50 protein-coding genes (1 of these 50 cut by a window edge) are annotated in these 57,671 nt (G+C 61.4%); 21 read left to right on the plus strand and 29 right to left on the minus strand.

Going from position 1 to position 57,671, the window contains the following annotated elements:
- The 5 genes from AB4P94_RS30350 to AB4P94_RS30370 form a co-directional block, all read right to left on the minus strand.
- Positions 1-1,069: the 5' portion of an MFS transporter gene (locus tag AB4P94_RS30350; RefSeq protein WP_395608738.1), read on the minus strand. The gene continues 263 nt to the left of window position 1, outside the view; only the first 1,069 of its 1,332 coding nucleotides appear in the window; its start codon is at positions 1,067-1,069; its stop codon lies off the left edge, out of view.
- 59 nt (positions 1,070-1,128) lie between these two features.
- Positions 1,129-2,070, minus strand: coding sequence for a hydroxymethylglutaryl-CoA lyase (locus AB4P94_RS30355; RefSeq protein ID WP_395608739.1), 942 nt, complete (start codon positions 2,068-2,070; stop codon positions 1,129-1,131).
- Positions 2,067-3,260, minus strand: coding sequence for a CaiB/BaiF CoA transferase family protein (locus AB4P94_RS30360; RefSeq protein ID WP_395608740.1), 1,194 nt, complete (start codon positions 3,258-3,260; stop codon positions 2,067-2,069). Before AB4P94_RS30360 ends, AB4P94_RS30355 begins: the two co-directional genes overlap by 4 nt.
- Before the next feature lie 200 nt (positions 3,261-3,460).
- Positions 3,461-4,372 carry a LysR family transcriptional regulator gene (locus tag AB4P94_RS30365; protein ID WP_395608741.1) on the minus strand — a complete coding sequence of 304 codons (912 nt, stop codon included), beginning with the start codon at positions 4,370-4,372 and terminating at the stop codon, positions 3,461-3,463.
- Positions 4,372-5,046: an NAD(P)H-binding protein gene (locus tag AB4P94_RS30370; protein WP_395608742.1), complete on the minus strand. Its 675-nt coding sequence runs from the start codon at positions 5,044-5,046 to the stop codon at positions 4,372-4,374. Before AB4P94_RS30370 ends, AB4P94_RS30365 begins: the two co-directional genes overlap by 1 nt.
- A 95-nt stretch (positions 5,047-5,141) precedes the next feature.
- On the opposite strand from AB4P94_RS30370, the gene AB4P94_RS30375 reads away from it, so the two are divergent.
- Positions 5,142-6,329: an MFS transporter gene (locus tag AB4P94_RS30375; RefSeq protein ID WP_395608743.1), complete on the plus strand. Its 1,188-nt coding sequence runs from the start codon at positions 5,142-5,144 to the stop codon at positions 6,327-6,329.
- On the opposite strand, the gene yiaY is transcribed toward AB4P94_RS30375, so the two are convergent.
- On the minus strand, positions 6,296-7,444 hold the full coding sequence (yiaY, locus tag AB4P94_RS30380) for an L-threonine dehydrogenase (RefSeq protein ID WP_395608744.1): 1,149 nt from the start codon (positions 7,442-7,444) through the stop codon (positions 6,296-6,298). The two genes, AB4P94_RS30375 and yiaY, sit on opposite strands and share 34 nt — an antisense overlap.
- A gap of 123 nt (positions 7,445-7,567) precedes the next feature.
- On the opposite strand from yiaY, the gene AB4P94_RS30385 reads away from it, so the two are divergent.
- Positions 7,568-8,584 carry a DUF4917 family protein gene (locus tag AB4P94_RS30385; RefSeq protein ID WP_395608745.1) on the plus strand — a complete coding sequence of 339 codons (1,017 nt, stop codon included), beginning with the start codon at positions 7,568-7,570 and terminating at the stop codon, positions 8,582-8,584.
- Between the two features lie 122 nt (positions 8,585-8,706).
- On the opposite strand, the gene AB4P94_RS30390 is transcribed toward AB4P94_RS30385, so the two are convergent.
- Entirely contained in the window at positions 8,707-9,234 is a 528-nt protein-coding gene (locus AB4P94_RS30390; protein ID WP_395608746.1) for a helix-turn-helix domain-containing protein, read from the minus strand.
- Between the two features lie 105 nt (positions 9,235-9,339).
- Between AB4P94_RS30390 and AB4P94_RS30395 the strand changes: the two genes are divergently transcribed.
- The 6 genes from AB4P94_RS30395 (at position 9,340) to AB4P94_RS30420 (ending at position 16,553) form a co-directional block, all read left to right on the plus strand.
- Positions 9,340-10,122, plus strand: a complete 783-nt coding sequence (locus AB4P94_RS30395; protein WP_395608747.1) for an aldolase — start codon at positions 9,340-9,342, stop codon at positions 10,120-10,122.
- 27 nt (positions 10,123-10,149) lie between these two features.
- Entirely contained in the window at positions 10,150-11,022 is an 873-nt protein-coding gene (locus AB4P94_RS30400; protein WP_395608748.1) for a dihydrodipicolinate synthase family protein, read from the plus strand.
- A gap of 139 nt (positions 11,023-11,161) precedes the next feature.
- Complete coding sequence (locus AB4P94_RS30405; RefSeq protein ID WP_395608749.1) at positions 11,162-11,701, plus strand: RNA polymerase sigma factor; 540 nt, start codon at positions 11,162-11,164, stop codon at positions 11,699-11,701.
- Positions 11,698-12,666 carry a FecR family protein gene (locus AB4P94_RS30410; RefSeq protein ID WP_395608750.1) on the plus strand — a complete coding sequence of 323 codons (969 nt, stop codon included), beginning with the start codon at positions 11,698-11,700 and terminating at the stop codon, positions 12,664-12,666. Before AB4P94_RS30405 ends, AB4P94_RS30410 begins: the two co-directional genes overlap by 4 nt.
- 129 nt (positions 12,667-12,795) lie before the next feature.
- Positions 12,796-15,354, plus strand: a complete 2,559-nt coding sequence (locus AB4P94_RS30415; protein WP_395608751.1) for a TonB-dependent hemoglobin/transferrin/lactoferrin family receptor — start codon at positions 12,796-12,798, stop codon at positions 15,352-15,354.
- 299 nt (positions 15,355-15,653) lie between these two features.
- Positions 15,654-16,553 (plus strand): DMT family transporter, encoded by a 900-nt coding sequence (locus AB4P94_RS30420; RefSeq protein ID WP_395608752.1) that lies wholly within the window; start codon positions 15,654-15,656, stop codon positions 16,551-16,553.
- Between the two features lie 102 nt (positions 16,554-16,655).
- On the opposite strand, the gene AB4P94_RS30425 is transcribed toward AB4P94_RS30420, so the two are convergent.
- From AB4P94_RS30425 to AB4P94_RS30445, 5 genes are all read right to left on the minus strand, one after another.
- Positions 16,656-17,873, minus strand: a complete 1,218-nt coding sequence (locus AB4P94_RS30425) for a class I SAM-dependent methyltransferase (RefSeq protein WP_395608753.1) — start codon at positions 17,871-17,873, stop codon at positions 16,656-16,658.
- Positions 17,874-18,104: 231 nt separating this feature from the next.
- The gene (locus AB4P94_RS30430) at positions 18,105-18,722 is read right to left on the minus strand and encodes a TPM domain-containing protein (RefSeq protein ID WP_395608754.1); all 618 of its coding nucleotides are present in this window, start codon (positions 18,720-18,722) and stop codon (positions 18,105-18,107) included.
- Between the two features lie 28 nt (positions 18,723-18,750).
- Positions 18,751-19,479 carry a TPM domain-containing protein gene (locus AB4P94_RS30435; RefSeq protein ID WP_395608755.1) on the minus strand — a complete coding sequence of 243 codons (729 nt, stop codon included), beginning with the start codon at positions 19,477-19,479 and terminating at the stop codon, positions 18,751-18,753.
- Between the two features lie 28 nt (positions 19,480-19,507).
- Positions 19,508-20,239: a TPM domain-containing protein gene (locus AB4P94_RS30440; RefSeq protein WP_395608756.1), complete on the minus strand. Its 732-nt coding sequence runs from the start codon at positions 20,237-20,239 to the stop codon at positions 19,508-19,510.
- Positions 20,239-20,847, minus strand: a complete 609-nt coding sequence (locus AB4P94_RS30445) for a LemA family protein (protein ID WP_395608757.1) — start codon at positions 20,845-20,847, stop codon at positions 20,239-20,241. The genes AB4P94_RS30440 and AB4P94_RS30445 overlap by 1 nt, the downstream gene beginning before the upstream one ends.
- Before the next feature lie 239 nt (positions 20,848-21,086).
- Here AB4P94_RS30445 and bglX point away from each other — a divergent pair, with 239 nt between their 5' ends.
- Positions 21,087-23,378, plus strand: a complete 2,292-nt coding sequence (gene bglX / locus AB4P94_RS30450) for a beta-glucosidase BglX (RefSeq protein ID WP_395608758.1) — start codon at positions 21,087-21,089, stop codon at positions 23,376-23,378.
- Between the two features lie 270 nt (positions 23,379-23,648).
- A complete protein-coding gene (locus tag AB4P94_RS30455; protein WP_395608759.1) occupies positions 23,649-26,591 on the plus strand; it encodes an autotransporter domain-containing protein in 2,943 nt (980 codons plus the stop codon).
- An 18-nt stretch (positions 26,592-26,609) separates the two neighbouring features.
- Here AB4P94_RS30455 and AB4P94_RS30460 read toward each other — a convergent pair whose 3' ends face one another.
- From AB4P94_RS30460 to AB4P94_RS30475, 4 genes are all read right to left on the minus strand, one after another.
- The gene (locus AB4P94_RS30460) at positions 26,610-27,767 is read right to left on the minus strand and encodes a phosphatidylserine/phosphatidylglycerophosphate/cardiolipin synthase family protein (protein WP_395608760.1); all 1,158 of its coding nucleotides are present in this window, start codon (positions 27,765-27,767) and stop codon (positions 26,610-26,612) included.
- A gap of 1 nt (position 27,768) precedes the next feature.
- The gene (locus AB4P94_RS30465; RefSeq protein WP_395608761.1) at positions 27,769-28,350 is read right to left on the minus strand and encodes a YceI family protein; all 582 of its coding nucleotides are present in this window, start codon (positions 28,348-28,350) and stop codon (positions 27,769-27,771) included.
- A gap of 134 nt (positions 28,351-28,484) precedes the next feature.
- On the minus strand, positions 28,485-28,799 hold the full coding sequence (locus AB4P94_RS30470) for an amidase (protein WP_177005967.1): 315 nt from the start codon (positions 28,797-28,799) through the stop codon (positions 28,485-28,487).
- Positions 28,796-29,878: a serine hydrolase domain-containing protein gene (locus AB4P94_RS30475; RefSeq protein WP_395608762.1), complete on the minus strand. Its 1,083-nt coding sequence runs from the start codon at positions 29,876-29,878 to the stop codon at positions 28,796-28,798. Before AB4P94_RS30475 ends, AB4P94_RS30470 begins: the two co-directional genes overlap by 4 nt.
- 241 nt (positions 29,879-30,119) lie before the next feature.
- Here AB4P94_RS30475 and olsB point away from each other — a divergent pair, with 241 nt between their 5' ends.
- Both olsB and AB4P94_RS30485 read left to right on the plus strand, forming a co-directional pair.
- Positions 30,120-30,875, plus strand: a complete 756-nt coding sequence (gene olsB, locus AB4P94_RS30480) for an L-ornithine N(alpha)-acyltransferase (RefSeq protein ID WP_395608763.1) — start codon at positions 30,120-30,122, stop codon at positions 30,873-30,875.
- A complete protein-coding gene (locus AB4P94_RS30485; protein ID WP_395608764.1) occupies positions 30,875-31,666 on the plus strand; it encodes a lysophospholipid acyltransferase family protein in 792 nt (263 codons plus the stop codon). The genes olsB and AB4P94_RS30485 overlap by 1 nt, the downstream gene beginning before the upstream one ends.
- A gap of 112 nt (positions 31,667-31,778) precedes the next feature.
- On the opposite strand, the gene AB4P94_RS30490 is transcribed toward AB4P94_RS30485, so the two are convergent.
- A complete protein-coding gene (locus tag AB4P94_RS30490) occupies positions 31,779-32,363 on the minus strand; it encodes an ACP phosphodiesterase (RefSeq protein WP_395608765.1) in 585 nt (194 codons plus the stop codon).
- Positions 32,364-32,517: 154 nt separating this feature from the next.
- On the opposite strand from AB4P94_RS30490, the gene AB4P94_RS30495 reads away from it, so the two are divergent.
- From AB4P94_RS30495 to AB4P94_RS30505, 3 genes are read left to right on the plus strand one after another with little or no spacing between them, the layout of a single operon-like run.
- Positions 32,518-32,844, plus strand: coding sequence for an ArsR/SmtB family transcription factor (locus tag AB4P94_RS30495; RefSeq protein WP_395608766.1), 327 nt, complete (start codon positions 32,518-32,520; stop codon positions 32,842-32,844).
- 13 nt (positions 32,845-32,857) lie between these two features.
- On the plus strand, positions 32,858-34,024 hold the full coding sequence (locus tag AB4P94_RS30500; protein ID WP_395608767.1) for an MFS transporter: 1,167 nt from the start codon (positions 32,858-32,860) through the stop codon (positions 34,022-34,024).
- Between the two features lie 31 nt (positions 34,025-34,055).
- Positions 34,056-35,111, plus strand: a complete 1,056-nt coding sequence (locus AB4P94_RS30505; protein ID WP_395608768.1) for an alkene reductase — start codon at positions 34,056-34,058, stop codon at positions 35,109-35,111.
- Between the two features lie 335 nt (positions 35,112-35,446).
- Here the strand turns inward: AB4P94_RS30505 and AB4P94_RS30510 are convergent, their stop codons facing one another.
- On the minus strand, positions 35,447-36,079 hold the full coding sequence (locus tag AB4P94_RS30510; RefSeq protein ID WP_395608769.1) for a TetR family transcriptional regulator: 633 nt from the start codon (positions 36,077-36,079) through the stop codon (positions 35,447-35,449).
- A gap of 265 nt (positions 36,080-36,344) precedes the next feature.
- Between AB4P94_RS30510 and AB4P94_RS30515 the strand changes: the two genes are divergently transcribed.
- The 6 genes from AB4P94_RS30515 (at position 36,345) to AB4P94_RS30540 (ending at position 46,231) form a co-directional block, all read left to right on the plus strand.
- Positions 36,345-37,493: an efflux RND transporter periplasmic adaptor subunit gene (locus tag AB4P94_RS30515; protein WP_395608770.1), complete on the plus strand. Its 1,149-nt coding sequence runs from the start codon at positions 36,345-36,347 to the stop codon at positions 37,491-37,493.
- Between the two features lie 3 nt (positions 37,494-37,496).
- Positions 37,497-40,658: an efflux RND transporter permease subunit gene (locus AB4P94_RS30520; RefSeq protein WP_395608771.1), complete on the plus strand. Its 3,162-nt coding sequence runs from the start codon at positions 37,497-37,499 to the stop codon at positions 40,656-40,658.
- The gene (gene adeC, locus AB4P94_RS30525) at positions 40,655-42,112 is read left to right on the plus strand and encodes an AdeC/AdeK/OprM family multidrug efflux complex outer membrane factor (RefSeq protein WP_395608772.1); all 1,458 of its coding nucleotides are present in this window, start codon (positions 40,655-40,657) and stop codon (positions 42,110-42,112) included. The genes AB4P94_RS30520 and adeC overlap by 4 nt, the downstream gene beginning before the upstream one ends.
- Before the next feature lie 193 nt (positions 42,113-42,305).
- Positions 42,306-43,556: an OprD family porin gene (locus tag AB4P94_RS30530; protein ID WP_395608773.1), complete on the plus strand. Its 1,251-nt coding sequence runs from the start codon at positions 42,306-42,308 to the stop codon at positions 43,554-43,556.
- 144 nt (positions 43,557-43,700) lie between these two features.
- Positions 43,701-45,194 (plus strand): M91 family zinc metallopeptidase, encoded by a 1,494-nt coding sequence (locus tag AB4P94_RS30535; protein ID WP_395608774.1) that lies wholly within the window; start codon positions 43,701-43,703, stop codon positions 45,192-45,194.
- 152 nt (positions 45,195-45,346) lie between these two features.
- Positions 45,347-46,231, plus strand: a complete 885-nt coding sequence (locus AB4P94_RS30540) for a polysaccharide deacetylase family protein (protein ID WP_395608775.1) — start codon at positions 45,347-45,349, stop codon at positions 46,229-46,231.
- A gap of 133 nt (positions 46,232-46,364) precedes the next feature.
- Here the strand turns inward: AB4P94_RS30540 and pcaC are convergent, their stop codons facing one another.
- The 11 genes from pcaC to pcaR form a co-directional block, all read right to left on the minus strand.
- The gene (gene pcaC, locus AB4P94_RS30545) at positions 46,365-46,760 is read right to left on the minus strand and encodes a 4-carboxymuconolactone decarboxylase (protein WP_116628293.1); all 396 of its coding nucleotides are present in this window, start codon (positions 46,758-46,760) and stop codon (positions 46,365-46,367) included.
- Between the two features lie 10 nt (positions 46,761-46,770).
- On the minus strand, positions 46,771-47,562 hold the full coding sequence (pcaD, locus tag AB4P94_RS30550; RefSeq protein ID WP_395608776.1) for a 3-oxoadipate enol-lactonase: 792 nt from the start codon (positions 47,560-47,562) through the stop codon (positions 46,771-46,773).
- 10 nt (positions 47,563-47,572) lie between these two features.
- Positions 47,573-48,937 carry a 3-carboxy-cis,cis-muconate cycloisomerase gene (locus AB4P94_RS30555; protein ID WP_395608777.1) on the minus strand — a complete coding sequence of 455 codons (1,365 nt, stop codon included), beginning with the start codon at positions 48,935-48,937 and terminating at the stop codon, positions 47,573-47,575.
- A gap of 9 nt (positions 48,938-48,946) precedes the next feature.
- Entirely contained in the window at positions 48,947-50,242 is a 1,296-nt protein-coding gene (locus AB4P94_RS30560; RefSeq protein ID WP_395608778.1) for an MFS family transporter, read from the minus strand.
- A 186-nt stretch (positions 50,243-50,428) separates the two neighbouring features.
- Positions 50,429-50,995 (minus strand): protocatechuate 3,4-dioxygenase subunit alpha, encoded by a 567-nt coding sequence (pcaG, locus tag AB4P94_RS30565; protein WP_395608779.1) that lies wholly within the window; start codon positions 50,993-50,995, stop codon positions 50,429-50,431.
- Position 50,996: 1 nt separating this feature from the next.
- Positions 50,997-51,701 (minus strand): protocatechuate 3,4-dioxygenase subunit beta, encoded by a 705-nt coding sequence (gene pcaH, locus AB4P94_RS30570; RefSeq protein WP_395608780.1) that lies wholly within the window; start codon positions 51,699-51,701, stop codon positions 50,997-50,999.
- Between the two features lie 17 nt (positions 51,702-51,718).
- A complete protein-coding gene (gene pcaF / locus AB4P94_RS30575) occupies positions 51,719-52,921 on the minus strand; it encodes a 3-oxoadipyl-CoA thiolase (RefSeq protein WP_395611407.1) in 1,203 nt (400 codons plus the stop codon).
- Complete coding sequence (locus AB4P94_RS30580) at positions 52,918-53,697, minus strand: CoA-transferase subunit beta (RefSeq protein ID WP_395608781.1); 780 nt, start codon at positions 53,695-53,697, stop codon at positions 52,918-52,920. Before AB4P94_RS30580 ends, pcaF begins: the two co-directional genes overlap by 4 nt.
- Complete coding sequence (locus tag AB4P94_RS30585; RefSeq protein ID WP_395608782.1) at positions 53,697-54,554, minus strand: CoA transferase subunit A; 858 nt, start codon at positions 54,552-54,554, stop codon at positions 53,697-53,699. The genes AB4P94_RS30580 and AB4P94_RS30585 overlap by 1 nt, the downstream gene beginning before the upstream one ends.
- A 270-nt stretch (positions 54,555-54,824) precedes the next feature.
- Entirely contained in the window at positions 54,825-56,165 is a 1,341-nt protein-coding gene (locus AB4P94_RS30590; protein ID WP_395608783.1) for an MFS transporter, read from the minus strand.
- 144 nt (positions 56,166-56,309) lie between these two features.
- Positions 56,310-57,152: a pca regulon transcriptional regulator PcaR gene (gene pcaR, locus AB4P94_RS30595; RefSeq protein ID WP_395608784.1), complete on the minus strand. Its 843-nt coding sequence runs from the start codon at positions 57,150-57,152 to the stop codon at positions 56,310-56,312.
- Positions 57,153-57,671 lie beyond the last annotated feature (519 nt).

The following is a 57,671-nucleotide window of genomic DNA, read 5'->3' on the forward strand; positions in this document are numbered from 1 at the left end:
TGCCTGCGCCCAGCATGCCCAAGGCGATGATCAGGAAGGTGGTGTGGTCAGCGAAGATCCCGGCGCTGAAGAAACCCACGGCGCCGAGCACCACCAGGGCGCAGACAAACTTGCGCCGCTCACCGGTGGCATCCGACAGCCGCCCGATCACCACCATGCTGATCGCACCGCACACATAGGGAATGGCCGTGAGCAAACCGATCATCACCGGGCTCTCGGTACCGGCGCTGCGAATCAGTTGCGGTGCCCAGAAGTTGAGGCCGTAGGACGCGACCTGGATCAGAAAGTAGATAAAACCGAGCATCAGGAAACCCGGAATACGGATCGCCGACAAGAGTGAGCCGCCGTGCTGGTTTGGCTCATGCTTGGCGATACGGCTCGACAGCAACGCCTTCTCCTCGGCCGTCAGCCAGTGGGCATCCTCAATGCGGTCCTTGAGCATTGTCAGCACCAGGAAACCCAAGCCGATGCACGGCAAGCCGCCCAGCAGAAACAACCAGTGCCAGCCGCGCATCTGCAACACACCATCGAGGTGTTCCAACACCAGACCGGAGAAAGGCGCGCCAACCAAGCCGGCAAACGCCGACGCGAGGAACAGCAGCGAGGTGATGCGCCCACGGAAATGCTGCGGAAACCACAGGGTCAGGTAATACAACACACCCGGCGCGAAGCCCGCTTCCATCGCACCGATGATGAAACGCAGCCCGTAGAACTGCCATTCGGCAGTGACAAACACCATCGCCGCCGTCGCCAGCCCCCAGGACATCATGATGCGTGCGATCCAGCGCCGCGCGCCGACCTTGTACAGCATCATGTTGCTCGGCACTTCGAAAATCACATAGCCCACCACAAACAACCCGGCGCCCAGGCCATAGGCGGTGTCACTCAGGCTCAGGTCGGCTTGCAACTGGAATTTGGCGAAGCTGATGTTGATGCGGTCAAAAAACGCGAACAGGTAGCACACCATGATCAGTGGCATCAGGCGCCAGGCGACCTTGCTCACCAGGTGTTTTTCCGCGTCGATCTCATCAGCCGTGCGCGCGCCGGCCTCTAACGTAGTAGTGCTCATGGTTTCTCTCCAGCGGGCTGCTCAACGGCGCCCGATTGTTTTTGTTGTCTGGTGCGGCGTTACAGCGTGGCGATGTAAGCCGGTGGTGGATGCAGGTCGCAATTACGCCCGGCCTTGGCGACCTGGCCGGGCAATTCATGGCCCAGCAAAGCGGGCAAGCGGCGGGACAAGTGCAACAGGTGCGGTAGATCGATTCCGGTGTGGATGCCAACTTCCTCGCACAGATTGACGAGGTCTTCAGTGCAAATATTGCCCGACGCCCCGGGCGCAAACGGGCACCCCCCCAGGCCGCCGAGGGCCGCGTCAAACCGCCGGGCGCCGGCTTCATAGGCGGCCAGCACATTGCATAAACCCAGGCCACGTGTGTTGTGGAAATGCAGGGTCAAATCGCGGGCGGACACTCGCTGCAACACCCGCGTGACCAAACGTTCCACCTGCCGCGGGTTAGCCATGCCGGTGGTGTCAGCGAGGCTGATGCCCGGGATACCCAGCTCCAGGTAAGCGTCGACAATTTGCAGCACGCGGTCTTCATCGATCTTGCCTTCGAACGGGCAGCCGAAGGTGGTGGCGATGCTGCCATTGAGGCGCACCGGGTGGTCGGCGGCAACGCTGACAATATCGCCAAATGCCGCCAGCGACGCCTCGCAACGCATGCGCATATTGGCCAGGTTATGGGTCTGGCTGGCGGACATCACTAGGTTCAACTCATCGGCGCGGGACTCGATGGCGCGCTGGGCACCCTTGAGGTTGGGAATCAGCGCCACGTAAATCACACCGGGTTTACGTTCGATGCCCTGGAACACTTGCTCGCCATCACGCAAGGCGGGAATGGCCTTGGGCGAGACGAAGGAACCTGCTTCAATCCGCGAAAAACCGGCAAGGGAAAGCTGGTCGATCAGGGCGATCTTGTCGGCGGTCTCGACCCAGGTCGGCTCGATTTGCAAGCCATCGCGCGGGGACACTTCCTGCACGATCAGCGCGTCGGAATAATCAGAAATCATTGCACCACTCCCGAGGTTTTCAGGCGTTGAATATCGGCACCGGTCAGGCCCAGGCTGCCGAGAATGTCATCCGTGTGCTGGCCCAGCGTCGGACCTTGCCAGTTCACTTCGCCAGGGGTTTCGGACAGCTTGGGCACGATGCCCGGCATCTTCACGGACACACCGCCGGGCAGCTCGGCATCGAGCAGCATGTCACGCGCCTGGTAGTGTGGGTCGCTGACGATATCGGCCACCGAGTAGATGCGCCCGGCCGGCACCTCGGCGGCTTCCAGGGCGCTGAGCACCTGTTCGATGGGCAGGCTGCTGGTCCAGTGGGTGATCGCAGCGTCGAGCAAACCGCTCTTGGCGGCGCGGCCATCGTTGTGGGCAAATTCCGCTGCATCGGCGAGATCCGCGCGGCCGATGGTGTGCATCAGGCGCTTGTAGATCGGGTCGCTGTTGCCAGCGATCACCACATAGGCACCGTCGGCGGTCAGGTAAGTGTTGGACGGCGCGATGCCGGGCAAGGCACCGCCGCTGCGCTCCCGTACATGCCCGAGCATGTCGTATTCCGGCACCAAGCTTTCCATCAGATTGAACACGCTTTCGGCCAGGGACACGTCGACAATCTGCCCGTCGCCCTGGCCAGTCTTGACCCGCAGCAACGACATCAGCGCGCCGATCACACCGTGCAGGGACGCCAGGGAATCACCCAGGCTCACGCCCACCCGCGCCGGTGGCGAATCCGGGTTGCCGGTGGTGTAGCGGATGCCGCCCATGGCCTCGCCGATCGCGCCAAAACCCGGGCGGTCGCGGTAAGGGCCGGTCTGGCCGTAGCCGGAAATGCGCACCAGAGTCAGCTTGGGGTTGATGGCGTGCAACACGTCCCAGCCCAGGCCGAGTTTTTCCAGGCCGCCGGGGCGCAGGTTTTCGATGAGCACATCGGCGTCACCGAGCAGTTGTTTGATCAGGCCCAGGCCTTCCGGGGATTTGAGGTCCAGTGCCAGGGACTTCTTGTTACGCGATTGCAGGTACCACCACAGCGAAGTGCCTTCATGCAGCTTTCGCCATTTGCGAAGCGGATCGCCCTGCCCCATGGCCTCGATCTTGATCACCTCGGCGCCAAACTCGGCCATCAGCCGGGCGGCGAACGGCGCAGCGATCAGCGTGCCGATCTCGATCACCTTGATACCGCTCAGGGGAGCCGTCATCGGGTGTACCTCTTATTCTTGGAATGTGTGGCCAAGACTAGAGGACACGAACAGGGGAAATCCAACCGTCAGTTGGCAAGGAGCGTTCGCGAATGGCGAATACAGATAGATCGCTATCGCGGGCAAGCCCGGCTCCCACATGGGAACGCGGGCACCTGTGGGAGCCGGGCTTGCCCGCGATGAGGCCACCAGGGTTGCGCTTAATCAGGCGGGGTGCTCAGGTATTCAAACAACAACCGACTCACCGGCGACAACTGAGCCTCATCACGCACCACCAGTATCAACCGCCGATCCGACCATGCATCCGTCAGCGGCACGGCATGCAGCCCCAGCGCGCGACCAAACAATTCGTAGGCCTTGTGCGGCAGGATGCCGATGCCCATATTCGCCTGGACCATCCGGCACATCGCATCGAACCCCGGCACATGGATGCGCAGGCGCAAAGTCTGGCCAGCCTCACGCGCGGCGGCGTGGGTGCGCATATTGATAGAGCTGGCCGCATGCAGGCCGACGTAATCGCTGCCCAGGGTTTCGGCAAACGCCAGGCTCGTGCGCGACGCCAACGCATGATCGGCGGGCATCAGCACCACCAGTTTGTCGTGGCGATAGAGCACACTCGGCAGGCCTTTGGTGTCGGTATCGCTGGAACAGATGCCCAGGTCCGCCACACCATCCAGCACGCCTTGCACCACACCATGGCTGGGGCGTTCTTCCAGATCGGTTTTCACTTCGGGGTGCAGTTCGGAAAAGCCCCGCAGATCCTCGGGAAGAAACTGAATGATCGCCGAGAGGTTGGCCAGCATGCGCACATAACCGCGCACGCCGTGGCTGTGCTCGCCCAACTCCAGGCCCATTTTTTCGACGTTGAACAGCATCTGCCGCGCGTGGTGCAGCAGCGTCTCACCGGCAGCCGTCAGGTCCATGCCCTTGGCGCGCCGCACAAACAGGCTGACGCCCAGCACCTGCTCCAACTCCATCAAGCGCTTGCTGGCCGCCGACACGGCGATGGCTTCGCGGGCAGCGGCGCGGGTCAGCGTGCCCTCCTCGAACACCGCCACAAACAACTGCAAGGTGATCAGGTCCAGGCGCCGCACCAGACTCTTGTGCAACATCAGCGGCGCTCGTCGGCCAAGCGATTGATTGCCGCTTGCTCAACCACCGATTGCGGCGCTCCCACGCTGGCCGCTTGCAACATTGCCCGGCCCACCGTTTCGGTGCTTATCACCCAACCCGGTTTGATCCGGCGAAAGAATGAAAGCAATGGCCCGAGCACGGTATAGAACGATTGATACAGCGGCGTCTTCGAGCGCACACCATGCAACGGCTGGATCACCCCGGGCCGGAACAGGTACACCGCCTTGAACGGCAGCCGCAGCAAGGCGTTCTCGGTCTTGCCCTTGACCCGCGCCCACATCGATTTGCCCGCCTCGGAACTGTCGGTACCGGCGCCGGACACATAGATAAAGGTCATCTGCGGGTTGAGCCGCGCCAGGGTGCTGGCCGCGACCAGCGTCAGGTCATAAGTCAGGTGGGTGTATTGGGTTTCATTCATGCCCGCCGACGACACGCCGAGGCAGAAGAAGCAGGCATCAAAGCCTTGCAGCAGGTTCTCCAGGGGCTGGAAATCCAGCATGTCGCTGTGCAACACCTGGTGCAGCTTGCCGTGTTCCTGGGTCAAAGGCGTGCGGCCGACGGCGACGACTTCCTGCACGTCATCAGCCAGCAGGCACTCGCGCAGCACGCCTTGGCCGACCATGCCGGTGGCGCCGAAAAGCAGAACTCTCATGGGGTTGCTTCCTTGGTTACAAACGATAAGCCGCACGTTAGAGACAAATACACTAGCAGCTTGTAGCTTACCGCTGAAAAAGGAAAAGCCTGCCCTTGAAAAATACCACCACCCTCACCCTCGCCTGCTGCGCCGCCTTCCTCGGCCAAGTGGGCATCAGCAGTTATTTGCCCGCCGTCCCGGCCATTGCCCACTCCCTGCCCGCCGCCGAGGATCAGGTGGCGCTGGCCCTTGCGATCTATTTGGTGGGCATGGCCTTGCCGATGTTGTTGTGGGGCAGCCTGGGTGAGCGCTTTGGCAGAAAACCCGTGTTACTGGCGGCGTTGGCGGTGTATGCACTGGCAAGTGCGGCCATTCCATCGGCCTTCAATATTGAGTCGTTCCTGTTGTTGCGGCTGGTTCAGGGCCTGGGGGCAGGCGGTGTGTCCGTGATGGCACGGGTCTTGGTGCGGGACAGTTTCAGCGGCGCGCTGCTGGCCAAGGGTCTGTCCTGGTTGGGGATGACCTTCGTGGTCGCGTTGGGCATCGGGCAATTTGTCGGTTCGATGTTGCAGGTGGCGTTTGGGTGGCAGGCGATTTTCTACGGGCTGGCAATCGGCGCTGTTGTGCTGATGGGCGTGTTGCAACGGGTTGAATTTCCGGCATTGGTCAAAGCCGATTCATCCGTCTCGGCCTGGCGCATCTATGCCACGATCGTCCGTCACCCACCCTTTCTGCACGCAGCACTCGCTGGGGGATTGGGCTATGGCGTGATCATCGCCTTCAACACCTGCGCGCCGCTGATTCTGCAAGGCCGTTTTGAGTGGAGCCCGGCCCAGTACGGTTGGCTGGGTTGGCCGATCAGCGCGGCCTACCTGGCGGGGGCGTTGATGGTCAATCGCTTTGTCGCGCGCATGGGGCGATTGACGATGATGAGCTGGGGCGTGGCGCTGGTGTTGCTGGGAACGGCGACAATGTTGCTGGGCAGCGTGTTCGCCAGCGGGCTCGCCTTGCTGCTGTGGCTGCCGTATTGCCTGGCGGTGTTCGGGCAGTCGATGAGTTACCCCATCAGTTTGTCACTGGCCAATGATGAGTCGCCGGTAAGCGGTTCCTACGCCATGGCACTGAGCGGGTTTATGCATCAGTTGATGGCCGCTGCAATCGGCGGCGTGGCGAGCCTGCTGGTGAGCCAGCAGGCATGGCCGTTGGCGCTGATGTGCCTGGTGTTGGCGAGCGGCGCCTTCTTGTGCACCTCCCGCTGCAGGGCGAATCAGAACGCGCTGCGAAAGATCTCCTCGATCTGACGCTGATCGGCCCGCCGAGGGTTGGTCAGCCCGCACGCATCTTTCAACGCATTGGTAGCCAGCAACGGGATGTCCTGCAACTTGGCGCCCAACTCACGCAAGCCGGCGGGAATTTCCACGTCATGGGCCAGTGTACGAATTGCCGCAATCGCCGCCTGGGCACCCTCCTCCGGCGTGATCCCCTTGATATCGGCGCCCAACGCGCGGGCCACATCGCTCAAGCGCTTGGCGCTGACGCTGGCGTTGAAGCTCTGCACATGGGGCAGCAATACCGCATTGCACACGCCATGGGGCAGGTCGTACAACCCACCCAATTGATGCGCCATGGCGTGCACAAAACCGAGCGACGCATTGTTGAAGGCCATCCCGGCGAGAAACTGCGCGTACGCCATGTTTTCCCGCGCGGCCTTGTCGCTGCCATCGCGCACGGCCAGGCGCAGGTTGGCGCTGATCAGCTCGATGGCCTTGATCGCGCAAGCGTCGGTGATCGGCGTGGCGGCGGTGGACACGTAGGCTTCAATGGCATGGGTCAAGGCGTCCATGCCGGTGGCGGCGGTCAGCCCCTTGGGCATGCCGACCATCAGCGCCGGGTCGTTGACCGACAGCAGCGGCGTGACGTTGCGGTCGACGATGGCCATTTTCACGTGGCGGGTTTCGTCGGTGATGATACAGAAACGCGTCATCTCACTGGCAGTGCCAGCCGTGGTGTTGATCGCCACCAGCGGCAGTTGCGGCTTGCTGGATTGGTCGACGCCTTCGTAGTCGCCGATATGCCCACCGTTGGTGGCACACAAGGCGATACCCTTGGCGCAGTCGTGGGGCGAGCCGCCGCCGAGAGACACCACGAAATCGCAGGCATTGGCCTCCAGCAGCACCAAGCCTTTCTCGACGTTTTCCACGTTGGGGTTGGGTTTGGCGCCGTCGTAGATCACCGAGTCGATGTCCTGCATCGCCAGCTTCTCGGCGATCATGCCCGCGACGCCCGCCTCTGCCAGCCCAGCGTCCGTGACGATCAACGCCTTGCGAAAGCCATAGTTGCGGATGGCGGTCATGGCCTCGTCGAGGCAGTCGGTGCCCATGATGTTGACGGCGGGAATAAAGAACGTGCTGCTCATGAAAAATCCTCGGAGGCGTTATGCCTACAGCATCAACCTGTGCCGTGCGGCGCATCTTGATCAGGATCAACACCGGCTCGTGATAAAGTCAGCGCCCAGCTGATTTTGAGTAGACCCGCCGCAATGAAGGATTTCCAGGATATTGACGCCCACCTTGAAGACTGGAGCGCCGTGCGCGCTGCGGCCGACTTCAGCGGGATTCTGATCGGCAACGGCGCAAGCCGCACGATTTGGGAAGACTTTGCCTACGACTCGCTGTTCGAAAACGCGCGCACAGTGGAAGAAAAACCTCTGAGCCAATCCGAACTCAGCGTGTTCGACGCCCTGCAAACCCGCAGTTTCGAGCAGGCCTTGGGCGCGCTCAAAACCACCAGCCGGGTCAACAAGGCCCTGGCGGTCAGCTCGGCAGCGCCACGCAACCGCTACTACGCGATCAAGGAAGCGCTGATCAACACCATCCACAGCGTGCACATCCCATGGCGGCTGGTGCAGCCATCGACACTGGTGACGATCAACAGCGAACTGGCGCGCTACGGCACGGTGTTCACCAGCAACTACGACCTGCTCAACTACTGGGCGATCCTGCACACGCCGGGCATCGACGATCTGTTCCGCAGCCCTGACGCCAGCTTCGACCTGCGCACGACGCACACCGACGCCACGCGCATCCTCTACCTGCACGGCGGCCTGCACCTTGTGCGTAACCTCGATGGCACCGCCCGCAAACTGCCGTCCACCGACAGCACCTTGCTCAGCAGTTTCGCGATCAACAACACGATCAAGACGCTGGACGATGTGCCGTTGTTTGTCAGCGAGGGCAAGGTTGAGGAGAAGCTCAAGACCATCCGCAGTTCGGATTATTTGTCGTTCTGTTATGAGCAGTTGCTGAGCCATGAAGGCGCGCTGTGCATCTTTGGCCATGATCTGGGGGCGCAGGATCAGCACCTGGTGGATGCGATTCGCCAGGCCCGGCTCACCACATTGGCCATCTCGGTGTCGGGGCGCAGTGACGGGTTTATTCGTCAGCAGAAGCGGCGGTATTCGGAGTTGTTCGACGGTACCGGCGCTGAGTTGAAATTCTTTGCCGCGCGTACGCATCCGTTGGGCAACCCGGCACTGTCCGTCCCCGTCGAACGCTGATCAAAATGTGGGAGCGGGCTTGCTCGCGAATGCGGTGTATCAGTCAACTGATGTGGAGCTGACACACCGCATTCGCGAGCAAGCCCGCTCCCACATTGACCGTATTTCAACTGTCGAATGGATTATTCTTCCGAGCTGTGAACCACCACCAGCAACTGCGCCTGCACCTCTCCCACCGAGCGAATCCGGTGCGGCTTCTGCGCATTGAAATGCAGCGCATCGCCCCGCGCCAGTATCACCCGCTCGTTCATGAAGTCCACCTCCACCTGGCCTTCATGCACGAACAGAAACTCTTCCCCCACGTGCTCCTTGAAGGTCTTGTCGGTGAATTCGGCCGGCGGATAGATGATGAACGGCAGCAGGCTGCGCTCGCTGACCTGATGGGCGAGCACGGCGTAACCCGGCGCCGTATCCGGGCGCTCATGGCTGCGCACCAGGCTGTACTGGTCGAGGCTCACGCTGTCTTCGCTGAACAGCTCTTCGACCTTCACGTTCAATGCCTTGGCGAGTTTCAGCGCGGCGGCAATCGATGGCGTGTTGAGCCCGCGTTCGACCTTGGACAGATAACTCTTGGTCATCCCGGATTTTTCAGCCAGCACATCCAGGGTTACGCCAAGTTTTTTTCTCAATAATTTCAAACGGATAGACATGTGCTGCGGTTAATCCATGCAGAAAGGCGAGAGCTGCGCTTGCCAATGACACAAAGTGTCATATAGCATCGTTAGTGTCATTTGCAGCCACCGAGGGCACCCGATATGGCCAAGACATTAGCACTCCCCAAAGACCAACTGGTCAAGCAAGCGCTGATCCAGATGCAAAATACCCTGGCGGATAATACGTGGACCGACCGGCAAAAGCTGGCGCTCACTTGCCGTATCCTGTTCGAACACAGCCACGACTCCGGCCTGGCCGGGCAGATCACCGCACGCGGGCCCACGCCCGGCACCTATTACACCCAACAACTGGGCCTGGGTTTTGATGAGATCACCGCCAGCAATTTGTTGTTGGTCAACGAAGATCTTGAGGTACTCGAAGGCCACGGCATTCCCAATCCGGCCAACCGCTTTCACACTTGGGTGTACCGCGGGCGGCCGGATGTGAACTGCATCATCCATACGCACCCGACGCACATCGCGGCGCTGTCGATGCTGGAGGTGCCGTTGCAGGTGTCGCACATGGACCTGTGCCCGCTGTACGAAGACTGTGCATTCCTGGAAGCCTGGCCAGGCGTGCCGGTAGGTAATGAAGAAGGGGAAATCATCACGGCGGCACTGGGCGACAAGCGCGCGATTCTGCTCTCGCACCACGGCCAACTGTCCACCGGGGCGAGCATTGAGGAGGCCTGCGTCATCGCGCAGTTGATCGAACGCGCCGCCAAATTGCAGTTGCTGGCGATGTCGGCGGGCACCGTCAAACCGATCCTGCCGGAGCTTGGGCGCGAGGCCCATGACTGGATCTCAAAACCCAAGCGCTTTGGCGCTGCGTTCAACTACTACGCCCGGCAAAACCTGCGCAAACACGCCGATTGCCTGAACTGATCCCCCTTTTCGCAGCGGAGACTTCCCATGTCCAGCCCCAACCTTCACGGCATCATCGGCTACACCATCACCCCGTTCAGCGCCGACGGCTCGCGCATTGACCTCGACGCCCTCGGCCGTTCCATTGACCGCTTGATCGCCAGCGGCGTGCACGCCATCGCCCCGCTGGGCAGCACCGGCGAGGGCGCGTATTTGAGCGACGCCGAGTGGGACGAAGTCAGCGCCTACAGCCTGGCCAAAATCGCCCGGCGCGTGCCGACCATCGTCAGCGTGTCCGACCTGACCACCGCCAAAGCCGTGCGCCGTGCGCGTTACGCCGAGGCCAATGGCGCCGACGTGGTGATGGTGCTGCCGGCCTCGTACTGGAAACTCAGCGAGGCGGAAATCCTTGCCCATTACGCTGCAATCGGCGACAGCATCGGCGTGCCGATCATGCTCTACAACAACCCGGCCACCAGCGGTACGGACATGTCGGTGGAGCTGATCCTGCGCATCATCAAGCAGGTGGCCAACGTGACCATGGTCAAAGAAAGCACCGGCGATATTCAGCGCATGCACCAGTTGAAACTGCACAGCGACGTACCGTTCTACAACGGCTGCAACCCGCTGGCGCTGGAAGCGTTTGCGGCAGGCGCCAAAGGCTGGTGCACGGCGGCGCCGAACCTCATTCCCCAATTGAATCTGGATTTGTACGACGCAGTGCTGGCCAATGACCTGACGAAGGCGCGCGAACTGTTCTATCGCCAGTTGCCCTTGCTGGAGTTCATCCTCAAGGGCGGTTTGCCCGCAACGATCAAGGCCGGGTTGCGTTTGACCGGGTTGGAGGTGGGTGATCCACGGTTGCCGGTGTTCCCGCTCGGTGACGCGGGGGTCAAACAACTGAAGACACTCTTGAGCTAGGGCCACAATCCCATGTGGGAGCGGGCTTGCTCGCTCCCACATTTTTGAGCGCGTGAACCTGTTACATAGAGACAAATGACAATAGTTCTCGATATCATTCACGACTTTTCTACGTCGTGCTTCGTCAAGAAGGATATCCATGTCACGTCCAAAGCCCGACCCGTTGTCGGCCGATGCCTTTCGCGGGTTTTATGCAGACATTCTGCATTTCCTGCGCAAGCGCACCGACAACGCCAGCGACGCAGCGGACATGACCCAGGATGTCTTCACCCAATGGCTGGACTACCGCGACCGGGCCAAGGTCGAGCAGCCACGGGCGTTTCTGTTCCAGATGGCGCGCAATCTGCTGCGTGATCACTGGCGCAAACAGAAGGTGCGGCAGACCACTCACCCGGATCAGGCTGAAAGGGATGCCGAGCCGGTCGCCGACGAGCAAACCGACCCCATGGCCGCCGCGCAGCGCTTGCAACGTCTGGAACAGTTGAAAGAAGTCCTCGCAGAACTCTCGCCCCGCAGGCGAGAAGCCCTTATGCTGCACCGCTTCGAAGGCCTGAGCCAGGCGCAGATCGCCGAGCGCATGGGCATTTCGACCAGCATGGTGGAAAAGCACATCGCTTTTGCCCTGCTGCACTGCAAGCGACGCCTTCAACACGAACCCGGCACGGAGCAGCCAGAATGAACCGCCTGAGCGACATCGACGCTTTGGACATCGAACGCAGCGACTCCATCGATGCCCAGGCCGCCAGCTGGTTTGCCCGCAACCGCAGCGAAGCGGGGCGAGCCGACCGCAAAGCGTTTGCCGACTGGCAGGCAACCCCGGCCCACGCGCGCGCCTACGCTGAATTCGAGCAACTGTGGGCCGACCTCGCCCAGTTGCAGCAATTGAACAAACCCGTGGCACTGCCCAAGCGCAAACCGTCGATGTGGCGCCCGGCTCTCGCCGTCGCGGCCGCACTGGTGTGCGCAGTGATGACCACCAATGTCGGCGCCCCGCGCGCGCTGTATCACGCCCAAGTCGCCGCCCACGCCAAAGGCATGCGCACCCTGAACCTGCCCGACGGCAGCACCTTGTATGTGAATGCCAACACGCGCCTGCGCCTGGAGTTCAGCGCCCATCAACGCATCATTCATCTGGACAAGGGCCAGTTGTACATCGAAGTCGCCGCCGACAAAGAGCGGCCGCTGTATGTGCAGGCCGGCGAGGCGAATGTGCGGGTGGTCGGTACCGGTTTTGACGTGCGGCGCAGCCAGCAGCAGCTGGTGGTCAGCGTCGCCCATGGCCAGGTGGCTTTTGAACCCGACGGCAAAAGCCCGGTGACCCTGCTCGGCGCCCAACAGCGCGCCATCTACAGCTACACCAAGGCCAGCCTGCAGCAGCAAACCCTCACCGCTGAAGAAGTAGCGGATTGGCGCAGCGGGCACCTGTCCTTTCGCAATCGCGAACTGGCCAGCCTGATCGACGAACTGAGCCTCTATCGCCCCCAGGCCCCGTTGCAGGTGAGTAAAGCCGTGGCGCAATTGAAGGTGTCAGGCAACCTGGATGTGAACGATCCGGATGCCCTGCTCAACGCGCTGCCTGCCCTGCTGCCGGTGAAAACCGTGGCCTCGGCCGACGGCATTGTGAGAATCGAACCCAGCAAATAAGGCGCCCCCGGCACACACTTGAGAATATTTTGCATTCGCATGTGTGGATTTTTTTGCCTGCCCCGTCTTCTTCCCGACTGTGTTTGATACGCACACCTTTTTGGCCATTTGGCCACCCCGGGGGATTTCATGTTTCGCGCGCCTTGCCACGCTTCGCACCTGTTTCTTCGACCGTCCGTCATTGCCGCCTGCATGGCCGTGAGCCTCACGGCCCAGGCTGAGTCGCTCACGCTGCAACTGCCCGCCCAGTCGCTGGCCACGTCCCTGAGCCAGGTGGCACAACAGGCGAAAATCCAGCTGCTGTTCGATGAAACCCTGCTCAAAAACGTGCAGGCTCCGGCACTGAATGGCGACTACACCCCGGAAGTGGCGATTCGCACCTTGTTGAAAAACGGCGAGTTCACGCTGATCAAAGTCGGTTCCACCTACGTGGTGCGCCCCGACGAGGGCAAAACCACTCACAGCGGCGCGATCCAGCTAGACGCCCTCAGCGTGATCGGCACCGGTAACGAGGTCGACTCCAGCACCGTCAACCGCTCGACCATGACCCAGGCCGACATCGACCGCTACCAGTCCAATAACATCCCCAGCCTGCTGCAGACCTTGCCCGGCGTGAGCCAGGGCGGCTCGCTCAAACCCGGCGGCCAGACCATCAACATCCGCGGTTTCGGCGATGCCGAAGACGTACCGATGACCGTCGACGGCGCCACCAAAACCGGTTTTGAGCGCTACCAGCAAGGCACCGTGTTCATCGAGCCCGAGCTGATCAAAAGCATTGAGGTCGAGAAAGGCCCCAACTCGCCATTCACCGGCAACGGCGGTTTCGGCGGCACGGTCAACATGACCACCAAGGACGCGCCCGATTTGCTCCAGGACGGCCGCAACAGTGGCGCGATGCTCAAGTACGGTTACTCCAGCAACGACCACGAACAGATTTACAGCAGCGCCGTGTATGGCCGCACCGACGACGGCCGTTTCGACGCCCTCGCCTACCTCACCCAGCGTGACGGCGGCGACATGAAGGTGGCCGCCAAGCTGCCCAACGAGAACAACCAGTACCCGATCAACCCGCAGCGCCTGCCCAACAGCGCCCAAGACGTGGATGGCAAGCTGTTCAAGGTCAACGCGCATTTCACCGAGGAACACAGTGCCGCTTTTTCCTACTCGCGCTCCCACAGCAACCGCTGGACACCGTTCTCCGCCGCCAGCTACCCGACGCCGCCAACCCAGGCCAACATCGACCGCTACGGCTACGAAAACGCGTTGAAACGTTTTTTGGCCCAGCGTGACACCACCGACACCACCTGGTCGGGCAAGTACGAATACACACCGGCGAACAACCCACTGGTGGACCTGACCATCAAGTATTCGCAGTCCAACACCGACCAGACCGACGAGCGCGACGCCACCGCGTTTTTCCAGCTGGCCACCGGTGGGCGCAAGATGGACACGGCCTACACCGACAAGAACCTCGACATCCGCAACGTCAGCCTGTTCGACACCGGCCCGTTGCAGCATGCCGTGACCGTCGGCGGGCAGATTCGCAAGCACATCCGCGAAACCGAAATGTGGATGCCCGGCGCCACCTACAACACTGCACGCTATAACTACGGGCACTTCCAGCCAGGCTTCATGCCCCACGGCAAGGTCGATACCAACAGCTTCTTCGTCCAGGATGCGGTGACGGTTGGCGACGTGACCATCACCCCGTCCCTGCGCTACGACCACGTGCGCAATCGCGGCGAAGGCAACGACGCGCCGTACTACGACAACCCCGATCCGTCGTTCGGTCATGACTACAGCGACCGCACCTATACCGGCTGGTCACCACGCCTGGCGTTGTTCTGGAACGTCACACCCAACCTGGGGCTCTTCGCCAACTGGAGCAAAACCTGGCGTGCGCCGGTGATCGATGAGCAATACGAAGTGCAAGGCCTGGGCAGCCGCACCGCCACCAGCGTCGACCTCGACCCGGAACGCATCACTTCGATCACGGTGGGCAGTGTCAGCAGCTTCGATAACCTGATTGCGCAGAATGACAACCTGCAGGTGCGCACCACGTTTTTCCACAACAAGGTCGAGGACGAAATCTTCAAGGCCACGGGTGTCGGCTGCCAGAACCAAGCCATCAACGGCGGCAGCATTGCCAGCGCCTGCCCCTCGGGGCCGATGGCCAACTACCGCAATATCGGCGGGCTGACCATCAAGGGCTTTGAATTCGAAACCTACTACAACTCCACTTACCTGTTCGGCTCGGTGTCGTTCGCTTACGCCAAAGGCGACCATGAAGGCGCCTACACCAACCCGTGGGGGCCGGATGTGCCGGCGCGGGATATCCCGCCGACCAAATGGGTACTGGTGCTTGGCACCAATATTCCGGCGTGGGATGCCCAGGTCGGCTGGACCGGCCAATTCATCGGCGCTACCGACCGCCTGCCCAGCGACAAATATTCCGGCGGAGCAGGCAGCGCCGTGGGTGATTTGTTCTACGACCAATACGGCAACAAGCGCTACAACACCCAAGGCCTGTTCGCCAAATGGAAGCCGCAACAGGCTTACCTGAAAGGCACCGAAGTGAACTTCACCGTGGACAACCTGTTCAACGAAAACTTCCGCCCGGCCCTCAGCGGCGACCGCGCCTACACCAAAGGCCGCGATGCGAAGATCAGCGTGACGCGCTTCTTCTAAATCCGTGTGGGAGCTGGCTTGTGTAGGCGCTGGCTTGCCTGCGATGCAAACACCTCGGTTTGTCAGTGAAACCGAGGCGATCCCTTCGCAGCCTCGCCAAGGCTCGACAGCTCCCACAGTAGATCCGCGGTGAATGAAGATCCCCTGTGGGAGCTGGCTTGCCTGCGAAGGCGGCGGCCCTGTCGGCAAACCTTTTGAAACTGTACGGATAAATCTGCCATCAGCTGTAGGCCCGCAATGGGCGGGGGTTGTGGCTAGATGGGTTTCCCTTGAAGCCCTTCTGATCCCGGTCCCCCACCATGAGTTCGCGCGAAAACACCGGCATGGCCCTCGGCCTGCTGGGCGTCATCATCTTCAGCCTGACCCTGCCTTTCACCCGCATTGTGGTGCAGGAAATCCACCCGTTGCTCAATGGCCTGGGCCGTGCGCTGTTCGCGGCGATCCCGGCGACGGCGCTGTTGCTGTGGCGGCGCGAGCGCTGGCCAACCTGGCGCCAGGTGCGCGGGCTATGCCTGGTGATCGCCGGGGTGATTCTGGGTTTTCCGGTGTTGTCGGCCTGGGCGATGCAAACCTTGCCGGCGTCTCACGGAGCACTGGTCAACGGCCTGCAACCGCTGTGTGTGGCGCTGTACGCGGCGTGGCTGTCCCATGAGCGGCCGTCCAAAGCCTTCTGGGCCTGCGCGGCGCTGGGCAGCGCATTGGTGTTGAGTTACGCGTTGATCACCGGGGCCGGCAGTATTCAGGCGGGTGATTTGCTGATGCTCGGCGCGATTGCCGTGGGCGGTTTGGGCTATGCCGAAGGTGGCCGGCTCGCCAAGGAGATGGGCGGCTGGCAAGTGATTTGCTGGGCGCTGGTGCTTTCAACGCCAGTGTTGATCGGCCCGGTGTGGTACCTGGCAGCGCAGCATCAAGGTGCGATTTCCATGCGCGCCTGGTGGGCGTTCGGGTATGTGTCGTTGTTCTCGCAGTTCCTGGGTTTCTTCGCCTGGTACGCCGGGTTGGCCATGGGCGGCATTGCGCGGGTCAGCCAGATTCAACTGCTGCAGATTTTCTTCACCATCGCGTTTTCGGCGCTGTTCTTTGGGGAACATATCGAGCCGATTACCTGGTTGTTTGCCTGCGGGGTGATTGTGACGGTGATGCTGGGGCGCAAGACGGCGGTGCAGCCTGCTCCCGCTCCAAAGGTGAATGCAGCCTAAATGTGGGAGCGGGCTTGCTCGCGAATGCGGTATATCAGTCAATAAATGGGTGGCTGACACTCCGCTTTCGCGAGCAAGCCCGCTCCCACAGGGGTTGTGCATTCAGCTCAAGAGGCCATCCGCACGCAGCAGGGTTTCCAGGCAGTGCTCGGTGATGTGGTAGAACGCCTTCAATTCCTGAATTTTCTCAAGCAACTGTGCGTTGTCTACCGGCTCCGCGCGCTTCACCGCGAGGATCATCTTGTTCTTGTTGGTGTGTTCCAGCGAGATGAACTCGAACACCTTGGTCTCATAACCGCAGGCTTCAAGGTACAACGCACGCAGGCTGTCGGTGACCATTTCCGCCTGTTGCCCCAGGTGCAGGCCGTATTGCAGCATCGGCTTGAGCAGCACCGGGCTCTGGATCTGCAGGCGGATCTGTTTGTGGCAGCACGGCGAACACATGATGATCGACGCGCCGGAGCGGATGCCGGTGTGGATCGCGTAGTCGGTGGCAATGTCGCAGGCATGCAGCGCGATCATCACGTCCAGGTCGCTGGGCGCCACGCTGCGTACGTCGCCGCATTTGAACACCAGCCCCGGATGGTCCAGCCGTGCGGCAGCGGTGTTGCACAGCGTGACCATGTCTTCGCGCAATTCAACACCGGTGACTTCGCCTTCGGCCTTGAGGGTGTTGCGCAAGTAGTCGTGAATGGCGAAGGTCAGGTAGCCCTTGCCCGAGCCGAAATCGGCGACGCGCACCGGCTGGTCGAGCTTCAACGGCGACGAGGTCAGCGCATGGCTGAACACTTCGATGAACTTGTTGATCTGCTTCCACTTGCGCGACATCGAGGGGATCAGCGCTTGCTTGGCGTCGGTCACGCCCAGGTCGGCGAGGAACGGCCGGCTCAGGTCGAGGAAGCGATTCTTCTCGCGGTTATGCTCGGCCGATGGGGCCTCACGCAACTGCTGCGGTTTGCTTTTGAACAGCGAGCTTTTGTTCTTCTTGCTGTACTCCAGCTGGGCTTCGTCGGTCAGCGACAGCAAATGCGCGTTCTTGAACGACGCCGGCAGCAGCTCGGCAATCGCCGTTACGCCTTCGGCCAGCGGCAAGTTCTTGGTGATATCGCGGGTCTTGTAGCGGTAGACGAAGGACAGGCAAGCCTGCTCCTTGACCGTCACGGGCTTGATGATCAGCCGTTGCAGTTCGGCCTCCTCACCCACGTACTTGGCCAGCACCAGCTTGATAAAGGCGTTCTGCGCAAGGCTTGCACTCAGCAGTTCAATGAACTGGGCGTGATGATCCGGCGCAGGGCGCACAGGTTGAGCGGTGACGGACATGAACAAAAACGCCTCGGGCTGGGAATGCCGGGCATTTTAGGGGGGATAGGGGTTGAGGGCACGGGGTTATTTGATCAACGGTCGATTCTTACAACCTGGAGCGGGCTGTGTGGGAGCTGGCTTGCCTGCGATGCGGGCACCTCGGTGTATCTGGCAAATCGAGGGGATGCTATCGCAGGCAAGCCAGCTCCCACAAAAGCCAGCGCCCACAGAGAGTTCAGTGTGCCAGGGTTATTCGAGCACGATTAAACGGTTCGGCAGCTCATTGCGCGTCTGCGTCAACGGCACATGCACCTTGAGCAATTCACCACAGGCTTCAATGCAGGCAATAAAACCGGCCAGCGTCTGCCCCTGCTTCACCTGTTGGGTAAAGGCCTTGACGATCACGTCCCAGCTGCCGTCATCCAGACGCTTGGAGATTCCGTCATCCACCAGAATCTCCACATACCGTTCGGCCTCGCAGACAAAAATCAGCACACCGGTGCCGCCCAGGGTGTGGTGCAGGTTTTGCTCCAGGAACTGGCGCCGCGCCAGGTTTGATGCGCGCCAGTGCCGCACCGAGCGGGGGATCAAGCGCGTGGTGACCCTGGGCAAACGAAACACCAGGCACAACACGATAAACGTCGCCCACTGCGCCAACAGCAAGGTGTACATGGTCAGGTAGCCCGACAGGTAATGCACCACGCCGGGCACCACCAAGGCGATCAAACTGGCCCACAACAGCGGGATATAAGCGTAGTCATCGGCGCGGGCGGCCAACACCGTCACCAGCTCCGCGTCGGTGGCTTTTTCCACCCGAGCGATCGCTTCAGCGACCTGGCGCTGCTCGTGTTCAGTCAGTAATGCCATGGTTGTCGTTGCTCTCTCATTATTATCATCACCAGCCACCCGAGGCCCCGCCGCCGCCAAACCCACCGCCGCCGCCCCGAAAACCACCGCCGCCTCCCCCGCCACCGCCACCACGGCCGCTGCTGCTGAGAATGGCCAGCAGGATAGCGCCAACCGGCAGGCCCAGGCGATTGCATAGCCACAGCACCCCGATCAGCAGGATAAACAAGCCGATGGAAAACCCGGGATTATCCTTGGCAAAGTTGGCATCCGCCACATGGGCCGGCACCGCCAGCGGCTCACCGCCCACCACCTGCAGCATCGCCGCCACGCCGTCACTGATGCCCTGGCTGTAGTTGCCGGCCTTGAACTTGGGCGCGATCACCTGGTTGATGATCACCCACGACTGCGCATCCGTCAGCACGCCTTCGAGGCCATAGCCGACTTCGATGCGCACCCTGTGTTCATCACGCGCGACGATCAACAGCGCGCCGTTGTCCTTGCCCTTCTGGCCGATACCCCACTGGCGGCCCAACTGATAACCGAAATCTTCGATAGCCGCACCCTGCAGGCCCGGCACCGTGACCACCACGATCTGGTCACCCGTGGTTTGCTCCAGCGCTTGCAACTGCTGAGTCAACTGCTGGCGCGTGGCCGGGTCGATCATCTGCGCGGTGTCCACCACCCGCCCGGTCAGCGCGGGAAAGGTCAGCGCCGCCTGGGCCGACGAGGCGCACCACATCAACAACAGCGCCAGGCCCATTCGTATTAGTCGCATCATGCCCCCTTGGCCTGTGAATGCTTCACTACCAGTTTCCGGTAGCCCCGCCGCCGCCGAAGCTGCCACCGCCGCCTCCGGCATTGTCAGAACGCTTGTCACTGTCAGCCGGGCGCGGTGTTTCGTCGTCATCGTTTGGCGTGGTCGGCTTTCCGTACTTGATCACCACAAAACCGATGACCAGCACAAACACCCCGGCCAGCGCGAAGATCAACCACACCCACTTTTTACTCTGGGCCTTGGCGTGCACCGGCTGCCCGCCCAGCACCTGGATCATGGCCGCAACACCCGCCGTAATGCCCTGGGCGAACTGGTTCTGTTTGAATTTGGGCAAAATCACCTGGTTGATGATCACCGAGCCTTGGGCGTCGGTGAGACGATCTTCCAGGCCATAACCCACTTCGATCCGCACCCGATGTTCCGCTGGCACCACGATCAACAGCGCGCCGCTGTTCTTGCCCTTCTCGCCTACACCCCAGTGACGCCCAAGCCTGTAGCCGAAGTCTTCGATGGTATTACCGCGCAAGCTGCCCAGGGTCACGACCACAATCTGCTCGCCCGTCTGCTGCTCATGCGCGTCCAGCGTGTGCTTGAGCGCCGCCGTGCTGGCGGCGTCAAGCAGGCCTGCACGGTCGACGATACGACCGTCCAGGTGGGCAAACTGCTCGGTGATCAAGGCGTCCACCGACTCATTCGAGTCGGCAGCCAACACCTGACCACACAGCAAAACCGCGGCGAACAACAGGCCACGTATGCCCATCAGAATTTCACTTGCGGCGCTTTGTCAGCATCGGCACTGGTGGCCTCAAACGTGGCGCGGATCGGCAAGTCGCTGTACATCACGCTGTGCCAGAGGCGGCCCGGGAAGGTACGGATTTCAGTGTTGTAGGCCTGCACGGCCTGGATAAAGTCGCGGCGGGCCACGGCAATACGGTTTTCAGTGCCTTCCAGTTGCGATTGCAGGGCCAGGAAGTTCTGGTTGGCCTTGAGGTCCGGGTAACGCTCTGACACCACCATCAAACGGCTGAGCGCACCGCTCAAGCCGTCCTGAGCCTGTTGGAATTGCTTGAGTTTCTCGGGGTTGTCGAGGGTGCTGGCGTCCACCTGGATCGAGGTGGCCTTGGCCCGGGCTTCAATCACGGCGGTCAGCGTGTCCTGCTCATGGGCGGCATAGCCCTTGACCACTTCCACCAGGTTGGGGATCAGGTCGGCGCGCCGTTGATACTGGTTTTGCACCTGGCCCCAGGCCGCCTTGGCCTGTTCGTCCAGAGTGGGGATGTTATTGATGCCGCAACCGCTCAACACCGTACCTATCAGCAGCAATGCAGCCGCCTTGAAGCCCCAGCGATATCCTTGAATTGTAGTCATATGTTTCTCCGCGACCTTCCTGTGAAATTTGATAACCCTGTAAAACCTGCGCCTGGGGCATAATCCGCCACCACTGGCATGCTTGCAGCCAATCAGCTAAAAGATGCCAGGCACGAACCAGAGTTCAGATGGGTGCTGCACTTGTCTGACATAACACCCGAACAACAACATATGTTCCAAACACTTTGGCCGAGCAGCGTGCCCTTTGTCGCTGCGCAGTACGCCACGAAAGGAAATTCATGAAGAAGCTGTGTTTGCTCGGCCTAGTGGCCACACTGGCCTGCCATCCCGTCTGGGCCGAAACAGCGCCCGCCGTACTCAAGGACAAGGACGCGTTCGTCAACGACCTGCTCAAGCAGATGACCCTCGATGAAAAGATAGGCCAATTGCGCCTGATCAGCATCGGCCCCGAAATGCCCCGCGAGCTGATCCGCAAGGAAATCGCCGCCGGCCGCATCGGTGGCACGTTCAACTCTATCACCCGCCCGGAAAACCGCCCGATGCAGGACGCGGCCATGCGCAGCCGCTTGAAGATCCCGATGTTCTTCGCCTATGACGTGATCCACGGCCACCGTACGATTTTCCCGATCAGCCTGGCCCTGGCCTCCAGCTGGGACATGGACGCCATCAGCCGCTCCGGGCGCATCGCCGCCCAGGAAGCCGCCGCCGACAGCCTCGACATCACCTTTGCGCCGATGGTCGACATCTCCCGCGACCCGCGCTGGGGCCGTACGTCCGAAGGTTTCGGCGAAGACACTTACCTCGTTTCGCGCATCGCTGAAGTGATGGTCAAGGCCTTCCAGGGCGTGAGCCCCGCCAATGCCGACAGCATCATGGCCAGCGTCAAGCACTTCGCCCTGTATGGCGCGGTGGAAGGCGGCCGCGACTACAACGTGGTCGACATGAGCCCGGTCAAGATGTACCAGGACTACCTGCCGCCGTACCACGCGGCGATCAAGGCCGGTTCCGGCGGCGTGATGGTGGCGTTGAACTCGATCAACGGCGTACCGGCCACCGCCAACACCTGGCTGATGAACGACCTGCTGCGCCGCGACTGGGGCTTCAAGGGCCTGGCCGTCAGCGACCACGGTGCGATCTTCGAGCTGATCAAGCACGGCGTGGCCAAAGACGGGCGTGAAGCCGCGAAGCTGGCGATCAAGGCCGGCATCGACATGAGCATGAACGACTCGCTGTACGGCAAGGAATTGCCCGGCCTGCTCAAGTCCGGCGAGATCCAGCAAAGCGACATCGACAACGCGGTGCGTGAAGTGCTCGGCGCCAAGTACGACATGGGCCTGTTCAAAGACCCGTACCTGCGCATCGGCAAGGCCGAGGATGACCCGGCCGACACCTATTCCGAAGACCGCCTGCACCGCGCCGACGCCCGCGACATCGCGCGCCGCAGCCTGGTGTTGCTGAAAAACCAGAACGACGCCCTGCCACTGAAGAAGTCCGCGACCGTCGCGCTGGTCGGCCCGCTGGCCGATGCCCCCATCGACATCATGGGCAGTTGGGCCGCTGCCGGCCGCCCTGCGCAATCGGTAACCCTGCTCAAAGGCATGACCGACGCCCTCGCCGGCAAAGGCAAGCTGGTGTATGCACGCGGCGCCAACATTACCAATGACAAAGCGGTGGTCGACTACCTCAACTTCCTCAACTTCGACACCCCGGAAGTGGTGGATGACCCTCGCTCGCCGCAGGTACTGATCGATGAAGCGGTCAAGGCCGCGAAAAACGCCGACGTGATCGTGGCCGCCGTGGGCGAGTCCCGTGGCATGTCCCACGAATCCTCCAGCCGCACCGACCTGAACATCCCGCAAAGCCAGCGCGACCTGATCAAGGCACTCAAGGCTACCGGCAAGCCGCTGGTGCTGGTGCTGATGAACGGCCGCCCGCTGTCGATTCTCGACGAGAACCAACAGGCCGACGCGATCCTGGAAACCTGGTTCGCCGGCACCGAAGGCGGCAACGCCATCGCCGATGTGCTGTTCGGTGACTACAACCCGTCGGGCAAACTGCCGATCACCTTCCCACGCTCGGTGGGGCAGATTCCGACCTACTACAACCACCTGACCATTGGCCGGCCGTTCACGCCGGGCAAGCCAGGCAACTACACCTCGCAATACTTCGATGACATCACCGGGCCGCTGTTTCCGTTCGGTTATGGCCTGAGCTACACCAGCTTCAGCCTGTCGGACATGGCGCTGTCGTCCACTACCCTGAACAAGACCGGCAAGCTCGACGCCAGCGTCACGCTGAAAAACACCGGTAAGGTCGACGGCGAAACCGTGGTGCAGCTGTATATCCAGGACGTGGCCGGCTCGATGATCCGCCCGATCAAGGAGCTGAAGAACTTCCAGAAAGTCATGCTCAAGGCCGGTGAAGAGCGCACGCTGCACTTCACCATCACCGAAGAAGACTTGAAGTTCTACAACACCCAGCTCAAGTACGCCGCAGAGCCGGGCGAGTTCAACGTGCAGATCGGGCTGGATTCCCAGGATGTGCAGCAGCAGACGTTCGAGTTGTTGTAAGCCCCGCAGCCCCCTCTTTTTTAAAGAGGGGGCTCTCGCAACGACCCGCCTCAGGCAATAAAAAGTCGATTTTCACGCCTATCTTCAAGCCCCGTCCTACATCCCTCTCCCACCCCGCTCGCACACCCTGTCCACCCCCGGAATCAACGTGCAGGTGAGTGGATTATGTCGTCCCCGAAAAAAGCGCAGAGGACAGCCCGAAATGCGCCCATTCAGTCGTCGTTCAAGCGAAATGCTCTCGCACTCGGTGTGGTTGCCAGCCTGTCAGGCATGCCCGTCGATGCTGCAAGCTACACCGAGTCGGGCCGGCTGTACGATGCAGCCAGTTGGCGCAGTGACGAGTTCAAGGCCAACTGGGGCCTGGGTGCAATCGGTGCCGATTACGCCTATGCCAGAGGCTTGAGTGGTGCAGGCGTGCAACTGACAGTTTATGACTCTGGATCTGATCTGCGGCATGGCGAATTTGCAGGCAAGTCCAATTATGGCGTACGCATGGCTGATTACGGTTGCGAGAGCGGAACGGTACTGGCTGATGGTTGTTTCTACACCGAAGGTGATCGTGCCCAAGTGCTTCTCCTCGACCCGCCGTCCCCTGAAGGACTCATCGGCCTGGAAGAAGCTGTTGCCAACGGCGACCTCACCAGGGAGCAACTTGATAATTATCTCAAGTTCGCAGGTGCTCACTACACGGCTCACGGCACGGAAGTAGCCGGCATCGCACTGGCGAATCGTGACGGCTCAGGCACCCAGGGTGTGGCCTATGGCGCCAGCGTGAGTGCAGTGCGCCGGTACGGTAACGCTTACTACGGCGCACCTTCCGTAGCGCCTTTGGAAGTGCGCTATCCGACGACACAAGCGGTCGACAACACCTTCGCTGAACTGCACAGCCAAAATGTACGTGCCATCAATCACAGTTGGGGAAACGCTTCGACACCGTCGAATGAAGCCGATCTGGACCTGATATTAAGTTACACCCATCTCCCCTCTTACCCAGAAATCAAGGCTATCGCCGATAACACAATCAAGTACGGCATTCTGCAAGTCTGGGCAGCGGGTAATACGCTGACAGAGAACGAGTCGCCGGAAACGGCCCCAATACCTGGCTTCAACGCAAGCTTGCCACGGGCCAACGCGCAGCTTGAGCCCTACTGGTTGAACGTCGTCAACTTGAATCAAGCGCTGACGTTGAGCGATCGTTCCTATCGCTGCGGCTTCACCAAAGACTGGTGCCTGGCCGCTCCCGGGACGGATATCACCTCCTCCTCAGTGACCGCCGTGATAGACACCGCGAATCACTTTGATGATGAGGGAGAGGTCAACGGTTTCGAAGTAAAAGGCGACAAAGCGGAGTTCGGCTACGCGACAGGGTCCGGCACCTCGGTCGCCGCGCCGCACGTGACCGGCGGCCTGGCACTCTTGATGGAGCGTTTCCCCTACCTCGACAACCCGCAAATCCGCGATGTCTTGCTGACCACGGCCACCGACCTTGGCGAGCCTGGTGTCGATGATGTCTACGGCTGGGGCCTGATGGACCTGAAAAAAGCCATCGATGGCCCCGGCCAATTGCGCGTCGACACCACCGTCAACATGGACCGCCCCGCCGGTGGCGAAAAGGTCTGGCAAGGCGGTGCCTGGGACGATTGGCGCAACGACATCAGCGGCCCGGGCCGCCTGGAAAAGTCCGGCATCGGCTGGCTGCGTCTGAGCGGCAACAACAGTTTTGCCGGTGCCACACTCAAGGCAGGCATTCTGGAACTGGATGGCGAAAACCACCTCAAGGGCGACGTAAACCTGGAAGGCGGCGTGCTGCGCCTCAATGGCAACCTGGCTGTTCAGGGCGACTACACACAAGCCGCTGGCTCAACCCTGATGACAGGTCTGGTGCCTCAGGCAAATCCGGCGAAGCTGCAAGTCAGCAATCAGGCATCCCTCAACGGCGGCACGCTATACCTGAGCGCGCAACCCGGTAGTTATCCCTTGGGCCAGCGCTACAGCATCCTCCAGGCCAAAGGCGCAGTGAACGGTGAGTTTGCCAGCATCGACAGCCGCGAGTTTTCGCCCTTCCTGCGCGCTTTCCAGGTCAAGCAAGGCAATGATTTGCTGGTGGAGTTCGGTCGCGGCCGGTCACTGGTTTCGGCGGCCAACACCGCCAACCAACGCGCCGTCGCCAATGCCGCCGATGCGCAAACCGTACCCACCCCGTTACTGCAACGCCTGACGGCGCTATTTCCCGAACAGGCACCTTTGGCCCTGGACCAGTTGAGCGGTGAACTGCACGCCAGCACCCAAGCGGTGCTGATCGAAAACAGCCGTGTGCTGCGCCAGGCGGCGCTTGATCGTCAACGCCTCGGGCAAGACACCCGCTCTGCCGGCCCCGAGGCGGCGACCCGTGGTGCCTGGGTGCAACTGCCGCGCCAGTCCGGGCAACTGGCGGGTGATGACGGCACCTCCCGTACATCCCACAACAGCACCGGCCTGCTCGTCGGCTTCGACCACCAACTGGAGCAAGGCACACGCCTGGGCGTGGTAGCGGGCAGCGGCACCAGCGATGTGAAGGCCGGGGCCCGCGGTAAAGCTAAAATCGACAGCTACCAGCTCGGCCTGCATGTGGGCCACAACTGGGACGCTTTCGGCCTGTCTGGCGGCATTGCTTATGCGCAACATGAGATCGAGACAAAACGCAGAGTCAGCTTTGCAGGTGTAGAAAATCGACTGTCCGCCCAGTACGCCAGCCGCAGCGTGCAGACATTCGCCGAGGCCAACTATAAATTCAGCCATGACTTCTGGGACTGGCAGCCCTACCTGCAACTGGTGAATGTGCAACAGCGCAGCGACGGTTTCACCGAGCGCGGCGGCATTGCGGCACTGCGTGGCAAACGCTCGAAAGAAAACGTCAACCTCACCACCGGTGGCGTTCGGGTCAACCTCGACCTGGGCAAGGCACAGGTCGGGCCATCATGGCTGAGCGTGCGCGGTGGCCTGGCGCATACCCGTGCCAGCGGCGACCTGCAACCCACTACTGAGGCAGCCTGGGACGGCGGACGTGTGATGAGCGTCAGCGGCGCACCGCTGGATCGCGTCAGCACCCGGCTGGAGCTCGGCGCCACCGCCCGCCTGACACGCGACAGCGCGCTGGACTTCGGCTTCAGCCAACAGCGCGGCGAGCGCACGCGAGACCAAAGCCTCACCGCGCAGTATTCGCTGCAGTTTTAAAATAAAGGCGGGGGTACCCTACCCCCGCCGATCCAGCAGGTTGACCACCAACCGGTCGATCCAGCCCCACACTCGCTGCTTCACCCGTCGCCACAACGGCCGCGTCTTCCACGCCTCCAGGCTTACGGCCTGGCTTTGGGCGAAATCCCGTTCAAAACTTCCCGCCACCGCCAGCGCCAACTCAGGGTCCAGAGCCTCCAGATTGGCTTCCAGATTGAAGCGCAAATTCCAGTGATCGAAGTTGCATGAACCGACGCTGACCCAACCGTCCACCAGCACCATTTTCAGGTGCAGAAAGCACGGCTGATATTCAAAGATCTGCACGCCTGCACGTAGCAAGCGCGGGTAATAACGATGCCCGGCGTAACGCACGGATGGGTGATCGGTGCGCGGGCCCGTCAGCAGCAAACGCACATCCACACCGCGCCCGGCGGCGCGGCGCAAGGCCCGGCGCACGCTCCAGGTGGGCAGAAAATACGGCGTGGCCAGCCAGATGCGTTGCTGGCTGCTGTTCAAGGCGCGGATCAGTGATTGCAGGATGTCACGGTGCTGGCGAGCGTCGGCATACGCCACCCGGCCCAGGCCCGGACCGGTCGCCGGCACTTTGGGCAAACGCGGCAGGCCGAAATGGGTGGCTGGCTTCCACTCCCGGCGCGCGGCGTTGGCGTGCCATTGGCGGTCGAACAGCGCCTGCCAGTCCAGCACCAGCGGGCCGCTGATCTGCACCATCACTTCGTGCCAGTCGGCAGTGTCCTGGCCCGGCGTCCAGAATTCGTCGGTCACGCCGGTGCCGCCGACCACAGCCACGTTCTGGTCGATCAGCCACAGCTTGCGATGGTCGCGATACAAGTTGCGCATCCAGCGCCGCCAGCTCAGGCGATTGTAGAAGCGCAGTTCCACACCGGCATCGGTCAAGCGTTTACGCAGGCCCAGGGTAAACGCGAGGCTGCCGTAATCATCAAACAGGCAACGCACCCGCACACCACGTTCGGCGGCGAGCACCAACGCTTGCACCATGGCCTCTGCACAGGCCCCGGCTTCCACCAGGTACAACTCAAGATCAACCTGCTGCTCGGCGCGGGCGATACCCACCAGCATCTGCGGAAAGAACACCGGCCCGTCGATCAGCAACTCGAAACGGTTGGCGCTGCGCCACGGAAACACTGCGCCGCTCATGTCAGCGCGCCGTGAAGATCAGCACCGCACCCACCGGCACCGACAAACTGATCGACTTCAGCCCGGCCGCTTTGCGCAACGTAGCTACGCCCGGCGCCAGATCAAAATCTTCGGCATGCAACACCACCGGCTCCAGCGTCACGACCTGAAAGCGTCGGTCATCCAGGCGCGTGGCCAGAAGCTCGGCGCTGTAGGTCCGGGTTTTGCCATGCAGGGTGACGGACAACGGCAGGCGCAGCTCGATCTGTGCGCCGGGGGCCAGGTCGTTGATGGGTTGCAGGTTGATCTGTGCGCTGATCAGCGCTTCGGGGAAAGTTTTGATCTCAAACAAGTCATTGCGCATGCGCTCGTCACGCAGCGGGATGCCGCTGTTGATCGACTCCAGCTCCACTTCCAGCTGCGCCGTGCCCTGGCTGTCGACCTTGCCGTGCAACACCAGGAAGCGCTGGACTTCAGCGACCTCGGTGTTTTTGGTAGTGACCAACGACAGGCGCGAGGATTCGTTATCCAGGTACCAATCGGCATGGGCAGGCACAGCGGCGGCGGCCAGCAGCGCGAAGGCCAGGGGTTTGACGTTGAACATAAAGACTCATGGGCAAAAAACCTGTCCGAACCTTAAGCGCAATCTCACGAGCGGCGCAAATCCAATGTGGGAGCTGGCTTGTGTGGGGAGCAGGTTTGTGTGGGAGCTGGCTCCCACAAGAAAAGTGCGGGGTGTCAGGGGTTGAGGCGGCAGCCTTGACGGTCGCCTAACCAACGCGCCGTATGCGTACGGCCCAACCCACTGGCGGTGACTTCACTGCGCTCCGGGTTATCGCTGAACGCGCTGGTCGGCACGTACTGCTTCACATACCCACGGCAATATTCGGCGGGGTTGTTCTCCACATAGCGGCACGAGCAATACTCCTTGGCCGTGTACGCCGCAATGATGTCGGGAAAGGCTTGCAGGTTGACGCGCTCGTGCCAGATCCACCCCAGCAAGGCGAGCAACAGCAGCAGAAACAGGCTGGTAAACGGTCGACGACGAATCATGGTTGCACCGCCGCGAGTACGCGCTTGAGGAGTTCGTTGTGGCGGTAAGTGCCATCACGGTCGTCGCCGTAACGCACGATCACCAGGTGTTCGTCGGGCAGCACAAACAGCGCCTGGCCCCAGTGGCCGAGGGCGGCGAAGGTGTCGGCAGGGGCGTCGGGCCAGGGCCGGGCAGCGCCCTGCACTTCGCGGTTGAGCCACCATTGGCCGCCGGCGACGGCTTCGTCTTGGCCGGCCCGGTATTTATCGAAGGGCTGGCGGTTGAAGGCGACCCAGTCCTTGGGCACCAATTGTTGATCGCCCCAGCGGCCGTCCCGTGCCATCAACAGCCCGACGCGCGCCAGGTCACGGGCGGTGAGGTAGGCGTAGGACGAGGCGACGAAGGTTTCGTCAGCGTCGGTTTCCCAGGTGGCGTTATGAATGCCCAGCGGCTTGAACAGCGCATCCCACGGGTAGCTCATATAAGCCTTGTGGCCCAGCATGCCTTTGAGGGTGGCAGAGAGGATGTTGCTGTCGCCACTGGAATAACGAAACGCCTGGCCCGGTGCAGCGGCGGCTTCTGTGTCGGCCGCGAAGTCGGCCATGTCACTGCGGCCACGGGTGTAGAGCATCGCCACCACCGAGGATTTCAGCGGGGCGTATTCGTAGTCTTCCTGCCAGTCCAGACCCGAGGCCCAGTGCAGCAGGTCGGCCATGGTGACTTTGGGGTGCTGTTTCATCGGCGGGAAGAAGCGCGCGGCGGGGTCGGTGAGTTTGAAGCGGTTTTCGCCGTAGGCCACGCCCAATACCGTCGCCATGATGCTTTTGCTGACAGACCAGGTGAGGTGAGGCGTGGCGGCGGTGGTAGGCGCGCCGTAGCGTTCGTAGATGATTTGACCGTCGCGGATCACCAGCAGCGCGTCGGTGCGGATGCCTTGGCGAGTGGCGTCGTCACGCTTGGGGAATGCGTAAGCGTCCAGGGCGTCGACGGCGGGGCCTGTGAGGGGAGTGCCTTTGGCCCAGTCCTTGTCGGGCCAGGTTTCGGCTTGGGCGGTAACGGTGACCAACAACAAGGCAACACACAACAGGCCTCTGAGCATGGACGCTGACTCGATCAAGGGGGCATTCGTGCCCGCGAGGCTAGACGAGGTGGGTGACGGTTTTGTTACGGGTTTGTGTGTACGTGCCCGTTATTCGGCTGATGGCGGATAACCCCGCAGCCAAAACCCCTGTCATCCAACCGTCACCGTAACTTCATGGAGCTGACACCGAGCCTACATAGCCTGAGTTTGGACAAACAAGTCGACCGGCCGGTAAGTGGCCGGCACTCGGAGATTCGCCATGACTCAGATCGCCCGCATCAGCGACACCGGCAATGAACGCCGCCTGCAAGCCGAACGCCTGATCGGCGCGAAGGCCTTGCAAGAAGCCCAGGCCCTGCGTTTCAACGTTTTCAGCGGCGAGTTCAACGCCAAGCTGAAGGGCGCAGAACACGGCTTGGACATGGATGATTATGATGTTCACTGCAGCCACATCGGCGTGCGGGATATGAACAGCGGTCGACTGGTGGCCACCACCCGTTTGCTGGACCATCAGGCCGCCAGCACCCTGGGCCGGTTCTACAGCGAAGAAGAATTCAGCCTGCACGGCTTGCTGCACTTGCAGGGCCCGATCCTGGAAATCGGCCGCACCTGCGTCGACCCGGCTTACCGCAACGGCGGCACCATAGCCGTGTTGTGGGGCGAATTGGCCGAAGTGCTCAACCAGGGCGGCTACAGCTACCTGATGGGCTGCGCGAGCATCCCGATGCACGACGGCGGCATCCAGGCCCACGCGATCATGCAGCGCCTGCGCGAGCGCTACCTGTGCAACGAGCACCTGCGCGCCGAACCTAAAAAGCCGCTGCCCGCGCTGGACCTGCCGTCCAACGTCATCGCCGAAATGCCGCCGCTGCTCAAGGCCTACATGCGCCTGGGCGCAAAGATCTGCGGCGAACCGTGCTGGGACGAAGATTTCCAGGTGGCCGACGTGTTCATCCTGCTCAAGCGCGATGAGTTGTGCCCGCGTTACGCCCGCCACTTCAAGGCGGCCATGTAATGAGCCGCCTGCGCGTGTACGGGCGCATTGCCCGCGTGCTGCTGGTGGTGGCGCTGGGGTTGAGCATGGCCAGTGTGTTTGGTGTGTTCGAGCGTATGGGCATTGCCAACTCGATGGTGCGGCGCCAACGCTGGTCGCGGTTTTTCATGGCGCGGCTGACCAACGCCCTGCCCTTTCGCGTGACGGTACACGGTGAACTGCCGACGCAGCCGATGCTGTGGGTCAGCAATCACGTGTCCTGGACCGATATTCCACTGCTGGGCGCCGTGGCGCCGATGTCGTTTCTGTCCAAGGCCGAAGTGCGCACCTGGCCGGTGGCCGGCTGGTTGGCGGCCAAGGCGGGCAGCCTGTTTATTCGCCGCGGTTCGGGTGACAGCCAGTTGATCCGCAAGCAGATGACTCGCCACCTGGAGCAACAGCACCCGCTGCTGATGTTCCCCGAAGGCACCACCACCGACGGGCGCAGCCTGCGCACCTTCCACGGGCGTTTGCTGGCCAGCGCGATTGATGCCGATGTGTCGCTGCAACCCGTGGCGATTCGTTACCTGCGTGATGGGCAAGTCGACGCGCTGGCGCCATTTATTGGCGATGATGATTTGCTCTCGCACCTGATGCGCCTGTTTGGCAATGATCAGGGTGATGTGGAAATTCATGTGCTCAAGCCGATTGCCTGTGCCGGGCAGGAACGTGCAGCGCTGGCGTTTCAGGCACAGCAGGCCGTGCAGACAGTGCTGTTTGGGCCGGTGCCGGAAGCAGAGCATGTAGATGCTCGGCCTGCATTCGCCGCGTGACCTTAAGTGAACACTGTTCAAATGTGGGAGCGGGCTTGCTCGCGAATGCGGTCTGTCAGTAACAAATAGGCTGACTGATACACCGCCTTCGCGAGCAAGCCCGCTCCCACATTTAGATCTCCGCAGTCAGTTGGGCCTGTGCAAATTCTTGCAATTCAGGATAGAAAATCCGAAAGTCTTCACTCAGCGGCTCATACAGCTCGCGCAACTCCTGCATCGCAAACCCCAGTTCCTGCGGCTGTGTCAGCCGCCGCGAAATCCCGCGCAGCACCTGCTCCATCACCGCAAACTCGCGGTAAGAGCCCAGCCAGTCATCCGCCGCCATCCAGGGTGCAATCTGCGCCAGCCGCCCCGGCAGCTGCGGCTCGGCCGCCAGCACGCGGTACACCTGCGACGTAAAGCGCTCCAGTGGCTGGTCGGCATACAACGCCCAGTCCCGTGCCAGGCAATGGTCGAAAAACACATCGAGCACGATCCCGGCATACCGCTTGCGCGTCAGGCGAAAGCGCGACAACGCCTCCCCCACCAGCGGGTGGCTGTCGGTGAAGCGGTCGATCGAACGATGCAGCTGGATTGCCGCCTCGATTTGCGGGCTGAACTGGCCCTGCAGGCGGCCTTTGACGAAATCGCCATAGAGGCTGCCCAGCAGTTGCGCAGGAAGTTGGCCGCCCAGGTGCAGATGTGCGAGATAATTCATGGCGCGCAGTCTACCACTGCCACTCACGTATCGTTATAACCCGATATACCGATTCAATCTGGTTTAAGACCAAAATCATATTGGTATATCGGGATAGACCGATTTAAAGTTCGCCTCATCGCGATATAACGCTTTACGAAACCGAGCAACCGCCATGTCCATCGACCTCGACGAAATAATAAAAGCCCTGGCACACCCAGTACGACGAGACATCCTCACCTGGCTGAAAGATCCGAAAGTGCAGTTCCCCGAGCAAGTGCACAACCACGAGTACGGCATCTGCGCCGGGCAGATCGACCAGCGCTGCGGCTTGTCGCAGTCAACCGTGTCGGCCCACCTGGCCACGCTGCAACGGGCGGGTTTGATCAGCAGCCAGAAGGCCGGGCAGTGGCACTTTTTCAAACGCAACGAGGACACCATCCAGGCCTTCCTCGCCGCGCTCACTATAGAACTCAGCGCTGCCGACAACGCAGCGTTGTAACAAGGAAACCATCATGCCCCTCTCGCTACTCATACTGGCCCTGAGCGCCTTCGCCATCGGCACCACCGAGTTCGTCATCATGGGCTTGCTGCCCGATGTGGCGGCGGACCTCGGCGTGTCGATTCCCGGCGCCGGCTGGCTGGTCACCGGCTACGCCCTGGGCGTGGCCATCGGCGCGCCGTTCATGGCACTGGCCACCGCCAGGCTGCCGCGCAAGGCCGCCCTGGTAGCGCTGATGGGCATTTTCATTATCGGCAACCTGCTCTGCGCCCTGGCCAGTGACTACAACGTGCTGATGTTTGCCCGTGTGGTCACCGCGCTGTGCCACGGTGCCTTCTTTGGTATCGGTTCGGTAGTCGCCGCCAACCTGGTGCCGGCCAACAAACGTGCGTCGGCCGTGGCTTTGATGTTCACCGGCCTGACCCTGGCCAACGTGCTCGGTGTGCCGCTGGGCACCGCGCTGGGCCAACAGGCCGGCTGGCGTTCGACCTTCTGGGCTGTAACGGTGATTGGCGTGATCGCGCTGATCGGCCTGATCCGCTTCCTGCCCGCCAAGCGAGACGAAGAAAAACTCGACATGCGCGCCGAACTCAAAGCCCTCAAGGGCGCCGGCATCTGGCTGTCGCTGACCATGACCGCGCTGTTTTCCGCGTCCATGTTCACCCTCTTTACTTATGTTGCGCCGCTGCTGGGCGATGTCACCGGCGTGTCGCCCAGAGGCGTGACCTGGACTCTGCTGCTGATCGGCCTGGGCCTCACCGTGGGCAACATCATCGGCGGCAAACTGGCAGACAAACGCCTGTCGGCCACCCTGATCGGTGTGTTCATCAGCATGGCGGTGGTGTCCACGGTGCTGACCTGGACCAGCGCCGCGCTGATCCCGACTGAAATCACCCTGTTCCTGTGGGCCACCGCCGCGTTTGCCGCCGTGCCTGCGCTGCAGATCAATGTGGTGACCTTCGGCAAGGCGGCACCGAACCTGGTGTCCACCCTGAACATCGGCGCTTTCAACATCGGCAACGCCCTCGGCGCCTGGGTCGGCGGCACGGTGATTGCCCACGGTTTCGGCCTGACCAGCGTGCCGCTGGCCGCGGCGGCCCTGGCGATCCTGGCCCTGCTGGTGACCCTGATTACTTTCCGTCAGGGCGGCAATGCCGACCTGGCCCCTGCGACCAACTGATCAATCCACTTAAAGAGAAGGGTGTTATCCCATGACGACTATTTTCGATCCGATCACACTGGGCGACCTGGAATTGTCCAACCGCATCATCATGGCGCCGCTGACCCGTTGCCGCGCCGATGAAGGTCGCGTGCCCAACGCGCTGATGGCCGAGTACTACGTACAGCGTGCCTCCGCCGGGCTGATCCTCAGCGAAGCCACTTCCGTAACGCCGCTGGGCGTGGGCTACCCGGACACCCCGGGTATCTGGTCCAACGACCAGGTGCGCGGCTGGGCCAATGTCACCAAGGCCATTCATGGCGCCGGCGGCAAGATCTTCCTGCAACTGTGGCACGTGGGCCGTATTTCCCATGAGTCCTACCTGAACGGCGAAAGCCCGGTGGCCCCAAGCGCGATCCAGCCTAAAGGCCACGTCAGCCTGGTTCGCCCACTGGCCGACTACCCAACCCCGCGCGCGCTGGAAACCGCTGAAATCGCCGACATCGTCGACGCCTACCGCACCGGTGCCGAGAACGCCAAGGCCGCAGGCTTTGACGGCGTGGAAATCCATGGCGCCAACGGCTACCTGCTCGACCAGTTCCTGCAAAGCAGCACCAACAAGCGCACCGACAACTATGGCGGCTCCCTGGAAAACCGTGCACGCCTGCTGCTGGAAGTAACGGACGCCGCCATCGAAGTCTGGGGCGCGGGCCGCGTGGGTGTGCACCTGGCACCACGCGCCGACTCCCACGACATGGGCGACGACAACCTGGCGGAAACCTTCACCTACGTCGCCAGCGAACTGGGCAAGCGCGGCATCGCCTTCATTTGCTCGCGCGAAAAAGAAGCCGGTGACAGCCTTGGCCCGCAACTGAAAAAAGCCTTCGGCGGCCCGTACATCGCCAACGAACGCTTCACCAAGGACAGCGCCAATGCGTGGCTGGCCGCCGGCAAAGCAGACGCGGTGGCCTTCGGCGTACCGTTCATTGCCAACCCGGACCTGCCGGCTCGCTTGAAGGCCGATGCGCCGCTGAACGAACCGCACCCGGAAACCTTCTACGGCAAAGGCCCGGTCGGTTACATCGACTACCCGACGCTGGCGTTGTAATCACCTGAAACGCAAAAAGCCCCGGTTCGCAAGAATCGGGGCTTTTTATTACGCACTGGAAAACGCCAGAGCTGCCATGTGGGTGCAGGGCTTGTGTGGGAGCCAGCTCCCACACAAGCCCACTCTCCCTACCAGCCTCACATTTTGGGTTTGGGGGCGGCCGGGAAACACTCCTTCACAGCCTTGCAACAATATTGCTACAAAATACTTAGGCGGCTACCTATCAACCCTTCGCCAGCCCGTATATAAAGTCACCCCACCAATAAGGCAAAGGGACGATTGACTGTCTCTGGACTTTACTGTTGACACAACTGGACGCAATTACGCATTTTGTCTTAATTGCGCAGGCTGGGGCTCAGGCGCAGCATGTCCAGCCCTGCATCAACCCAACGTTCGGCGTCCTGATGCAGTTGGAAACTGTCGGGCACCAGCAGCCATTGGCCTATCAAGCCATGGATGAAGGCATGGATACACACCGCACCGCGCGTGGTGTCCAGGTTTTCCGGAAGTTGCCCGCGATGGACCGCGTTGCGCAATGTCAGGCCTATCCGCAGGTTGCACTCAAGGCTATGGGTTTGACGTTGGCGCCGCATGTCACACATCTCATCGGTGAACTCGCACTTATGAAACAGGATTTCGTTGATGCGCCGGGTTTTCGGGTCAAGGGCCACTTGATGATAGAGACGAATCAACAGCTTGCGCATGCAACCCAGCGGGTCGACTTCATCCTCGCTTTCACTCGCCCGCGCCAGCTCATCCAGAGGCTCGTGCAGGGTGTCGAGCAGCGCCTGCAGCAGGTCGGACTTGTTGCTGAAGTGCCAATAGATGGCACCCCGCGTCACGCCGGCCAGGGTGGCGATGTCCGCCAGCGTGGTGCGCGCGACGCCGCGCTGATAGAAGGCTTGCTCGGCGGCATCGAGAATCTGGCTGCGCGTTTCCTGAGCTTCCTCTTTGGTGCGACGAACCATGGCAGTAAAACCTCAATCGGGACACTGTGGATGGTGCTTGACCATCATCTGAATAATTGTGGGACGACACCGTCATGGGCGCCGAACGTACTAAAATCGAGGCTTCGGGCGTTGCTTTGTCAACATTCCGCGCTGCCTGTCAAGAGTTTACAAACAACCATGAACGTAAGTATATTGCGTAGCAAGCTACTTATCTACTCACAGCTTGTTTTTTACCCTTCCACACTTCTTGTGCGCACTGTGCGCGCCTGACCCGAGGATCTTCATGCAACTTAAGCCAGCTGTTACCGCTCTGGTCACTGCCGTCGCCCTGGCATCGCTGCTCAGCGGATGTAAAAAGGAAGAAGCGGCTCCGCCCGCTCAAACCCCTCAGGTCGGCGTGGTCACCATTCAACCGCAAGCCTTTACCCTGACCTCCGAACTGCCGGGCCGCACCACGGCTTACCGCATCGCGGAAGTTCGCCCTCAGGTCAACGGCATCATTCTCAAGCGCCTGTTCAAGGAAGGCGCCGACGTGAAGGAAGGGCAACAGCTCTACCAGATCGACCCGTCGGTGTATGACGCCACCCTGAAAAGCGCGCAGGCGAGCCTGACCCAGACCAAGTCCATCACCGACCGCTACAAGCAGTTGGTCGATGAGCAGGCCGTCAGCCGCCAGGAATACGACACCGCCGTCGCCAACCGCATGACCGCTGAAGCAAACGTTCAAACCGCCCAGATCAACGTGCGCTACACCAAAGTGTTCGCGCCGATCTCCGGGCGTATCGGCCGTTCTTCGGTGACCGAAGGCGCGCTGGTCAGCAATGGCCAGACCGATGCCATGGCCGTGATCCAGCAACTGGACCCGATCTATGTCGACGTCACGCAGTCTTCGGCTGAAATGCTGAAACTGCGCCGCGACCTGGAAAGTGGCCAGCTGCAAAAAGCCGGCGACAACGCCGCCAAGGTCAAGCTGACCCTGGAAGACGGCAGTTCTTACGGCCAGGACGGCAAGCTGGAATTCTCCGAAGTGTCGGTCGACCAGACCACCGGCTCCGTGACCCTGCGCGCCGTGTTCCCCAACCCTGACCACACCCTGCTGCCGGGCATGTTCGTGCACGCCCAGTTGCAAGCCGGCGTGAACAGCAAGGCCATCCTGGCACCTCAGCAAGGCGTGACCCGCGACCTCAAGGGCATCCCGACTGCGCTGATCGTGAACAAGGACAACAAGGTCGAGCAACGCGTATTGGTCGCCAACCGTACTGCCGGCGCCTACTGGCTGGTGGAGAAAGGGCTGGACGCCGGTGACCGCGTGATTACCGAAGGCCTGCAATTCATCAAGCCGGGCATCGAGGTCAAGGTCAAGGACGCTGACAACGCCAAACCCGCCGGAAGTGCCGCAGCGCCTGCTGCCGCTGCTGGTAAAGGGGAGTAATCCATGTCGAAATTTTTTATCGACCGTCCCATTTTTGCCTGGGTAATTGCCCTGGTGATCATGCTGGTCGGGGCACTGTCGATCCTGAAGTTGCCCATCAACCAATACCCGGCCATCGCGCCGACCGCCATCGATATCCAGGTGACCTACCCGGGCGCATCCGCACAAACCGTGCAGGACACCGTGGTGCAGGTGATCGAGCAACAGCTCAACGGTATCGACAACCTGCGTTACGTAGCCTCGGACAGTAACTCCGACGGCAGCATGACCATCACCGCGACGTTCAACCAGGGTACCAACCCGGACATCGCCCAGGTACAGGTGCAGAACAAGCTGAACCTGGCGACCCCGCTGCTGCCGCAAGAAGTGCAGCAACAGGGTATCCGCGTGACCAAGTCGGTGAAGAACTTCCTGATGGTGATCGGTCTGGTGTCGGAAGACGGCAGCATGACCAAGGACGACCTGTCCAACTACATCGTGTCCAACATCCAGGACCCGATCTCGCGTACCGCGGGTGTAGGTGACTTCCAGGTCTTCGGTTCGCAATACGCCATGCGTATCTGGCTCGACCCGGCCAAGTTGAACAACTTCCAGCTCACGCCGGTGGATGTCAGCAGCGCGATTCAGGCGCAGAACGTTCAGGTAGCAACCGGTCAACTCGGTGGCCTGCCTGCCCTGCCCGGCACCCAGCTGAACGCCACCATCATCGGCAAGACGCGTCTGCAATCGGCTGAAGAGTTCGGCAAGATCCTGATGAAGGTCAATGCCGACGGCTCGCAAGTACGCCTGCGTGACGTTGCCCGCATTGAACTGGGCGGCCAGAACTACAGCATCAGTGCGCAGTTCAACGGCAAGCCGGCCTCCGGCATGGCGATCAAGCTGGCTGCAGGCGCTAACGCCCTGGACACCGGCAAGGCCATCCGTGCCACCGTGGCGTCCCTGGAACCATTCTTCCCGCCAGGCATGAAGGCGGTGGTGCCCTATGACACCACCCCAGTGGTGACCGAGTCGATCTCCGGTGTTGTTGACACCCTGGTCGAAGCGATCGTGCTGGTGTTCCTGGTGATGTTCCTGTTCCTGCAGAACTTCCGCGCCACCATCATCACCACCATGACCGTACCGGTGGTATTGCTGGGTACCTTCGGGATCCTGGCGGCAGCGGGCTTCACCATCAACACCCTGACCATGTTCGGCATGATCCTGGCCATCGGCTTGCTGGTGGACGATGCCATCGTCGTGGTGGAAAACGTCGAACGGGTAATGGCCGAGGAACACCTGTCGCCTAAAGAGGCGACGATCAAGTCCATGGGCCAGATCCAGGGCGCCCTGGTGGGTATTGCCCTGGTGCTGTCGGCGGTACTGTTGCCGATGGCGTTCTTCGGTGGTTCCACGGGTGTGATCTACCGGCAGTTCTCCATCACCATTGTGTCGGCGATGGCCCTGTCGGTACTGGTCGCCCTGATCTTCACCCCGGCCCTGTGCGCCACCATGCTCAAGCCGATTGACCCCGAGAAACACGGCCAACCCAAGCGTGGTTTCTTTGGCTGGTTCAACCGCACCTTCGACAGCGGCGTACTCAAGTACGAGCGCGGCGTGGGCGGCATGATCAAGCACAAGATTCCAGCGTTCCTGGTTTATATCCTGATCTTCGCCGGCATGATCTGGATGTTCACGCGTATTCCAAGCGCGTTCCTCCCCGAGGAAGACCAGGGTGTGATCTTCGCCCAGGTGCAGACGCCGGTCGGTTCGTCGGCTGAACGTACGCAGAAAGTCATCGACGACATGCGTGCCTTCCTGCTGCACGACAAGGAAGGCGAGCCAGGTGAAGGCAAGGCCGTGAAATCGGTATTTACCGTAAACGGCTTCAACTTCGCAGGTCGTGGTCAGAGTTCGGGCCTTGCATTCGTGATGCTCAAACCGTGGGGCGAGCGTGATTCGACCCAGTCGGTGTTTGAGGTGGCCAAGCGTGCCCAAGGTTACTTCTTCGGAGCCTTCAAGGACGCCATGGTATTTGCCATCGTGCCGCCTTCGGTTCTGGAACTGGGTAACGCCACCGGTTTCGACGTGTTCCTGCAAGACCAGGGTGGCGTTGGCCACGACAAGCTGATGGCGGCCCGTAACCAGTTCCTGGGTGCGGCGGCACAAAGCAAGATCCTGGCGGGCGTACGTCCTAACGGCGTGAACGATGAACCTCAGTACGAACTGACCGTCGATGACGAGAAAGCCAGTGCTCAGGGCATCAGCCTCGCGGATATCCAGCAGACCCTGGCGATTGCCTTGGGTGGCAGCTACATCAACGACTTCATCGACCGTGGCCGTGTGAAGAAGGTGTATGTACAGGGTGATGCAGCCAGCCGGATGTCGCCGGAAGACCTGGACAAATGGTACGTGCGCAGCAATGACGGGAAGATGGTGCCGTTGTCGGCAATCTCGTCGGGCAAGTGGATCTACGGCTCGCCCAAACTCTCGCGTTATAACGGTGTAGCGGCGATGGAAATCCTCGGTACCCCGGCACCTGGCTACAGTACCGGTGACGCAATGGCGGAAGTCGAGCGCATTGCCAAAGACTTGCCGGCGGGTGTTGGTTACTCGTGGACCGGTCTGTCGTACGAAGAACGTCTGTCCGGCTCCCAGGCACCTGCGCTGTATGCCTTGTCGCTGCTGGTCGTGTTCCTGTGCCTCGCGGCCCTGTACGAAAGCTGGTCGATCCCGATTGCAGTCGTCCTGGTGGTGCCGTTGGGTGTGATCGGTGCACTGATCGCCACCAGCCTGCGCGGGCTGTCCAACGACGTGTTCTTCCAGGTGGGCTTGCTGGTAACGGTGGGTCTGGCGGCGAAAAACGCCATCCTGATCGTGGAGTTCGCCAAAGAGCTGCATGAGCAGGGCAAAGGCATCGTCGAGGCGGCTATCGAAGCGTCCCGCATGCGTCTGCGCCCGATCATCATGACGTCCATGGCGTTCATGCTCGGCGTATTGCCACTGGCGATTTCCACCGGTGCCGGTTCAGGCAGCCAGCACGCCATCGGTACCGGCGTAATTGGCGGTATGATCACGGCCACTGTGCTGGCGATCTTCTGGGTGCCACTGTTCTATGCAACCGTGTCCTCGGCCGGCGAACGTAAAAAGAAAGACACTACTGAAACTCCTAAAGAGGCTGGCCAATGAGCAAGTCGCTACTTTCCTTAGCCGTCACCGCATTCGTGCTCAGTGGCTGCTCGCTGATACCTGACTATCAGCGCCCCGAAGCGCCGGTGGCCGCACAGTTCCCGCAGGGGCCGGCGTATTCGTCGGCCCAGGCGCCGGGCCAGGCCGCTGCCGAGCAGGGCTGGAAGCAGTTTTTCCATGATCCTGCCCTGCAACAGCTGATCCAGACCGCACTGGTGAACAACCGTGACCTGCGTGTCGCGGCCCTGAACATCGACGCTTACGCCGCGCAGTACCAGATCCAGCGTGCCGACCTGTTCCCGGCCGTCTCGGCCACGGGCAGCGGCAGCCGCTCGCGTACTCCGGCCAAGCTGTCGCAAAGCGGCGAAGCCAACATCAGCAGCCAGTACTCGGCCGGCCTGGGGATCAGTTCGTATGAGCTGGACCTGTTCGGTCGCGTGCGCAGCTTGAGTGAAGAAGCCCTGCAAAAGTACTTCGCCACTGAAGAAGCACGGCGCAGCACCCAGATCAGCCTGGTGGCCAGCGTGGCGAATGCCTACCTGACCTGGCAGGCCGACAAGGAGCTGCTCAAGCTGACCCAGGACACCCTCGGCGCGTTCGAGCAAAGCTACAAGCTGACCTCGCGCAGCAACGAAGTCGGCGTGGCCTCGGCCCTCGACCTCAGCCAGGCACGTACCTCGGTGGAAAACGCCCGCGTTCAGCTTGCCCGGTATACGCGCCAGGTGGCCCAGGACGAAAACAGCCTGACCCTGTTGCTGGGCACCGGCCTGCCGGCCAACATCACCAGCAAACCGCTCTCGGATGACCTGCTCAGCGAAGTCCCGGCCGGGTTGCCATCGGACCTGCTGCAACGTCGCCCTGACATCGTGCAGGCCGAGTACAACCTGAAAGCGGCCAACGCCAATATCGGCGCGGCCCGTGCAGCGTTCTTCCCGAGCATCAGCCTGACCGCCAGCGCCGGTACCGCCAGCCCGACCCTGGGCGGCCTGTTCAAAGGCGGTTCGGGTACCTGGTCGTTTGCCCCGCAGATCAACATCCCGATCTTCAACGCCGGTAGCCTGCGCGCAAGCCTGGACTACTCGAAGATCCAGAAAGAGATCAACGTGGCCAACTACGAGAAGGCGATTCAGACCGGCTTCCAGGAAGTGTCCGACGGCCTCGCCGCGCGTGAGACCTACAAGCAGCAACTGGACGCCCAACGTGGCTTCGTCGCGGCCAACCAGGATTACTACCGCCTGGCCGAGCGTCGCTACCGCATTGGTGTCGACAGCAACCTGACCTTCCTCGACGCCCAGCGCCAACTGTTCAGTGCCCAGCAATCGCTGATCACCGACCGCCTGGCGCAGCTCAACAGCGAGGTCAACCTGTATAAGGCCCTCGGCGGTGGCTGGAACGAGCAGACCGCGAAGAACGAGCCGTTGAAAGAACAGGCTCCGCCGCTGAAGTTGTTCTGATAGCAGCGTTGTAGACAAAACCGCCTCCCTCACCGGAAGCGGTTTTTTTATGCCCGGGCCATGCCTATGACACACGCTGTAACTTGCGTTCGATCATCGCCCACAACCCGCTCTCCCCCACTTTCATCGCCCCCGCACCGCCACGCACCATGGCCGGCACCTGCATAACCCCAATAACAACAGGTCCCTCGCCATGAGCACTTTGCACCCGCGCCAGCTGTTGCTGGCAACCGCTGTCGTCAGTCTTGCCCTGCCCGTCGTCGCCGAAGAGCACGGCTTTCTCGAAGACGCCAGCGCCAACCTCAACCTGCGCAACTTCTTCTTCAACCGCAACTACACCAACCCCACCAAAGCCCAGGGCGGCGCACAGGAGTGGACGCAAAGTTTCATTCTCGACGCCAAATCCGGCTTCACTCAGGGTACGGTGGGTTTCGGTCTGGATGTGTTGGGTCTGTACTCCGAAAAGCTTGATGGCGGACGCGGCACCGGTGGCACCCAACTGCTGCCGCTGGACCACGACGGCCGCCCGGCGGACAATTTCGGGCGCCTCGGCGTGGCGTTCAAAGCGCGAATGTCGAAGACTGAACTGAAGGTCGGCGAGTGGATGCCGGTGCTGCCGATCCTGCGTTCAGACGACGGCCGCTCGCTGCCGCAAACCCTGCGCGGCGGGCAAATCACCTCAAAGGAAATCGACGGCCTGACCCTTTACGGCGGCCAGTTCCGCGCCAACAGCCCACGTGACGACAGCAGCATGAGCGACCTGTCGATGTTCGGGAAAACCGCCTTCACCTCCGACCGCTTCAACTTCCAGGGCGGCGAGTATGCGTTCAACGACAAACGCACCCAGATCGGCCTGTGGAATGCCCAGCTCAAGGACATCTACCGCCAGCAGTTCGTCAACCTGATCCACAGCCAGCCGCTGGGCGACTGGACCCTGGGCGCCAATCTCGGGTTCTTCTACGGCAAGGACGACGGCAGCGCCCGCGCAGGTGACCTCGACAACAAGACCTGGTCCGGCCTGTTCTCCGCCCGTTACGGTGGCAACACCTTCTACGTCGGCTTGCAAAAACTCACCGGCAACAGTGCGTGGATGCGCGTCAATGGCACCAGCGGCGGCACCCTGGCCAACGACAGTTACAACGCCAGCTATGACAACGCCCAGGAAAAATCCTGGCAAGTGCGCCACGATTTCAACTTCGTGGTCCTCGGCGTACCGGGCCTGACCTTGATGAACCGCTACATCAGCGGCAGCAACGTGCACACCGGCACCATCACCGACGGCAAGGAATGGGGCCGCGAAAGTGAACTGGGCTACACCGTGCAAAGCGGTACCCTGAAAAACCTCAACCTGCGCTGGCGCAACTCCAGCATGCGCCGCGACTACAGCAACAATGAGTTCGACGAGAACCGGTTGATTGTCAGCTATCCCATCAGCCTGTTGTAAACAGCCCGTTCACCCCAGGTGCCAGACGCGCGTAGGCTGTTCGCGGCTGGCCCCGTAGTAAATTGCCTCAAATGAAACAGGAACCGAGCCTGTCACTCTCTCGACTGACGGATACCAGCATCCGACAAGAAAGGTGACCTCCCAATGCGTTCGACCCCGTCAAACCAAGCCCCCTTCATCGCGCCCCCTCAACCTCCTGCCGCCAACAATCCACTCACCCCGCCTGTCGCAGCACCGATCATTCACCGCGAAAAACAGAAGCTGGTGGATGACGGTACCTTGAGTGCCAGCCGCCTGCTGATCCGGGAAAACAGCAACCCCGGGGGCCCCAAACTGCTGGAGGAAGTGTTTACCCTCGAAACCGGTGACACCTCAGACGTAATCCATATCAGCCAACGTCCCGACGGCCAACTGCATGTCCAAGTAAACGGCCGCGACTATGCCTTTGATACAAGCAAGGGCCATCCAACCCTCCAGCATTTCCTCTACATCAAAACCAATGGCGGGGACGACCGCATTACCATCGCCCCCAATGTGACGTTCAAGGTAGAGATCAGGGCCGGGGATGGCGACGACACGGTCCAGGCGGGAAGCGGTGAAACCCGGGTCTACGGCGGGCGCGGCAATGACCAGATCCGTCTTGGCAGCGGAACAGGCTATGCAGAAGGCAATGAGGGCGACGATACGATAATGGGGGGGACCGGCCACGCGGTCATGTACGGTAACGGTGGTCACGATCGTCTGTATGCAGGCAGCGGACCATCCACCAAACACAACCACCTGGATGGCGGTACAGGCGACGACCAGCTATACGCAGGCAATGGCTATTCGGTACTCAATGGCGGTCCGGGTAACGACCTATTGGTCGGCCATGACCACACCGCCTTTTACACCGGCGAGGGGCGTAACACGGTATGGGCCAATTCCATCAAGGCCCGTATCTACGCACAAGCGACGGATCGCCTGATCGGCGCCCAAAACTCAAGCGTCACTTACGTGAAACCCTCCGAGGCCGGTCGCCAAGCCTTCAGCATCGAAGGGCCTGCCGATTTCATTCAGCGGGTCGAGGATGATCTGGCGCTGCTGCGCGCGTCACCCCAAGGGCAAAAAATGCTGGAGGCCCTGGATAAGGCGGCGCTGCAAAACGGGGGCCCTGTCAACATTGTGCCGTCCAACGGGCATGGTGACTCCTACGACTTCTGGAGCACAGCACTGCAAAAACTGGAAGACGCTCATCAGCTTGTCTACGTTCCGGATGCTCCCAGGGACGGCTACATCAAGGACGGGGTGGCCGGTGCGCGCGCGGACAAAGCGACGATTTTCTACGACCCGGCAGACATCCACGAAGACGGTGACGTGCTCTTGCCACTGCTGCTGCTTTACCATGAGATGGCGCACGCCTGGAACGGCGCCAACGGTACATTCCTTCCAGGTTCGAGCGATCCGACCCAGGATCATCCCGAGCGACCCGGCCCGCCCAACGCAGAACTGCAAGCCGTCGGTTTGGCGACCAACGCGCCGCCCTTCGACTTCGATAACGACCCCTCCACGCCCCCCACCTCAACCAACCCTGCCCCCTTTAGCGAGAATTCGCTGAACCAGGAAATGGGCAAGCCATTGCGCCAACGCTACGCCTGACAAAGGAGGCCGCAACCACAGCACGCCGCCCTTAAGATCAGCGGCACTATTTATCGGTGATGCCAGGCGTGATCATGCTGTATCGTGCTCGCGCCCGTTACCCGGCACAGGGAGTTCATCAACACGGATCCCCCCTCATCATCCAGGCCGCCATGAAATACCTTCTTGTCATTCTGTCGATTCTGCTCAGCGGCTGTATCGGCGCGCCCATCGCCCTGACGCCGCAGACCGAGCAGCGTTTGCAGGCCCAGGCCCCTATCCGCTTCCTGTTGACCTTCGATGACGGCCCCAGCGCTTCGGGCTACAACAACCCGAGCCGTTCGGTGGCGGCGGACCTGGCGAACAACCCGATACTGCCGGGCATCAAGGCGGTGTTTTTCCTGCAGACCGAAGCGTCCCGCTCCGGCGGCAGCCGCCGTGGCCACAAAACCATGGAACGCGAGTTCGCGGCCGGCCATATCCTGGCCTTCCATACAGCCACGGCGTTTCATACCAACCACCGTTGGTTGAGTGACGCTGAACTGGAAAGCACCCTCACCCGGGGCGCGGCCGATATTGCCTCAATCACCGGCAGCCCGCCGGCGCTGGTACGCCCGCCCTTCTGGAACTATGACAAGCGTACGTTTGCCGCCTACACCCGCCATGGCCTGCACGTTTTGCTGACCGACCTGAGTGCCAATGACGGCAAAATCTGGGGCTTCAACGGCAGCCCGCGCCGTCGCGCCAACCTGTACCGGCAACTGTCGGTGCTGCGTGAACACATTGCCTTGGGCGAACTGCCGACAGTGGACGGCGTGATCCCGGTGGTGGTGACCTTCCACGACATCAACCGCTACACCGCGCGGCATATGCAGGAATACCTGCAAATCCTGATGGACAGCGCCCGGATCAACGGCATGAAAACCGCAGCCGAACCGTTCTACACCGACACTGCCACACTGGAACGCGCGGCGCTGGCGCGCACGGTCAAGGACGTGAATGAACCGGTGCATTTGCCGGGGGTATGGAATTGGGTGTGGGATGCGGATTCCCATTGATCTCCGAAGCCCGGTGGAGATCAAAAATGTGGGAGCGGGCTTGCTCGCGAATGCGGCCTTTCATTCGACGACTGTGTCACTGACCCACCGTATTCGCGAGCAAGCCCGCTCCCACAGGTGATCGCATTTCAATTCAGGCTTCGCGCGACTCAACCCCCAGCTCATCCCACACCGACTCCGCCAGGTGAAACGTCGCATTCGCCGCAGGAATCCCGCAGTAGATCGCACTCTGCATCAGCACCTCCTTGATCTCGGCGCGGGTTACGCCGTTGCTGGCGGCGGCGCGCAAGTGCAGCTTGAGTTCTTCGCTGCGGTTCATGCCAATCAGCATGGCGATGGTGATCAGGCTGCGGGTATGCCGCGGCAAGCCCGGGCGGGTCCAGATATCACCCCAGGCGTGGCGGGTGATCATTTCCTGGAACTCGCTGTTGAACTCGGTCAAGGCGTTGAGGCTGCGGTCGACATGGGCGTCGCCCAGCACTTCACGGCGGACTTGCAGGCCGTCGGCGTAACGTTGTTTCTCGTCCACAAAAAGCTCCTCAGCGGGCCAGCAAAAATTCAATCACCCGGTCGCTGAACTCAGCACCGGCCTGAACGTTGGACAGGTGCGCCGCGTAAAACTCGGCGTATTCGGCGCCCTGTACATGGGCCTGGATGAAGTGGCTGCCGGCCGGTGGCGTGACCGCGTCTTCACTGCCGGCGACCACCAGGGTCGGCACCTTGATCGCGGCCAATTGCTCACGAAAATCCGCATCGCGCACGGCCCCGCAGTTGGCGGCGTAACCTTCAGGCGAGGTGGCGGCAAGCATGTCAGTGATCAGCTTGGCCTGATCGGGATGAGCCTCGGCAAAGTCGGCCGTGAACCAGCGGGCAATAGACGCATCGCGCAACGCGACCATGGCCGCCGCGCCATCGCGCAGCACCATTTCAATGCGCGGGTTCCACACCTCGGGTGTGCCGATTTTGGCGGCGGTGTTGCATACCACCAGGCGCTGCAGGCGTTCACCGGCGTTAATGCCCAACCACTGGCCGATCAAACCGCCCATGGACAGCCCGCAGAAATGCGCGCGCTGGATATCCAGTGCATCCAGCAGCGCAATCACGTCACGGCCCAGTTGCTCAATGCTGTAGGGGCCGGCGGTGACCAGGGATCTGCCATGGCCACGGGTGTCAAAACGCAACACGCGAAAGTGCTCGGTGAAAGCCGGAATCTGGAAGTCCCACATGTGCAGGTCGGTGCCCAGCGAGTTGGACAGCACCAACACCGGCGCATCCACCGGGCCGTCGAGCTGGTAATGCAGTTCGCCCTCGGCGAGTTGTACAAAGGCCACAGCGGTCTCCTTACGCGGTCAATGCAAAATGTTCGGTTACAGCGCGGCTGACCCAAGTGTGGGCCAGGCCCAGGTAGTGGGCTGGATCGAGCAGGCGGTCCAGTTCAGCCGCTGACAGCTCGGCACTGACTTGGGGTTCATCGGCCAATACCGCGCGCAGATGCCGCCCTTGCGCGACCGCCCGTTTGCAACACTGCTCCAGCAGATGGTGCGCCGTCTCACGGCCCAAACGTTGGGCCAGCACGCTGCTGACGGCTTCGGCCAACACCAGGCCCTGGGTCAAATCGAGGTTTTGCGCCATGCGCTCAGCGTCGACTTCCAGCCCCTCACCTATCAGCAGCGCCTGCTTCAAGGCACCCGATACCAGCAGGCAAATCTGCGGCAAGGTTTCCCACTCGGCATGCCACAAGCCCAGGCTGCGTTCGTGTTCCTGGGGCATGGCGCTGAACATCGTCGCCACCAGGCCCGGCACGCGAGTGGCGGCACTGATCAGCACAGCAGCGCCCACCGGGTTGCGTTTGTGCGGCATGGTTGATGAGCCGCCTTTGCCCGGCGCCGAGGGTTCGAATACTTCTGCGGCCTCAGTCTGCATCAGCAAGCTGATATCACGGCCGAGTTTGCCGAGGCTGCCGGCGATCAAGCCAAGCGCACTGGCAAACTCCACCAAGCGGTCGCGCTGGGTGTGCCAGGGTTGCTCGGGCAAGCCCAGTTGCAGCTGCGCCGCCAACGCCTCGGCCACCGGCAGAGCGTGCTCGCCAAGCGCCGCGAGGGTGCCGGAGGCGCCGCCAAATTGCAGCACCAGCAAGCGTGGTTTCAATTCGGCCAGCCGCTGGCGGCTGCGCGTCACCGCCCCCAGCCAACCGGCGATTTTCATCCCCAGGGTGACCGGCGTCGCGTGTTGCAGCCAGGTGCGCCCGGCCAACGGCACGCCCGCATAACGCTGCGCTTGCGCCGCCAGAATCTCACCCAACTGCGCCAGGTCTGCCTCGATCAAGGCCACAGCGCGGCGCAGTTGCAGCACCAGCCCGGTGTCCATCACATCCTGGCTGGTCGCCCCCAAATGCACATAACGCTCGGCGCCAGCGTCTTCAGCGGCAATCAACTTGCCCAACGCCTTCACCAAGGGGATCGCCGAATTCCCCGCCGTGGCAATCGCCACGCCGAGGGCATCCACGTCGTACAGTGAAGCCAGGCAAGCCTGTGCAATCGGCGCGACAGCCACCTGGGGGATCAGCCCGACCCGGGCCTGCGCCCGGGCCAGACCGGCTTCGAAATCCAGCATGCCCTGCAGGCGCCCTTGGTCGCAGAACACCTCGGCCATGCTGTCAGCGGTGAAGTAAGCGTCGAACAGTTGAGCGCTCGTGCGCAGTGTCATAACTCATCCCTAGAGGTCATGGTGCAAATACGCCGCCTGTTTCGGCAGGCGCAAGCTGAAGAGGAAGGCAATCGCCATCATCGCGGTGACATACCAGTAGAACGTGTTTTCCATGCCAATGGATTTCAGGCTGAGCGCGACGACTTCCGCCGAGCCACCAAAAATCGCATTCGCCACTGCATACGCCAGGCCCACGCCCAAGGCACGCACTTGCGGCGGGAACATTTCCGCTTTCACCAGCCCGCTGATGGAGGTGTAGAAACTGACAATCGCCAAGGCCAGGGTAATCAGCACAAAGGCCAGGAACGGGCTGCTGACAGTTTTCAGGGCCAGCAGGATCGGGAAGGTGAACAAGGTGCCCAGGCCTGCGAACCACAGCATGGAATTACGTCGCCCGATCTTGTCCGCCAGCATGCCGAACAACGGTTGCATGCACATGTAGAGAAACAGCGCGCCGGTCATGATGTAGCTCGACGTCTTGGCGTGCATGCCCACGGTGTTCACCAGATATTTCTGCATGTACGTGGTGAAGGTGTAGAAAATCAGCGAGCCGCCGGCGGTGTAGCCCAGCACGGTGATAAACGCTTTGCCGTGGTCGCGAAGCAACGCGACGATGCTGCCGGCGTCTTTGTCTTCACGCATTTCCTTGCTGGAGGTTTCTTTAAGGGTGCGGCGCAGCAGCAGGGAGATGACGGCGGCAATCGCGCCGATGACGAACGGAATCCGCCAGCCCCAGGCACGCAGTTCATCTTCACTGAGAAACTGCTGCAGGATCACCACCACCAGCACCGCGAGCAATTGCCCGCCAATCAGCGTCACGTATTGGAACGAGGCGAAAAAGCCCCGCTGCCCCTTGAGGGCGACTTCACTCATGTAGGTCGCCGTGGTGCCATATTCACCGCCTACCGACAAACCCTGGAACAGCCGCGCGATCAGCAGGAAAATCGGCGCCCAGATACCGATGTCTTTGTAGGTCGGCAAAAACGCGATAACCAGAGACCCGGCGCACATCATCAGCACCGAGATCATCATTGAGTTCTTGCGGCCGTGCTTGTCAGCCACGCGGCCAAACAGCCAGCCGCCAATAGGCCGCATCAGGAATCCGGCGGCAAATACACCGGCGGTGTTGACCAGTTGCACCGTGGGGTTGTCCGACGGGAAAAACGCCGGGGCAAAGTAAATGGCGCAGAAGGCGTAGACGTAGAAGTCGAACCATTCGACGAGGTTGCCGGAGGACGCCCCGACAATCGCAAAAATCCGTTTGCTGCGTTCTTCTCCGGTGTAGTGATTAGTTGTTGTTGTCATGTTTTTTCACTCAGTGGGAACGGTTATAGCCTAGACATACTTTGCAACAACCATGTTCCGCAAGCAGACTTTTGGTTAAGTGTTGTCTGGGTGGACCTCTTCGCGAGCAAGCCCGCTCCCACATTTGAAGGTATTCACAAATCAAAATGTGGGAGCGGGCTTGCTCGCGAATGATTTCAAGCCAACTCAATAATCGAAGAACACCGTTTCCCTGTCCGTGCCCTGCAAAATCACATTCCACTGATGCACACCTTGCGCATCAGGTTTGGCAATCAACGTATCGCGCCGCTCGGCAGGCACACACGCCAGCAACGGGTCATCCCCGTTCAGCGCCTCCCCCTCAAAATAAATCCGCGTCAGCAAATGCTTCACCAGGCCACGGGCAAACACCAATACCACCAGATGCGGCGCCTGGGTCGTGCCTTGCAAACCTGGCACAGCGCCCGGTTTGATGGTGGTGAAACGAAACCGCCCTTCGGCATCCACCGGCACCCGGCCAAAGCCTTCAAAATTCGGATCGACGGCTTTGTCCTGCTCATCTTCAGGATGGTCGTACTTGCCGGCGGCATTGGCCTGCCAGACTTCAAGCATGGCGTCGTTGACGACATCGCCGTTACCGTCCACCACTTGCCCGCTGATCGCCACACGCTCGCCGAGCGTGGCGGGTACGGTCAGGTCTTCACGGTTCAGCCAGGTCAGGCCGATGTGGTAATACGGCCCGACGGTGTGGGACGTGGTCGCATTGAGTGTCATCTCATTTCTCCATCGGCGTGGCGTCGCGGCCGCGCAGGACGATGTCCCAGCGGTAGCCGAGGGCATAGGAAGGAATGGTTTTTTCCAGGTCAAAACTCGCGATCAGGCGCTGCTTGGCCGAGGTGTCGGGCACGCAGTTGTAGATCGGGTCGTATTCCAGCAGCGGGTCGCCGGGGAAATACATCTGCGTGACCAGCCGCGTCAGCACGCTGGGGCCAAACAGCGAAAAGTGGATATGCGCCGGGCGCCACGCGTTGTGGTGGTTGCCCCACGGGTAGGCGCCGGGTTTGATGGTCTGGAACTGATACCAGCCGTCGGCGTCGGTAACGGTGCGGCCGGTGCCGGTGAAATTCGGGTCCAGCGGTGCGTCATGCAGGTCACGCTTGTGGTTGTAACGGCCGGCGGCGTTGGCCTGCCAGATTTCCACCAGAATGCCCGGCACCGGCAAACCGTTTTCATCCAGCACGCGGCCGTGAATGATGATGCGCTCGCCCTGGGGCTCGCCCTCATGCTGAGCCGTCAGGTCATTGTCCTTCTCGTCTACTCGCTCGGCGCCAATGGTCGGGCCGGTAATTTCCGACAGGGAATGGGGCAGAAACACCAACGGCTGGGACGGCGAACGCAGGTTCGTCGACTGGTAGGCCGGGTGCAGGTAATCAGGTTGAGTGCCCGCTTGCGGGCGCCGGTAACCGGGCTTGTCACTCATGGAGCAATCCTCTCTTATTAGACGCGTTCAATCGCCAGGGCCAGGCCTTGGCCGACGCCCACACACATAGTCGCCAGGCCTTTGCGGCCGCCGGTTTTTTCCAGCTGGTGCAGCGCGGTCAATACCAGCCGCGCGCCGCTCATGCCCAAGGGATGGCCCAGGGCAATGGCGCCGCCGTTCGGGTTGACCTGCGGCGCATCGTCGGCGATGCCCAGTTCACGCAACACCGCCAGGCCTTGGCTGGCAAAGGCTTCGTTAAGCTCGATGACGTCAAAGTCCGTCACCGCCAGGCCAAGCCGCTCGACCAACTTGCGTACCGCCGGCACCGGGCCGATGCCCATCACACGCGGTGCGACACCGGCGCTGGCCATGCCCAATACCCGCGCGCGCGCCGTCAGCCCGTGTTTTTCTACGGCGTCGGCAGACGCCAGAATCAGCGCCGCCGCACCGTCATTCACGCCCGAGGCATTGCCGGCGGTCACGGTCTTGTCCGGGCCGTTGACCGGTTTGAGTTTGGCCAGGGCTTCCAGGGTGGTGTCTCGTGGATGCTCATCGTGCTCGACCACGGTCTCGCCTTTTTTATGGGCGACCCGCACCGGCACGATTTCTTCGGCAAAAAAGCCTGCGGCTTGGGCGGCTGCCGTGCGTTGCTGACTGCGCAAAGCAAAGGCGTCCTGGTCGGCGCGGGACACGCTGTAATCATCGGCCACGTTATCGGCGGTCTGTGGCATCGCATCCACGCCGTACTGGGCCTTCATCAGCGGGTTGATAAAGCGCCAGCCGATGGTGGTGTCTTCCAGCTTCATAGTGCGCGAGAACGCCGCGTCGGCCTTGCCCATCACAAACGGCGCGCGGGACATCGACTCCACGCCGCCGGCAATCGCCAGCTCCATTTCACCGCTGGAGATGGCGCGAAAGGCGGTGCCGATGGCATCCATACCCGAAGCGCAGAGGCGGTTGAGGGTCACGCCTGGAATGCTGTCCGGCAGACCGGCCAGCAGCAACGCCATGCGGGCGACGTTGCGGTTGTCTTCACCGGCCTGGTTGGCGCAGCCGAGGAAGACTTCGTCGATCGCGCTCCAATCCGCCGACGGGTTGCGTTCGATCAATGCCTTGATCGGCAGTGAAGCCAGATCATCGGCGCGCACGGTGGCCAAGCCACCGCCAAATCGGCCGATGGGGGTACGAATGGCATCGCAGATAAACACGTCGCGCATCAGGCTTCTCCCGGTGCTTGGCCGTGGGCAGCGGCAGTACGTGCTTCCAAATCACGCAGGGCCGTCAACTCGACCTCGGTGGGCTCGGCGGTGGTACTGACCTGATCGGCAAAGCGAATCGCCCAACCGGTGGCCGCGACCACTTGCTCACGGGTCACGCCCGGGTGCAGCGCAGTGACCACGAATTCATGGGTGCCCTCTTCCGGCTCCATGGTGCACAGGTCGGTAATAATCCCTACGGGCCCGGCGCCTGGCAGGCCGAGACGCTTGCGTGAATCACCGCCCTCGCCGTGACCGACCGAGGTGATGAAATCCAGTTTGTCGACAAACGAACGCGCCGACTGCTTGAGGATGATCAGCACGCTTTTGGCGGAACCTGCAATTTCCGGCGCACCACCGGCACCCGGCAGGCGTACTTTGGGTTGGTGGTAATCACCGACCACGGTGGTATTGATATTGCCGAAGCGGTCGACTTGGGCGGCGCCGAGAAAGCCGACATCGATACGCCCGCCTTGCAGCCAGTAACGGAAGATTTCGCCGGTCGGCACCACGGTGTCGGCAGTTTCCGCCAGCTCGCCGTCACCAATCGACAGCGGCAAAACCGAAGGTTTGGCACCAATCGGGCCGGACTCGTAGATCAGCACCACGTCGGGCGATGAGGTCAGGCGTGCCAGGTTGGCGGCCTTGGACGGCAAGCCGATGCCGACAAAGCAGACAGCGCCGTTCTTGAGGCGGCGCGCGGCGGCGACGGTCATCATTTCATTGGTCGAGTAAGCCATTACTGGGCCTCCTGCGCGGCGGCCAGCTTGGCCTGGAATTCACTGAAGTCGGCGGTGCCGTGGATGTATTCATCGATCCAGGCGGTAAAGGTCCCACGGTCGCGGGCGATCGGGTCCCACGCCTGGTAGAAACGGTTGTCGCGTTCGTTGTAGCCGTGGGCGTACGACGGGTGCGCACCACCGGGAACATGGCAGACAGCCGTCAGCGCCCAGGTCGGCAGCACGCAACTGTTCATCGGCGCGTTCAAGTCGTCGACGATTTCTTCGACGGTGACGATGCAGCGTTTGGCTGCCAGCGCCGCTTCTTTCTGCACGCCGAGAATGCCCCAGAGCAACACGTTGCCCTTGCGGTCAGCCTTCTGCGCGTGGATCACGGTGACATCCGGGCGCACCGAGGGCACTGCCGCCAGCACTTCGCCGGTGAAGGGGCACGTGACGGTCTTGATCAGCGGGTTGACCTTGGGCAGGTCGGAACCGGCGTAGGCACGCAGCACCGCGAACGGCAGGCCCGATGCACCGGCAACGTAGGCATTGGCCAGGTCGGCGTGGCTGTGTTCTTCGATTTCCAGCGGTTGCGGCCATTGTTTCTCGACCGCGTCACGCAGGCGATGCAGAGAGCCCACGCCCGGGTTGCCGCCCCAGGAGAAAATCAACTTGCGGGCGCAGCCGGCGCCGATCAACTGGTCGTAGATCAGGTCAGGCGTCATACGCACCAGCGTCAGGTCTTTCTTGCCCTGACGAATGATTTCATGACCCGCAGCCGTAGGGATCAGGTGGGTGAAGCCTTCCAGTGCGACGGTATCGCCGTCGTTCACGAATCGCTTCACCGCGTCGCGCAGCGCAAGAATTTCAGCCATGGGGTTCGGGCTCCCGGTATGGATCGAAAAAGGCGCTGAGGTGGCGCCGAAGTGCTTGAAGGTTAAGCCGGGGAAATGAGCCAAACAATCCGATAATCGACTCAGCGTTCGATTATCGAACGAATTGTTGCCTGGCTAACTTTATGTGCTGACTCGGTCAATGTGGGAGCGGGCTTGCTCGCGAAAGCGGTGTATTAGCCACCATATAGGGCGACTGACACTACGCATTCGCGAGCAAGCCCGCTCCCACATTTTTTACCGCATCAGGCCTTAAGTCGCGTCCGCATGGCTGACCAAGCCTTTGATCACCACGGCGGCAGTGGCCAAAGCGGCCGGAACCACCAGCGCAGTCAGCACTTGCTCGAAGTTCCAACCAAGGCCGAGCAAAGTGGCGCCCATCCAGGCCCCGAGGATCGCGCCGAAGCGACCGATGCCCAGCATCCACGACACGCCGGTGGCGCGGCCCTGGGTCGGGTAAAAGCGCGCGGCCAGCGACGGCATTGCCGATTGCGCGCCGTTGACGCACATCCCGGCAACCAATACCAAGGTCGCCAGCAAGGTGATATTGCCCAGGCTCTGCCCCACCGCGTAGGCAAACACTCCGGCCAACAGGTAGAAAGTGCCGATGACCTTGTGCGGGTTGAACCGGTCCATGGCCCAGCCCACGCCGACTGCGCTGAGCACGCCGCCAAACTGGAACAACGCACCGATAAATGCTGCCTGCTCCATGCTGGCACCGCTGTCGCGCATCAAGGTTGGCAGCCAACTGGTGAGCAGGTACACGATCACCAGGCCCATGAAGTAGGTGAGCCATAGCAGCAAGGTGCCGGCGCTGTAGGTGCCGGAGAAGATCACCGCAAATACATTGCGCGCCTTGACAGTTTTTTGCTCGGGCACACTGAAACTGGTGGCCTGGGCGACAAGGTTGGGCTCAATGGGTGACAAGGTTTTGCGCACTTTGTCGGTCCCGCGATTACGCACCACCAGATAGCGTGCCGACTCCGGCAGCCAGAGCACCAGCACCACCGCCAGAACCAACGGCAGAATGCCGCCGATCATCAACAGCGCGTGCCAGCCGAACGCCGGGATCAGCTTGGCCGAGATAAACCCGCCGCCCGCCATGCCGAGGTTGAAGCCGCAGAACATGCTGGTCACCAGCAGCGACTTGTGGCGCTCGGGTGTGTATTCGGACAGCAGCGTGGTGGCATTCGGCATCCCCGCGCCCAGGCCCAGCCCGGTGAGGAAGCGCAGTACCAGCAATTGGTCGACGTTAGCGCTGTAAGCCGACGCCAGGCTAAACGCGCCGAAGACCAGTACCGCGCCGACGAGCACCACTTTGCGGCCAAAGCGGTCGGCCAGCGGGCCCGAGCCCAGTGCGCCGAACACCATGCCGATCAGCGCGGCACTCATTACCGGCCCAAGGCTGGCGCGGTCGATGCCCCAATCCTGGGACAGCGCCGGCGCGATGAAGCCCATGGCCGCCGTGTCGAGGCCATCGAGGAAAACAATCAGGAAACACAGGATCACCACACGCCATTGGTAGCGTGACAAGGGCTGGGTGTTGATAAAGGACTGCACGTCCAGGTTCGTACCGACAGAAGGCTGATTCATTATTCTTATTTCCACACCGATGGGCGGGCTGACGACCCGTGGCCGTCGTTATTATTGGGCGCTTGCAAAGCGCTGCCGCACATTAATAAGCCTGGGGAAACACCGTCAATTCATCAAACCGGGATCTGTGCGGTCACCGAACACTTAGGCAAACAGCTGTGCACTCAGCTCGCGGCTGGCACTGAGCATGCTCGGCAGGAAACGTTGCTCCAGTTCGCTGCGGCTGACCCGGCCGGCATGGGTACTGACATTGAGCGCAGCCAGCACCTGGCCGGACGCGTCGTACACGGGCACGGCAATGGAACGCAGGCCCTGTTCCAGTTCCTGATCCACAATGCACCAGCCCTGCTGGCGAACCTGTTGCAGGCACTCAAGCAATGATTCAGGCGTGGTCAGGGTTCGGCTGGTCTTGGTTTGCAGGTCGGCGTGGTCGAGGTAGTCCTTGAGGGATGCATCATCCAGCGCCGCCAGCAGGATACGACCCATGGACGTGCAGTACGCCGGCAAGCGCCCGCCCACCGACAGATCGACGGAGATCAGCCGCTGAGTCGTGGCGGAGCGGGCGATATAAAGAATGTCGTCGCCCTCCAGCGTGGCCATGTTGCAGGCTTCGTGGAGCTGCTCGCTCATGCGGTCCAGATAGGGCTGGGCCGATACTGCCAGCGGGGTGGATGACAAATAGGCATGGCCCAGGGTCAGGACTTTGGGCAGCAGCGAATAGGTACGCCCGTCGGTGGTGGCGTAGCCGAGCTTGATCAGGGTATGCAGGCAACGCCGTACGGCCGCGCGGGGAATCTCGGTGCGGTGGCTGATCTGGGCGATGGTCAGGTGGCGTTTGCGCTCCTGGAATGCCTGCACCACGGCCAGGCCGCGGGCCAGGGAGGTCATGAAGTCCGGATCGCCGGTGAACGCCTGGATGCGCTTGGCGGGTGAAGCCACGATCGGCGGCGCCACTGACGCGAAGGAGTTGCGCAATTGATCGTTCATTTCAAGGGTCCTTTCTCTTGTTTTCAACCACTGGGAGGGTTGGCTGCTATTACAAGCCGCACCCGTCGGGACGCACAAGACAGCCTAGGCAACATTGGGCGATTATCGGACGGTCATTCGATTATCGCAATTTTGCGGGCTGTCAGGCCGCAGCCGTCATAATTTTCTGGCTCTCACACAGTTAGTTAGAAGAGTGCAGAGTTTTATGATGCGTGTGCTTCACACATTCTGACGACGCTATGTAACAAACCCCTCACAAAGCCTTCACGCTTTTTAACTTCAGGGTGATAGTGTTATTCAAATGCGCCGCTATAATGCACCGTGTGCAGAGGTCGGCCCGGTAGTCATATCAGGGCAGGAGCTCACTCGGTGCTGCAGGTTGCAGCACCGCAGGTCACAAGTAGATGCTTAAAAGAACTGCCCTTCGGCCCGTCTTTTCAAACTTGAACGGTTGCAGTGTTCAACTTGAAATAACCCGAGGGTATCTTTCAGGCAGCGTGCTGCACACTAAATACACTT

The organism is Pseudomonas sp. B22129 (assembly GCF_044218875.1).
Taxonomy (GTDB): Bacteria; Pseudomonadota; Gammaproteobacteria; order Pseudomonadales; family Pseudomonadaceae; genus Aquipseudomonas.

Bases quoted from the DNA above. Each gene is read 5' to 3' on its own strand.
- AB4P94_RS30355 (WP_395608739.1), bottom strand. From the start codon at position 2,070: ATGATTTCTGATTATTCCGACGCGCTGATCGTGCAGGAAGTGTCCCCG.
- AB4P94_RS30360 (WP_395608740.1), bottom strand. From the start codon at position 3,260: ATGACGGCTCCCCTGAGCGGTATCAAGGTGATCGAGATCGGCACGCTG.
- AB4P94_RS30365 (WP_395608741.1), bottom strand. From the start codon at position 4,372: ATGTTGCACAAGAGTCTGGTGCGGCGCCTGGACCTGATCACCTTGCAG.
- AB4P94_RS30370 (WP_395608742.1), bottom strand. From the start codon at position 5,046: ATGAGAGTTCTGCTTTTCGGCGCCACCGGCATGGTCGGCCAAGGCGTG.
- yiaY (WP_395608744.1), bottom strand. From the start codon at position 7,444: ATGAGCAGCACGTTCTTTATTCCCGCCGTCAACATCATGGGCACCGAC.
- AB4P94_RS30385 (WP_395608745.1), top strand. From the start codon at position 7,568: ATGAAGGATTTCCAGGATATTGACGCCCACCTTGAAGACTGGAGCGCC.
- AB4P94_RS30390 (WP_395608746.1), bottom strand. From the start codon at position 9,234: ATGTCTATCCGTTTGAAATTATTGAGAAAAAAACTTGGCGTAACCCTG.
- AB4P94_RS30395 (WP_395608747.1), top strand. From the start codon at position 9,340: ATGGCCAAGACATTAGCACTCCCCAAAGACCAACTGGTCAAGCAAGCG.
- AB4P94_RS30400 (WP_395608748.1), top strand. From the start codon at position 10,150: ATGTCCAGCCCCAACCTTCACGGCATCATCGGCTACACCATCACCCCG.
- AB4P94_RS30405 (WP_395608749.1), top strand. From the start codon at position 11,162: ATGTCACGTCCAAAGCCCGACCCGTTGTCGGCCGATGCCTTTCGCGGG.
- AB4P94_RS30410 (WP_395608750.1), top strand. From the start codon at position 11,698: ATGAACCGCCTGAGCGACATCGACGCTTTGGACATCGAACGCAGCGAC.
- AB4P94_RS30415 (WP_395608751.1), top strand. From the start codon at position 12,796: ATGTTTCGCGCGCCTTGCCACGCTTCGCACCTGTTTCTTCGACCGTCC.
- AB4P94_RS30420 (WP_395608752.1), top strand. From the start codon at position 15,654: ATGAGTTCGCGCGAAAACACCGGCATGGCCCTCGGCCTGCTGGGCGTC.
- AB4P94_RS30425 (WP_395608753.1), bottom strand. From the start codon at position 17,873: ATGTCCGTCACCGCTCAACCTGTGCGCCCTGCGCCGGATCATCACGCC.
- AB4P94_RS30430 (WP_395608754.1), bottom strand. From the start codon at position 18,722: ATGGCATTACTGACTGAACACGAGCAGCGCCAGGTCGCTGAAGCGATC.
- AB4P94_RS30435 (WP_395608755.1), bottom strand. From the start codon at position 19,479: ATGCGACTAATACGAATGGGCCTGGCGCTGTTGTTGATGTGGTGCGCC.
- AB4P94_RS30440 (WP_395608756.1), bottom strand. From the start codon at position 20,239: ATGGGCATACGTGGCCTGTTGTTCGCCGCGGTTTTGCTGTGTGGTCAG.
- AB4P94_RS30445 (WP_395608757.1), bottom strand. From the start codon at position 20,847: ATGACTACAATTCAAGGATATCGCTGGGGCTTCAAGGCGGCTGCATTG.
- bglX (WP_395608758.1), top strand. From the start codon at position 21,087: ATGAAGAAGCTGTGTTTGCTCGGCCTAGTGGCCACACTGGCCTGCCAT.
- AB4P94_RS30455 (WP_395608759.1), top strand. From the start codon at position 23,649: ATGCCCGTCGATGCTGCAAGCTACACCGAGTCGGGCCGGCTGTACGAT.
- AB4P94_RS30460 (WP_395608760.1), bottom strand. From the start codon at position 27,767: ATGAGCGGCGCAGTGTTTCCGTGGCGCAGCGCCAACCGTTTCGAGTTG.
- AB4P94_RS30465 (WP_395608761.1), bottom strand. From the start codon at position 28,350: ATGTTCAACGTCAAACCCCTGGCCTTCGCGCTGCTGGCCGCCGCCGCT.
- AB4P94_RS30470 (WP_177005967.1), bottom strand. From the start codon at position 28,799: ATGATTCGTCGTCGACCGTTTACCAGCCTGTTTCTGCTGCTGTTGCTC.
- AB4P94_RS30475 (WP_395608762.1), bottom strand. From the start codon at position 29,878: ATGCTCAGAGGCCTGTTGTGTGTTGCCTTGTTGTTGGTCACCGTTACC.
- olsB (WP_395608763.1), top strand. From the start codon at position 30,120: ATGACTCAGATCGCCCGCATCAGCGACACCGGCAATGAACGCCGCCTG.
- AB4P94_RS30485 (WP_395608764.1), top strand. From the start codon at position 30,875: ATGAGCCGCCTGCGCGTGTACGGGCGCATTGCCCGCGTGCTGCTGGTG.
- AB4P94_RS30490 (WP_395608765.1), bottom strand. From the start codon at position 32,363: ATGAATTATCTCGCACATCTGCACCTGGGCGGCCAACTTCCTGCGCAA.
- AB4P94_RS30495 (WP_395608766.1), top strand. From the start codon at position 32,518: ATGTCCATCGACCTCGACGAAATAATAAAAGCCCTGGCACACCCAGTA.
- AB4P94_RS30500 (WP_395608767.1), top strand. From the start codon at position 32,858: ATGCCCCTCTCGCTACTCATACTGGCCCTGAGCGCCTTCGCCATCGGC.
- AB4P94_RS30505 (WP_395608768.1), top strand. From the start codon at position 34,056: ATGACGACTATTTTCGATCCGATCACACTGGGCGACCTGGAATTGTCC.
- AB4P94_RS30510 (WP_395608769.1), bottom strand. From the start codon at position 36,079: ATGGTTCGTCGCACCAAAGAGGAAGCTCAGGAAACGCGCAGCCAGATT.
- AB4P94_RS30515 (WP_395608770.1), top strand. From the start codon at position 36,345: ATGCAACTTAAGCCAGCTGTTACCGCTCTGGTCACTGCCGTCGCCCTG.
- AB4P94_RS30520 (WP_395608771.1), top strand. From the start codon at position 37,497: ATGTCGAAATTTTTTATCGACCGTCCCATTTTTGCCTGGGTAATTGCC.
- adeC (WP_395608772.1), top strand. From the start codon at position 40,655: ATGAGCAAGTCGCTACTTTCCTTAGCCGTCACCGCATTCGTGCTCAGT.
- AB4P94_RS30530 (WP_395608773.1), top strand. From the start codon at position 42,306: ATGAGCACTTTGCACCCGCGCCAGCTGTTGCTGGCAACCGCTGTCGTC.
- AB4P94_RS30535 (WP_395608774.1), top strand. From the start codon at position 43,701: ATGCGTTCGACCCCGTCAAACCAAGCCCCCTTCATCGCGCCCCCTCAA.
- AB4P94_RS30540 (WP_395608775.1), top strand. From the start codon at position 45,347: ATGAAATACCTTCTTGTCATTCTGTCGATTCTGCTCAGCGGCTGTATC.
- AB4P94_RS30555 (WP_395608777.1), bottom strand. From the start codon at position 48,937: ATGACACTGCGCACGAGCGCTCAACTGTTCGACGCTTACTTCACCGCT.
- AB4P94_RS30560 (WP_395608778.1), bottom strand. From the start codon at position 50,242: ATGACAACAACAACTAATCACTACACCGGAGAAGAACGCAGCAAACGG.
- pcaG (WP_395608779.1), bottom strand. From the start codon at position 50,995: ATGACACTCAATGCGACCACGTCCCACACCGTCGGGCCGTATTACCAC.
- pcaH (WP_395608780.1), bottom strand. From the start codon at position 51,701: ATGAGTGACAAGCCCGGTTACCGGCGCCCGCAAGCGGGCACTCAACCT.
- AB4P94_RS30580 (WP_395608781.1), bottom strand. From the start codon at position 53,697: ATGGCTTACTCGACCAATGAAATGATGACCGTCGCCGCCGCGCGCCGC.
- AB4P94_RS30585 (WP_395608782.1), bottom strand. From the start codon at position 54,554: ATGGCTGAAATTCTTGCGCTGCGCGACGCGGTGAAGCGATTCGTGAAC.
- AB4P94_RS30590 (WP_395608783.1), bottom strand. From the start codon at position 56,165: ATGAATCAGCCTTCTGTCGGTACGAACCTGGACGTGCAGTCCTTTATC.
- pcaR (WP_395608784.1), bottom strand. From the start codon at position 57,152: ATGAACGATCAATTGCGCAACTCCTTCGCGTCAGTGGCGCCGCCGATC.